Source organism: Prevotella sp. P4-51, assembly GCF_002251455.1.
GTDB lineage: Bacteria > Bacteroidota > Bacteroidia > Bacteroidales > Bacteroidaceae > Prevotella.
In genome coordinates this window covers 57,672-115,342 of the sequence record NZ_NPJM01000040.1, presented here as the reverse complement: position 1 = coordinate 115,342, position 57,671 = coordinate 57,672, and the positions used below count along the sequence as shown (strand labels likewise).

Genomic DNA, 57,671 nt, shown 5'->3' with positions numbered 1-57,671 from the left:
CCATCTGCTATACTATTCTGGAGCAGCGTTTGGATGCTTTGCGCGATGAACAAGAGGAAAAGTTAGCCGATGACCTTGTATATCTGTTTCACGAATGCGAAAAGTACTCTGCTATATCTAAGCATACTAATAAGGGTGACAACAATGAAGCCTACTCCTTTGATCTGGTAACCAATAAAGGAACGAACGTTCGTACTCAGACATATGTGCTGCCCGAGAAAGACAAGGAACGTTCATCAGAACTTGAAATCAAAATCAGCAAGTTACTTTCTGGAGATACTAATGTGGATGTGTGCACTTTGCTGTCCATCCTAAACAAAAAGATGAAACAATGAAGGTAAGACACATATTAGGAATATCAGGCGGCAAGGATAGTGCTGCACTCGCCATCTATCTAAAGCAGAAGTACCCAACATTGAAGATTGAGTACTACAATTCAGATACCGGTTGCGAACTGGCTGAGACCGAAACGCTCATTAACCGACTGGAAGCCTATCTCGGAAAGATAGAGCGACTTCGTGCTGCAGAAGGAAGTCCAGAGCCGACTCCTTTCCATCACTTTTTGAAAGCGATGGGTGGTTTCCTGCCTTCGCCACAGGCCCGTTGGTGTACGAAAAAGATGAAACTCGACAAGTTCGAGGAATATGTGGGCGATGACTATGCCGTTTCCTACGTGGGTATCCGTGGCGATGAAGACCGCGACGGCTACATCTCTTCCAAGCCGAACATTCAGGCTGTGTTCCCCTTCCGCAAGAACATTTGGAGCATCGATGTCATCAACAAGTTCCTGCACAGGGAGAATCTTGACCAGATTGTTGACATCTACGAGCGTCTTACCCCCGAAGGATTTCTCCGCGACGAGATACTTGAAACCGTGAAGCGTCCCATCACCAAGACGTTCTACTACTCCAAGAAGATGAACGCCCTGCTCGACTACGACGTGAAACTCTTCAATCATGCCGTCTTCGAGTATCTGAAAACCACCGACTATCCCGTGGGCAAACTCGACGAGTTCCCACTGCTCGACAATACCGACGTGCTTGTGAAGGAAGATATCTTCCGCTTGCTCCGTGAGAGTGGTGTGGGCGTGCCGGCTTACTACGAAGAGATTCCCTTCGAGGTCGATGGCAAGACTGGCACCTATTGCCGCAGCCGCAGTGGTTGCTACTTCTGTTTCTTCCAGCAGAAGATAGAGTGGATATGGCTATACGAGCAGCATCCCGACCTCTATCGGCAAGCAATGGAATTTGAGAAAGACGGCTACACCTGGAATCAGAATGAGAGCCTTGCCGACCTCATCAAGCCAGAGCGCATTCGTCAAATAAAACTCGACATCATCCGCCGTCAAGAAGATAACCGCCAACAACAAAAGGGAACAACCCTCGTTGACATCCTCGGTGATGACATTATGTGTACGAACTGCTTTATATAGAAAAGTTATGCTGAAAACTAATGTACTATGGCCATTAAGCAGGAGATTTAAGTCTCGCACAGAGTGGGAGCCAATAGGCTTCTTCTCTGAGGCATTATGTAATGCTACACAGTTTGACTTAAAACTTGGTTTCTTTTCTTCATCAGCAATAAACATCTTGTCAGATAGTTTTGCAACATTCCTATATAATGGAGGTCGTATGCGTCTGGTCATCAATGATATTCTATCTGAGGAGGACAAAGATGCTATGATTATAGTTGAGTCTGATTTGAGTGTGCCATTCTTTGATTTGCAAAATATAGAAGAAGTCAAGAATACATTGTCTGAGCGAAATAGACATTTCTTTGAATGTCTGTCGTGGCTCATACGGAACGAACGCATAGAATTCAGAATCATTGTGCCAAAGGATGGAACAGGCATAGCCCATTCAAAATGCGGTGTCTTTTTTGATGGACTAAATAAGGTTGCGTTTGATGGTTCTTGCAACTTTTCAAGAACAGCTTTAATTTCTAACATAGAGAGCATTACAGCGTTTTGTGATTGGGACGGCCAAGGAGATGTGTGCAAAATAGAGGATATAGCCTTAGATTTTGAGAACACTTTTGAAGGGAAGGATGACACCGTAACCTATCTGGATGCCGAAAAAGTAAAGACGGCAATAACAGAGAACTTTCATAGTAAAGACATCAAGGAATTACTTGATGATGAGCAACAGCTACTAGACAAAAGATTGCACAATGAAGAAACCTTACCCGAAAGTATTCGTCGAGTTCTAGTAAGAGCTAAAAGCAAAGTAAAGGGTATCATTGACAATTTAAGCCAAAATGATGCTATTAAAGATGCTAAGACACAAGAGCCTAAATTTCCTTATTCTGAACCGAGAGAATATCAGAAACAGGCTTATGAGAATTGGAAGGCGAACAAACAAAAAGGCTTGTTTGCTATGGCTACTGGTACAGGTAAGACCTTGACTTCCCTTAATTGTCTACTGAACATTTACAAGAAGTTTCATTTCTACAAGGCTATTATCCTTGTGCCAACCATAACCTTAGTTGACCAATGGGAGTCAGAATGTAAGAAGTTCCATTTCTACAATATTGTCAAAGTCTGTTCCAAAAATCATAACTGGAAAAATGAAATTGATAATATAAAGTCAAAAGAGGAATTCAATTTCTCGGGAGTAGAACCTTCATACATTATCATTTCGACATACGCATCCTTTGCGAGGGAAACAATTTTTCATGACTTGGTTGGTTTCAGTAATAAAGCTACCAAACAAATATTACTCATCGCAGACGAGGCGCACAATATGGGTGCAGGTCGCATTCTTGACCGTCTTGATGGCGTGAAGTTTCTAAGAAAAATAGGTCTCTCTGCCACACCTGAAAGGCAATTCGACGAAAAAGGCAATAGGGAAATTATGCATTTCTTTGGTGCAGAAGACCATTACACCTTCGAGTTCAGTATGCAAGAAGCCATTGACCATAATCCACCATATCTGTGCCGATATTATTACTTTCCACATCTGGTAAGACTAACAGATGATGAAATGTCTGAGTACATGAACATTTCGCTAAAACTGGCAAAGTTCTTCAACTACGACAAGAGCACATTTCCCCAAGCGGATGACATCCTTATGAATCTGCTTTTGAAACGCAAGCGCATCATTCATAAAGCCAGAAACAAGAAAGAGGTGTTCCGACATATTCTTAATGAAAGATATAAGGAAAAGGGCAATTTGAAATACACATTAGTATATGTGCCCGAGGGTAGTCGCCCGGATGATAACAATGCAGATATATATGATACTTCGGAATCTTTACCCATTGACGTAGATGCAGATCACTTGATAGATGACTACACTCAAATCGTTAAGGAAATAAGCGACACGACAACAGTAAAGAAATTTGTTTCTGGCATTAAAGAGAGAAATGAGATTCTGGCAGACTTCGCTGCAGGAAAACTTGAAGTGCTTACATCTATGAAGTGTCTAGATGAAGGTGTAGATGTTCCAAGAAGTGAACTGGCTATTTTCTGTGCAAGCACGGGTAACCCCAGACAGTTCATACAGCGCAGAGGTAGGATTCTGAGGCTTCACCCAGATAAGAGATACGCAGTCATCCATGATTTAGTAGTAGCTCCAGAAGTAAACTCTGCCGCAGAAAACTTTAGCATGGAGCGCAGCCTTCTGTCAGGGGAAATACGTAGAGTCAGAGACTTCGCACGTTTGTCTGAGAATGCAGATTACGCATATAATGAATTAGAAGAAGTTTTATCATATTACAATATTCCACTATTCTGACTATGGCAAGAAACAACGACAACAAAATGCTACAAGCAGTCTTGCTTGATGAAGACTTGATGAAGTTTGGTGAATACACACCTGCGGACATCAGTACGATTGAACAGGCACTTGATTCAGACAACTATGTAATCAATGCCGTAGCCCAAATCATAAAGAGAATCGGAGAAGGAGCTACTGAAAAGGAACTCTGGAAAGAAATAAACAAATATCTAATGGACAACGTATGATTATCAAAGAAATCAGAATCAAGAATTTCCGTAGTTATTATGGAGATAATAACCGGTTTGAGTTATCCAATGGATTGACTCTGATACTCGGTGACAACGGAGATGGTAAAACGACCTTCTTCGATGCTTTACTATGGCTATTCAACACCACCATAGATAAAGGAAACATTGACCACATGTCTGAGATGCGCAAATCCAAGATGGAAATTGGCGAGCAAGATGAGGTTTCTGTTTTTATGTCTTTCGAGCATGATGGAGAGAAGTCTGTAGAAAAGTCATTCACAGTAGAACGAGTGAGTGAGGATTTCTTTAGAGTTGGCAACCTTGTATATAGAGGATACGAAACTATAGGGGCTGAACGTGTTCAAGTCAGCGGGAAAACCCTAATAGATAGATGCTATGACGCTTTTATCCAAAGGTTTAGTATGTTCAAGGGCGAGTCAGAACTGAATGTTTTTGAGAATGCTACTGCCCTTAAAGACTTGGTTGACAAGTTCTCTGATATTCGGAAGTTCGACGACCTTGTTGAATACACCTCCTTGTTTGAAGAAAAGTCCAACTCTGCTTACTTGAAAGAGATGAAGTCGGACAAGAAAGTGGCTAAGGAAGCCCAATCTCTGGAAGTTCAGATTTCACGTCTCGGAGAAGACATCTCCAACAAGAAGAGGGATATAAAAGAAAAGACAACTTCTTTGGAAGTATTCTCAAAGAGACTAGGCGAACTGGAAGAAAACCAAGAAACCTCAGAACGCTATAAGGATATTCAAAGTCGTCTAAAGACGAAAGAGGACAAGAAAACCAAGCTAAAGGCAAAGATTGGGCAGATTGATTATAACCATGCCCTCTTAGATAAAATGTGGATTCTCTGTGCATTCCCCGCTATACTTCAAGAATTCAAGCAGAAATGTTCTGCACTCAGCAGAGAAAAGCGACAACAAGAGAAAGATTATGACAAGCAAAGAGCCATTGAAATAGGCAAATTACAAGCTGTCAAAGAAATTCAGGGAGCTTTAGTGAATGGTGCTCCAGAATTGCCTTGGTATCTGCCGAATCAAGAAACAATGGAGGAGATGCTGCATGACCATATCTGTAAAGTATGTGGTAGACCTGCAGAAGAAGGGTCTGATGCTTACATTTTTATGCTCCAGAAACTTGAAGAGTATAAGCGGCATATTGCCATGGAAGCAGAGCGTAAGAGCCAGCAAGAGGCTCTTGAAGAAAAAGAACTTTTCAAATTCAACAACATAGAAGGGCTTCATAATCTAAGTATTGCGTTGAGCGGCAACAACGAATCGCATATCTCTGGCATTGCTCGGGAAATCAGCGATTGGAGAGATTTAGTTGACCGTTTGACACAGGATTTGAAAGAAGTTGAAGAACAGATACAGGACATCATTGACGAGAAATCCCGCTTGCTCATTCAGGCTGGAAACGTTTCAGAAGCCGTATTGGAAAAGGATTTCAACGACATTAAAGGACTATTTGAACAAAAAGGACGTGCAGAGGTGCGGCTCATAGAACTGAATGGAGAATTGGAACGACTACAGAAACGCATGGACGAACTGCAAAAGCAAATGGACGAATTGAACCCAGATAGTTCTCAGGTAAAGGTCTACCGTGAGGTGCATCGTGTGCTTGAAGAGATTGCCAAAGCTTTTTCCGTGGCAAAAAAGGAAAATCTTCGCCGATTCCTTGCCGATATGGAAAATAAGGCCAATGACTATTTGGAAATGCTTAGCGCAAGTGATTTCCATGGAGAAATACATCTGAGACAGACTGCCGATGATTCTACTGAGATCCGATTGTTCAGCTCGAATGGCACGGAAATAAAGAAACCCTCTGGTTCACAATTAACAGTGATGTATATCTCTGTACTCTTTGCTATCTCCGATTTTACACAAGAAAAGCGAGATGAGGACTATCCGCTTATCTTTGATGCCGCCACGTCATCGTTTGGTGATTCAAAGGAGGAAAACTTCTACAATGTCATTGATCGACTTAATAAGCAGTGCATCATCGTTACCAAAGACTTCATTTCCAAAGGGAATGTACGACTTCAAGATATTGAACGTCTGACATGTTCTGTGTATCGCATCAAAAAAGCAATTGGCTTTGATGCTCGCAATATGGCAACTATACGTACAACCATTGATAAACTGAAATAAAAAAATATGGAATCATTATATGAACTGTGGGGTAAGCGCAATCCTGAGTGGGAAGAGCGTTATCAAGACTCCGTCATAAGCGTGTTCTCAGACTATGGTAAAGGTGTTAACCAATATCAAGACGTTAGAGGAAAGATATATGGTGCAGGCTACGAGGTATTCATTCTGGCCTTCTTCATCGGCTTGTATAGTAACAAGACGAAGCCATTAGTAGAGGACCGGGCTAAAAGGAAACACTTTGGCTGGGCCATCTCTAACTGGGGTACAGGCGAGTCGCGCCTTGGTCGTACTCAATATCCTCGCTTGCGTGAATACATGTTTGCCGCCTTGGTGGCTCGTACCGATGTTGATTATTTAGCGTTGGACAAAGGAGAAATTACACCTCGAAAGGTGGTAGATGAGCTCATCACTAAGATGGAGGAATATGCTAACTATGGATTTGACTTCATGCAGGAAAAAATGGAGCAAGACCCTAATTATTTCTTCAAAGAAACTGCTTTTCTCCGTGTATTTACGGCCTTCCTATCTCAGCCAGAAAATGAATGTGAGGACGAGAATGATAATGAACCGGAATCGTTGGACTAAAAAGTAATAATTATGAAATATCAAATTAAAGAAATTACAATCTCACAACTAATTGAGTGGATAAAAAGAGACCAAATAAATCTCCATCCCCCATATCAAAGAAATTTCATCTGGTCATCTAAAGACCAGAAGTTATTGATTGATTCTATCTTAAAGGGATACCCTTTGCCTAATTTCTTTATCTATAAAAAGGATGATGGCAGATATGATATGGTTGATGGTCAACAACGAGCAACAACTATTAGTAAATATGTAAAAGGAGAGTTCTCTAATTCCGCAAAAGAGTATTATAAAGACATAGACAAAGAAAAGTTTATGTCATATATTCTCAATGTTACAGAATTGTATGACATTGACTCTGCAAATGGCGAATCACTTGAAGATTTTTACAGTCTTGTGAATAAGCGTGGGGTACATCTCAATCCGGCAGAAGTCAATAAAGCCCAATATCATGACGCGCCATTTATGATACTTGTAAACGAGTTGATGGATTTACAGGGCTTATCGGATTTGGATATATTTTCAATAAAGACGGTTCAGCGTATGAATGACAGAAGTCTGATTGAGGAACTCGTGGCATATTTGTTTAAGGGAGGAATTACAGATAAAAGAAAGGCTGTTGATGAACTGCTGGAGTCAACTCTTGAGAACGCAAAGGTGGAACAAGTACGCGAACAGTTTAAGACAGTTTTAGACGCTTTATGTAAATTGAATGAAATTAAGCCTATAAAAGACACGAGGTTTAAGCAAAGGAATGATTTCTACACATTGTTCTGCTTTGTAGCAAAACACATAGAACTTTCACAGGAAGTATTGAACGAACAATACAAATTCCTTTCATTCGTAGATGACAAAGAATATATTAGACCAACAAATGATGATTGTGAGACTTTCAAAGAATATGCTTATCACTGTGTCACTCAGTCAAATTCTAAGACGGCAAGGATGACGAGATTGTCTATATTAGAAGACATACTTATTGTTAAAGATGTTGACGAGAAGTCCCCAAGGCTGTCAGATGTTTGTGAATTCTTAGAGGAAGAATACGATATAGATAACCTGGCGTTTGTTGAAACAGAAGGCTATAATTTGATAGACACCAAACAATTTGATTAAACACCATGGATGTTAAGTGTGACTTTCTTTATAACAAGCAAAATTTGTCTGTTTCAGAGATTCGTACAGAAAATTATCTGAGATTAGATAATGTGGAATATTTCGTCTCTTATCTGAGTTCAGATTATAAGTCTAATAAAGGCGGGAATTCATTTGTTTATGCTTTATATGAAGCCCAAACATACGATGAGGATGCTATCCCTGCAAAAGTTATTAAGATTTCAAAATTCCATGAGTCATATAAGAATGGGAAAATTAGAACAAAGGATAAAAATAAACGATTCAGACAGGAAGTAGCAGCCTTGTATGATTGCAAAAGAAAACATGTCGGGAATGTAATAGATATTGAATCCGATGGTAATCTAATCTGCTGTACTCGAAAAGATGGAGATTATGAAGTATCTTTCCCTTTCTATGTGATGGAGTATGCTGAATTTGATTTAAAAGGTTTCTTAGAAGAAGAAAATGAGGCATATGATGAAGCGTCTCGTGTTGAATTATGCTTGCAAATTGCACAAGGCATAAAAGAGCTGAACGACTTAGGCTATTATCACCGAGACATAAAGCCTGACAATATTTTTATGATTAACGGCACATGGAAGGTCGGAGATTTAGGACTTATACAAATGCGAAACAAACCAAGTCTCGACAGAGAGGGCGAATTGGTCGGTCCGCGTGGTTGGTTATCTCCTGAGGCAATGAATAAATACTTGTCAGAAAATGTTGAAGGTCGAAATTTTGATTGTAATATTGACCATCAGTCTGACTTGTTCCAACTAGCAAAAGTATTTTGGTATATCCTTCAGGGGAATGCACCTATAGGATGTGTTAAAGAATCGGATTTCTTACTCCACAACTCATCACTATACTCTCTAATTAAGCAGATGCTAAACCATTCAAAGAAAAGAAGACCAGCATCAGTTGATATTGTAATCAATGATTTACAAATTATTGTTAACAAATATTACAAGTAAAGATTAAAAATGAGCAAGAGGATATTAGTTTTAATGGCATGTGGACGTTCAGATGAGCCACATGAATGCAATGGTATTTGCGAGCAATCGCAATTGTACGGAATTGAATCGCTATGTAAATGTGTGCGAGACAATGATGAACTGGAACAAATTCTATCAACTAATGCACACTTTGACTATATTTATCTTAGTGCCCATGGTAACTCAGAAGGTTTTGCAAGTGAAGATGGAAATGTTAATATGAGTTGGAAAAATTTAGCAATGCTTCTTTGTAATAGCAAATGTATGAATGAAGATAGTATTTTAATGCTCTCATGCTGCAGAGGAGGATTAATGGAGATTGCGTATGATATTTTTCTCACATGTCAGCAGATTTGTTATGTTCTTGGTCCAAGACAAAGTTTGACATCAGCTGACATGCATATTTGTTTTGGTGTTTTCTTGTATAATGTGGAAATACGAAATATTGATCCTGTTGTGGCTTGCGAAAAGATTAAAAGTGCAACAGATCAGCGCTTTTCTTGTTATGACCGAGAAGAAGAAAGTATTAATCTCATTAATTATAACCAGCTCTGTTATTTTGATTAGTACATAAAAGGAAATCAATAATGGCAAAGAAATTTGAAATACGAAACAGTACGGCAGAGTTCTTGACTTTCGTGGCGGAAGGTAAGGAACAGGGCATTCAGGTGCTATATAAGGAAGAGACGGTATGGGCTACGCAGAAAGCCATGGCCGTGCTTTTTGATTGTTCCGCTGATAACATCGGTTTGCATCTGAAGAACATATATGATACGAATGAATTGAACAAGGAGGCAACTACCGAGAAAATCTCGGTAGTTCAACAAGAAGGTGCGAGAGAGGTTCGGCGCAACACGTTGTTCTATAACCTCGATGCCATCATCTCCGTGGGTTATCGAGTCAACTCCATCCGTGCCACACAGTTCCGCCAATGGTGTACCTATGTTATCCGGCAGTTCTCGCTCCGGGGCTATATCATAGACAAGAAGCGCATGGAGAATGGTTCGTTCATAGGTGAGGACTATTTTGAGCATTTGTTAGCAGAAATACGCGAGATTAGATTGAGTGAACGAAGATTTTACCAAAAGCTCACGGATATATATGCTACAGCTGTTGACTACAATAAGGATGCACCTACCACACGTCTGTTTTATAAAAAAGTTCAGAATAAGATGCATTATGCAGTGCATGGGCATACCGCAGCTGAACTTATAGTAGAAAGAGCCAATGCAGAGAAAGAGCATATGGGACTGACTACTTGGGAAAATGCACCTGATGGTAAAATCGTCAAACCAGATGTAAGTATCGCCAAAAACTATCTAAAACAAGTGGAACTTGAAGATATGGGAAAACTTGTCAACTCTGTACTTGATTTAGCTGAACGTATGGCAAATCGACATATACCCATGACAATGGAAGATTGGGCTAAACGTATTGATATTATTCTTGAAGCTGGAGGTGATGCCGTATTACATGATGCAGGAAAGGTTTCTGCTGAATTTGCCAAAAGTTTCGCAGAATCAGAGTTTGAAAAATATCGTGTGATACAAGATAAATTATTCAGTTCGGATTTTGATAAATTCAATTCTTTACCATTTGATGATATTAAGAATTGACAGTCCAAAGCGGGGGATGAGGTGATTTCAAATCACCCCATCCTCTGCTTACTTGTCTATATATGATGCGACAAGATAAACAATCGAAATGACCGTATAAAGGAAACACGGCAAGAATATCCAAAGCAAAGTCTTTACCCAACCATTTGACAACCACACACCTTCATTCCTTGACATCATATTAGACATATCATAGAAATGGCGAGTGAGAATATCCTTATTCTCCTTTCGGTGGTCTTCAAGAAGTTTGAACTCATCGCCAATGAGTTTCTTTCTGTCATCTGTCAGTTTTTCAATGTCGGCATCATCAACTTTAGCCTTGAATTTTATATCTCTCACTTTGGCAATAAAGCTATCAATGGCTTTTGTAACAGCGTCCGCTTTATCGGTGGCTTTATTCAAGTTATCCTTTACTTCCAGTAAAGAAGATGCAGCCTTTTCAAGTTCTGATTTTGCTGAAGTCAAGCTATTGCCAGCATCCTTGTAGGCTCGCAGTTGTTGGTCAAACTTGTCCGAAGCCTTATCCGTTTCGATATTCTTGTCAATCGAGTTCTCGAAAGAACCGAAATCCATATCTGAGATTTTACTTTTACCTATTGGCATAATGTCAATGTTGTTGGTTAAACATTCGGTTATCTACCATATCCTTGCTTCTTGCGAGGTCTGCACAGGCGATTAGCCATCATAGCGCAACGATGCGCCCAAGACAGTTCATCCTCGTCCTTGTCACGTCCCCAACCAGAGGTTACACCACCTCCGCCACCGCCTGACTGGGCGGCAATGGTTGTGGCTGCATCAATGTATTCAGCAAAGAGAAGAATGGCGGTCTTCTGTACATCGCCAATCTTGGCAAACACATTGTCGCCATCCAAGGCTATATTCTTGTCGATGACATCCAGACAATTCTGAGCAATATCAACAGGGTAATGATGAAACTCGTCCGTATAAAAGTCGAAGTGACATATCTTTGGAATGTTGTCCACAGTGGGTAAGGGATTGGGCACAGTCATAATCTTTGGCTGTTGGCTATTCTTTGTTGGAGTTGAAACTGATTTCTCCAATTCTTGATGATGCAGTTTAGCCCATGTGCATTCAATCTTTGAGGGCATCAGACAGCGACCTTTGCCAAGTTCCGAGGACTTATAAATGGAGTTACCACGCTTGATGGCATATCCACGCACTTGTCCTTTATTGTCGGATTGCAGTTTGACATCATATCCCATTTGCGTGAGGCATTTTGTGTATAGTCCCCAATCAAAGTACGGCATCTTAGCCAAAACGGAAAGACAATCATTGGTTATCGCTTCCTTATTTTGACGGCTTACCTCTTGGGCATCTTTCCATCCACGCTGTTGCCCAACCTTGGCGGCAGCAGCCATCGCTCTCTCGTAGATATAATGGGCATCATTCACGTTGCCCCTTATGTCTATGCGGTTCGCATCAATGTGAAGGTGCATAATACCACTCCTGCTGTCACGGTGAAGTGCAACTACATACTGGCTGTCTTTGAGATTGGTTGCCTTTGCACTTTTACGCTTCGACTTGGCAGAAAGGTCAACCGCATCAAACTCACGGATAAAGTCGTCTGCCAACCTCTGCCAGTCCTCCATTGTCCAACCTTGTGTTTCCTCCGAGGTTGGGGAAACCTCAATACGTATCATGTTCCGTTTGAGCGGATGATAACGGTTCAATCTGTCCTCAAACTTCTTCTGCAAGGCAAGCATTCTTGCCCACATTGCCGTTGGGGAAATATCATCGGGTAAGAGATTGGTCTTTACAATCTCCGCCTTGTACTTATCCACTGAGTAACGTATGGCATTTGCGCCATGACTTATTACCTTTGCTTTTGCTATCATATATGTCGTATGTTCTATTGGGTTAAGTATTTCTCTATCTCAATCATGCGGTTCAAGATTACCTCTGCGCTTGCTCTCCATCGTTTCATAAAGATTTCGCTACGTAGAATGTTCTCACGTTCCGTAAGCGGACGTCCTTTGAGGAAGCCGAACAATTTCTGTATATCCCCCCTGGCATCCGAAAGGCTGTTCAAAGCCTCCATTTCTTTGTCTGTCAAGCGTTGTTTGGGATATTTGCCCTCCAACCGCTTGCGTGCGTATGCACTTGTTGTCAGTCCGCAAAGAGCAGCATATTCCGCTATCTCCTTATGAAACTGTGGCGTAAGCCTTACTATCAGGCGGCTCGTGTATTTCGGTGCTTCCTTTTCTATATTTTTCTTATTCATACCAAGTATTGCTTCTATAAAAGTGTGCAACCCAATGCGAGCTTGCGAGCGTTCAAGAAGTCCATTGGCATACGGACAAACGAAGTGCGTTTGTATGACATTGGTATTTCTTGCATAGCACTGCTATCGGTTTGGTTGTACACCATGATGATTAACTCTCTTTACATATCAAGATTTGTATTGCTGGCGAAAAGAGAAAGTATTGTCCCTTGTCGCCTTTTATTATTGCTCAAACTATTATTATCTTCTTACTTTTTATTCTTTTGGGTTAAACTTTAGGGAAAAGGGACAGATTAAAGAGTATTGCCGATTTTCAAAAGTGATGCGAAGCCTTTCTTTTCTTCCCTTATTTTTTTTATTAAAACGGCAATTCTTCTTGATGTTGAGTTTCCTCTTTCTTTGACATTTGCACTTGAAGTGTGCCAATTCTCACCCAAGGATGTTTGGCTCTTCCCGTCTTGTCGCAATAAGCAGGATGCAATCCTTTAACTTTCTCTTGTTCACACCGTTCCCAACCATCAATCAATGACATAAGTCTGTTGACATATTGCGAAGTGTATTTTGACGGATTGCGTCGAATCAAATCGTTAGGAAGTTCCTCAATAATCTGCCGAGCACACACCATATTGATAGGCTGCATTGCCGTAGGCGTAGGTTCAATGTAAGAGCCTTTCTGATAAGCCAATCGTGCAGGTATAGACCATGAAGAGTAACCCAGTGGTACTTCACGTTCTAAATAAGTTTGGATGTCCTCAAGTATTGGGTCGGTGAGGATATTAGAATGGTTCATCTGTACTTCATTTGCTTTTGCTTCCAATTCTGGACAGAGATACAACTTTGTGTCTTGCCAATAGTAGGTATAAGCCTCTGCCCATAGCTGTGGGACTACTTTCTGTAGTCTTGGCAACCATTCAGACACATGCCCTTTCCCCTTAACTGGAATTATCCACCATCTACGATTACCGTTGTCACCTTGCAGAAAATTGGTTTCGTTGGTTGTCGCCGCAAACACATTGTGTCGCTTGAACTCAATCACTTTGTGTCCGTAGGCTGGACGCATATAATCACTGCATCTACTAAGGAATGCTTTAGCAGCTTCCGCATCATTGGCACGTTTCATGCCGTTCAACTCACTTATTTCAATAATCCATCCGTTTGTAATTGTTTCAACCTTTTCCTTTTCGCCACTTGCAAAAGAGAATGAGTCGTTAAACCATTTTCCGCTTATCGCCTTGAAAAATGTACTTTTGCCTATGCCTTGCGGACCAGGCAATGTAAGCACATTATCAAACTTGCATCCAGGCTCAAACACACGAGCGACAGCTGCAACAAACCACAACTTTGTCTGTTCACGAACAAGGGGTGTGTCCTCAGCTCCCAAATAATCTATGATAGCTCTGGAGATACGAGGCACATAATCCCAATCTTCTTGGAGAATAAAGTCTTGTACAGGGTTGTAACTTCGTTCTGAGGATGTTGTTTTCAATATCTCAAACGCCTTGCTCTGCGTCAGCCGCAGCTTGTATGTCTGCTCCAAGTAATCTTGTATTTTCCCGACCGATTCCTCATCTATCTTTCCGCCATTCACATTCTGAAACCTCTTGCTAAACGAAAAGTCGTCCTGGCAGAAGGTGTCAAACTTAATCTGGCTCAACTCTTCATCATGCGTGAAAATGATTCTGAGGTTGCTGATGGTCTTGGCTACGTTGCCGTTGCTTTCCACCACTAACTTATGCTTCCATTCTTCCTTCATATCATTTTCCGTTTAACTGAATGCATCCTGCTTCTTTAGCCAATGCCAGTGCCAAATCAGCATCTATAACAATCTTCCGACCAATTTGAGTGATGGCTTTGTCTATGACACCACTTTTCTTGATGCGGTTGGCTGTCGGGACACTGCATCCAAATATCCGGGCAATGCCTTCAATACCATAATAGTTTCCTCTGGAAACGGACTGCGCCATGTTGGTGTTATTGCTTTCAATACCTTTAGAAAGAAGGAGGAATAACTCTTCACCAGTCATCATGGCTACTGGTTTTTGTAGGAGTTGGTTGATGTCAATGCTTGTATTCATATTGTTTCTTTTTGTTGATAATACTGTTGTTGAAACTCAACTCATATTTGTAGAATTGATTTCGCTTGCAAAGATAGAAAAGGAGTCTCGGTTTATTGGTCGGTTTACATTTACCTTAAACAAACCAACCATTATGCAACAGCCGTTAACCAAAAAGAAAGCGGATAATTGGATTCCTCCAATCATCCGCAGGTTATAAAATATTCTGTCCAATAGTCTATTAGTTGTTTAGCTTTCTTGTAACTTTTCCCTCGTTGCTGCCCTGTCAAACTCATTTCTTTTATTTCTCCATATCGCTTTTGTGGCACATCATGCCCGAAAGTACATCTTGCAAAACTTTCAATGGCACGATGAAAGGTCATATATTTGACCGATGGTTTTGTTTTCCCAGCTTTAACCAATGCCCAGAGCAGGTATGCAAGACATATATCTTCTTGGTTGTCATGCAAGAAAAGGCGTATGCCTTCTTTTATTTTTTTACAGTCTCCAATGAGAATATCATCTATCGGTTTTATTGTCTTTCTATTGCCTCGCTTCGCTTTTATGCTGTGCATGACATAGGCAATCTCTTTCCATATATCAGGACTATAATCCTTGGAAGCCTTTTCCCATGAAGCTTTTGTCTCCACTCCCATTTCAATACTTTGTCCTGCAAGCATCCTTATGCAACAACCTATTAATACCATTCCATTTTGATCGATGTTATCATTACAAAGGATATTATCAAGTATTTCTGCCATCTTTGTCAATCCATGATCAACAACAACAAAATAATACATGCAATAAGCCAAAGGGTGTTTCTCCTCAATAACCATGTCATATAAGTTTGCCAAAAACTCACCCATAAATGCAACATGAGACAAGAGCAATAGTTGAGCAAAGTATGCTATTCCTTGATATATATTTTCCTTTTCAATATTGCATAACTGCTCACATTCATCAATTATAGCATCAACGGCACTGACAATATTGCTTTTAACATTCGCAGGAAGCCTTCTCCATAAATCCAAAGGCGTGTCAGCACATACCGTAAGACAATCCGGTCTTCTATCTGCCGATACCACCACTTCACCTGTTTCCAAATTGACCGAAAGCCATGAATGTTTTTGGGTCAAACATTCAACTATAACGTTTGTATATTTACCAGCCCACCGAAGTTGCGCATCTATATTTAACCCTTTGTCAAGATTACTCAACCATGCATACAAATCCAAAGCCTCTTGTGGTATACAGTCTTTTGCCAATCTGAACATTTGTTCCAACACAGATATATCACCATGAGCAATAGCATCTATGCGTCTTTTGAAATCAGCATAGGCACTATTGTTTTCCGATACCCAAGAACGAACAATCATGTCTGTATTGTCACGTCTTGTTGTATAGTCTTTAAGCTTCTCTATAAAATTGAACATATATATATCAATGTGTTATGCCAATAACTTTGCAAGCTCTGCCGTTGACAGGTTTGAGAGTTTTGCAAGTAATGCTTCTCTTTCCGTTGACAGCGTTTCTAACTTTAGCAATTTTGTGTTGTTCTCCATCTGAATGTCCAAAGGATAATGCTCAATGTAAATTTGCGTTATGGCATGGTCTGTAACAGCATGTCCCATACTTTCTGAAATGTAATCCATGTCAACACCTGCATTGTGAAGATTGGTGGCAAACGAATGACGACACCATGTACCTGATGGACAAATGGATTTGTCCCAATGCAAAGCCTCATGGCATATCTTTTCCATTCTGTCCTTCACATTAGAGTTCTCTTGTGAGGTATATTTGCGTCGCATTTCCTCTGTTTCTGCGCCTTTCAGTATATCAGGGAACACGAAAGCGCCACGATTGGGCTTGGCTGCAATTTCATTCAAGATATTTTGTAATGGAGCGATAATCGGAATGATAACCTCTGAACCATCTATACTGCGCTCTGCGGTTTTCTTGCGGTTAAATCGGAATGCCTTGCCTCCAGTCTGATAATAATAGTCGCTGTATGTCAGTCGGCCTGCATCTGCCATATTGAAACCATTGCATAGATATTGAACAAGGAATAATCCAAGAGAATAATGTGCTCGTTTAGTATATTCCTCAGACCATTGTGTAGGGTATGATTTCGTCACAAACAGATTGTAAAGTTCAGTCATCTGCTCTACATTGAGATAGCTTTGTCTGCGCTTTGCGCTCTTAGGAATACTTACAAGTCCTTTCTCCTTCTTGTTTGAAAATGGATAAGGAACGTCTTTCAAATAGCCTTCTCTAACACAGCGGTTCCATACTGCACGGCAACAACGAAGATATATTCCAGCGGTGGTATCACTTATCTTTCCTTCAATTTTTCCTCCTTTGCCAATGACACCATCATGCATGCCATCTTTCCATTTCTGAATTTCAGCGGCACTGACATCGAAGCCTTTTACAGTCTCGTCACCAAGTATTTTCTTAAAAGACTTCAAGGAGTATTCGTAGCTTTCTGCGGTAGTGAAGCGAGCGCCATTGTCATTGGTACGCAATTCTCGGATTGTCTGTTCCCATATGCCAATGAAAGATAGTGCCTTCTCTATATTATTTGATGTTTGTACTGTATAAGTATTGCCTTCAACTACAGCTTGACGCACCATTTCATACGTCAATATGCCACCCTTGTTAAGGTTCTCCAACAAATCCTTGTACTTTGTTGCGAATGTATCTCTCCATTCTTTTTGTATGCGATAATTGTCGGATGCACTCTTTGAAGCATTGCAGATGTCTGAAAACTTCTTCTCAGTATAAGAACCACCAACTTGATAATAGAATAGTTTGCGGTCAATAGTAAAACGGACGGCCAGAGGAAACTCGCTTACGTTCTTCCTGTTCGTCCGCGTGTCAAGAACCATAGAAGCTGTGCATGTGCGTTCCTTGACAATGGGCATGGATTTAGTCAACTTAACCATTTCTTTTTATTGCTTCTGTTCAACATACCTCTGCTTTACAGAAATCTTGCGATGTGAGGCATACATACACAAAACACTGTATACAATGATTCGTTTCTGTCTTATATAAGCCAGAAAATGCAAAGTCATTATATACAGCGGTGCCATCTTGTCCTCTTCTGTCGCTGAATGGTAACCGGGCTTCTGCTAATCGGTCTCAACCCCTGAAGTGACTTTCATGTAAGATCTATGTCTATGTGCTTTCCGACTGGCACTCTCCTTACACAACGATTCACGGAATAGAATAACCCTTCTACGAAGGTTAGGCAAACACACTTTCCACAAATAATAAGGAAGAGCACCATTACGGTCATGGCTTGCCCTAAATGCATAGCAATAGCAAAGGTAATGGCTTTTTAATATATTGCCAAATAAATGGAGTTTCTTTGAGGTTGTTTAACTATCATACTTGCTGTAGAAGCATAAATTAAACTTGAAAACGAGTCGTACATTATCTAGAACAAAGTAAAAGTGGCAATATTGCCAAAAATTCCGTGTACATACTATCTTGCACGACTAAAAAATGTCAGAATTGGCATTTTTTAGTCGTGATGGCTTGGCGACATGAATTAAATCTGCTACCTTTGCATTACCAAAAAGTGCCAATATTGGCAAAAATAAGGAATGATATGGAAGAGATAAAAAGAGACAGATATCTTAAGCAGTTGATAGATAGCCAGCAAAACGGCTTTATCAAAGTGATTACCGGAATCCGCAGATGTGGTAAGTCATATCTGCTGAATGTTTTATTCTATCACTATTTGTTGGATAATGGAGTGGCTAAAGACCATATCATCCGCATTGATCTTGAAGACCGTTTGAACAAAGAGCTACGAAATCCTGACACAATGCTCCATTATGTTCACGACAGGATTAAGGATAGTCTGCCGTACTACATCATTATAGATGAAGTGCAACTGATGGATGAGTTCGTGGATGTATTGAACAGTTTCCGTCATATTGATAATGCTGACACATATGTAACAGGCAGTAACTCTCACTTCCTATCATCAGATATACCCACAGAGTTCCGAGGCCGAGGCGAAACGATACATGTGAATCCACTGTCTTTTTCCGAATTCTATTCTGCCATTGGAGGTGATAAACAAGATGCATGGCGTGAATATTACACCTATGGTGGTTTGCCCCTTATCCAGTCATTTGACACAGAGCAGAAGAAAATAGGATATCTTAAAAACTTGTTTGAAACAGTATATCTGGCTGATATTATAGAGAGGCATAAGGTACAGAACGAAGACGAAATGCGCGAGTTGGTGCTCATTATGGCTTCTTCCATTGGCTCGCCATGCAATCCGACAAAACTATCAAACACCTTCAAAAGTGTAAAGAATGTTAATATCTCGAACAAGACCATTTCAAATTATCTCAATTACTTATCTGAATCGTTCCTTCTAAACAAGGCCATCCGCTACGACATAAAAGGTAAGAAATATATCAATACACTCTCCAAATACTATTTCTCAGATATAGGTTTGAGAAATGCCATTCTGGATATGCGCCAACAAGAGGAGACGCATATCATGGAAAACATCATTTACAATGAGCTTATCACACGTGGCTATAGTGTGGATGTCGGAATGGTGGAAATAAAGAAGCAAGACAAAAACGGCAAGTGGGGCCGCATCCAACTGGAGGTGGATTTTATCGCCAGTCTCGGCAGTAAAAAGTACTATGTACAATCAGCCTTGTCAATTCCGGATAGGGAGAAAGAGATACAAGAATCCCGATCACTGATGAGCATAGATGACTCTTTCAAGAAGATTATCATTGTTAAAGACCACATCATGCCCCGTCGAAATGAAGAAGGTATTCTTACAATTGGGCTTTTCGATTTCTTGCTCAAAGAAAACAGTTTGGATTTATAGCCTCTGAATAAAGTGTTTGTGTGGGATAAGAGAATTCTTCCGATTTCTGCGTAAACAATGCGTAAACAAACTGTTTGAGTCATGGATATTCAATGGCATGCCACAAAACATCAAATAGAGATAACTCGTTGATTATCAACAAAAGTTTATAATAACGGAATATCGCGGACTATCATTCTATTGGTCTCATAATCTGGAGGTCACAGGTTCAAGCCCTGGCTGGTCCACCCACAGAATTAAGCACTTACGAGAAATCGCAAGTGCTTTTTTCGTGTGTCGGGCATGACACTAACCTAACTGGTTCAAATCCAGTCGCAGGTATTTATCGCCAAGCGAAGCGAATGGCAAGTCGTTGACAGTAATGTCAAGGATGAAGGAAGCCAATAGCGAGACTATCGAGCCTACGAACAGGAACTTGGTATAAGGCTAAATGGGAAAGGATAAGACTGCGAAACAAGTTGAAGTCCGAATGGTAAACGTATCCCCCAAAACAGTAAACTGAGAGGTTGTGAAGTCGGCAGGTTAGTGCCTTACCCCGAGAGGCCCATCCAGCGTGTCAGCTCACGTGCGATAAAAAGTTTATGGATGGGAGTCAGCTGAGTCCATAGTAGGTGCCTCACCAGTACCGAAGGGACTAATGTATGTATAGTGCAAATCGCTGTAAGCAATGCGTTGATAGTTCGGATGTGAGGTATGACGTATGTGGAAGAACCGTAATCTTTCAAGGTCAGAAGTAACGAGAACGTTTCAACGTAAATTTACAAGCAGAACGAAAAGCAGCAAATGGAATTAGTAAACGAGATTGTAGAAGCAAGGAATTTCTGGGAAGCCTGGATGTCTGTCAGGCGCAACAAAGGTGCTTCCGGCATAGATAAGATGTCGGTAGATGTACTTGACGTGTATATGCCCCTGCATATGGATGCGATAAAGCAATCCATATGCCGAAAGCAATACAAGCCATCCCCCGTAAGACGTGTATTTATCCCCAAGCCCAATGGAAAGCAACGTCCCTTGGGCATCCCTACAGTAGTAGACCGTGTGGTGCAACAGGCGACCGCCCAAGTGCTAAACCGCATCTATGAACCACTGTTTAGTGAGCATAGCTATGGTTTCAGACCGAATCGCAGTTGCCATCAGGCAATCAACCAAGCATTGGACTACTTGAATGCAGGGTATGAGTGGGTAGTGGACTTTGATATAGAAAAGTACTTTGACACGGTCAATCACGACAAGCTAATTTCAATCCTACGTGAGCAGGTCAATGATTCTGCCACTCTCCATCTAATTCGCTCGTTCCTAAAGTCTGGTGTAATGGAGGGAGGTTTTGTCAGTGCGACCACAGAGGGAGTTCCCCAAGGTGGTTGCATATCCCCAATTCTGTCCAACATTTACCTTGACAAGCTCGACAAGGAACTCGAAAGTCGAGAGTTACGTTTTGTCCGTTATGCGGACGACTTTGACATATTTGTCAAGAGCGAAAGGTCAGCGGATAGGGTAATGGCATCAGTGAGTCGTTGGCTCGAATCAAAACTAAGGCTCAAGGTAAGTGCAACGAAGACCAAGGTGGTCAGACCCACAAAGAGTGTATTCTTGGGTTTTACATTTTGGAAAAGCACGAGAGGTTGGGAATGCCGACCTACAGATGCAGCCAAGAAGAAGTTGGAAACCAAGGTGAAGCAAGTTTTAGTTCGCAAGAGAGCAACTGCTCAACCAATGTCTTACATCTTCACAAAATTAAATCAAGTCATAAGAGGATGGGTTAACTATTACCACATAGGTAGTATGGCGACTTATCTCCGAGATGTATTTGGTCCTTGGTTACGCCACAAGGTTAGAGTGGTCATTGTAAAGCAATGGAAGAAATGCAGTACTATCCTCAAGAATCTGCTGAAGATAAAGTCAATCATCAAGAGTAGAATCACGGACGATGCAATTTATCAAGCTTCAATGACAAGGTTGGGTTGGTACCGACAGTGCGGGCTATCCACCATAAACTTCCTCCTCAGCCCCCAAGTATTAGGGTTACCGAGAGTTAACAGGACTGATAAAAGCAAGGGCCGACATGGCTTGGTCGACCCTTATGCCTTGTATCAGAGTTTGCGTTCTCCTATATGTATGTAGCGCCGTATACGAGACCCGTACGTACGGTGCAATGAGAGGTGCTGGGGGTAACTCCCCACATCTACTCTATTGGTTTCTGCGTAAACAATGCGTAAATCAAACTGTTTGAGTTGTTGGATGTTTACGCTGTGATATTTTATGAAACTCCCCATCATTCCATAAGATGTTATATCATGTCTTGTTTTAATATGCGATTGAAGAAATTTGCTTCATTCCAATAAATTTTTCATTGAAACATGATACATTGTCATGCAAAAGCCTTATCTTTGCGATGTCTATACTCATACCGAAAGCCCCGATGGGCAGAGGTTGGGTAGACATATACATAATAAGGCGTAACTGTACGCTTTGGTTTTGACAGTGTAAGAACTTCGCAAACTCTCAACTGCTAGTCAAAAACAAAGCAACGGGAACGCCTCATGGGGTGTATTGTATACAGCCCTTATTGGTTTCGGACGGTTATACTGTTCGTTGTCATTGGGGGATTTATATACTTACATCAACGTGGGGCTTTCGGCGTTGCTCGTTTCGACTGGCAGGGCAATGCGAAGGCCTTTACACTGTGGGACGAGTGACAGGACTGGCTCCACGTTTCTTATTTTTTGTATATCAAACTATTGTATAACGTTTAAATTTCTCCTAAGGAGTCAAAGGAGATATGTTTGGAACTATGAAATGCAAAAACTGTGGAAAAGAAATCCCTGATGATTCTAAGTTTTGTACGTTTTGTGGGGGAAAAATAATCAAACAACAAAGCTTTCTGAAAATGTATTATGCTCAAATAAGAGATGTTTTATTTCTGAGCGTATTTATAGCTATTACTATTGAACTATTGCTAATATTTCTTCAAAATACAGGTGTTTTTTATTCCGCCCCTGTAAGGATAAGTGGTGTAGTTGACGTTAATCTCCAGCAAATCAATGGGTCATCAGACGCTTTTATTTACAAGGAGAAGTGGAACAACTATGATGAAAAATATAGCTCAGAACCAACAATACCAGTAACAGCTAAATAATCATGAAAATGAAATGTATATTATTCTGTGGATTGCTCGCTTTTCTTGTGGCATGCTCCACTGATGAACAGACAGATTTGAATCGATTGAATATAAAAGGCAATGTTGTGAAACTTGAGGTTTCGACACAGACAACAATCCCCATAAGTGAATGGCTGTACACAGATATAGATAAGGTTGATTTCCATCGCAGTATCAGAAATGACGCAGTGTATTCGTTCTGTGGACAAAGCTCAATGACATTTGACAAAGCAGGTAAACTGTCTGAACTTATTGTGTTTGACAATATGGGAAACACGATATATAGAAATCCAGAAATTACACGACCGCTAACATTATATAATCCTATAAATATTAATGTAAATGAGTTGGCTGATGGCTGGAGTTATGAAAATGACAGTATGGGGCGCATCGTGAAACAAAAGAATGAGCATGACGGAAAATTAATCTTTGAGAGGTTTGTAACCTATAACAAAAGAGGCGATATAGATATGATAGTATGCAAATACAATCATCTAAAATTGCAAGCATACGACGAAACGTATACTCCTGCTGACACAACCTTTTTCAAATATACCCAATTTGACGGGGAGGGCAATTGGACAGCGGCAACTATACAAAAGCGTGGTCGGCTGAAAACAGACTCTTACGCAATGAATGTTCGGCGACAACTAACTTACGCCGAGCACGAAAAGCAGAAAGACTTGATTCGCAATTTGCAAAGTTGGAATGAGGGAATAATAAAAAGCATGCCCGTGCATATTAAAATGAAACCATGGTATTTCTTTGGAGATGCCCTCCAACTGGAAATGCCGGAACGCATGCGATTGGAAGAGACTTTGTCTACAAACGAAAATTTGAAAGTCTACAAACTGGACACAGACAGTGGATATTTTTCTATTTCCGTATCAATAGGGCCACAAGACGAAAGTATATATGATGTGACAGATGAAGAGGCGAACAATGCAATGACGTATTCGTTGGCGCAGAGCGGAATCGTCATTCTTAAATGGCAAGGGTTCTCAATAGTAAATGTCAATGGAAAACGTTTTGGCGAAATAAATTACAGCCATTACGCTTCTGGGGGTTTTCTTTCCACAGGCGACCCAGTTGTCGTGAAAATACTGTCGTATCAAGAAAACGGAACAAACGCTTGCGCAAGTATATCATTCGGTTACGACTCGTGTCATGAGAGTTTATACAAGCCTCTTATAGAAAAAATATTATCAACTATAAAAATCAATTAACATGATGACATTTAGTGAATCAATCAAGACGTGCTTCAAAAAGTATTTTGACAGTGAAGGGCGTGCCACACGTGCAGAGTATTGGTGGTTTCAATTATTATGGTGGTGTGTCATAATATTCGGTATAACTATGATGTTTGCGACAAAAGGCGATACGGCTGGTGCATTTGCCATAGTATGGATGTTGTTCTTTGCATTTACAGTGGTACCGAACTATTGTGTATGCGTAAGACGATTGCACGATACGGGGTGGTCTGCCAGAGCTTTCTTCTGGTGCTTGTTGGGAGTTTGGGTAGGGCTTATTATCATCAATATAAGAAATATATTTCCAAGCGATGATGACAATGAGTATGGACGTAACCCATTTATGTTGAAAAAGTTAAAAGAGGCACAAATGGAGCACACATCCTGTATTCCAGTAAGAATTGAGGAAAATGAAATATCACAGGATGAAGATACTCGCTATATGCCACACAGCACAATGGCAGAAGACATTTCAAAACCGGCAGAAACCGCAGAAAGCACGCCTACAACGACGGCTATGTCTGCGGATGCAATAAATGTGGCATCGCAAGAAAAAGAACATACCCAAATGAGATATTGTCGTTTCTGTGGGGAAAAAGTGGCTAACAAGGACGCTGTGTACTGTAAGAAATGCGGAAAAAAGCTATAACAAACAAATAGAAGTATATGCAAAACTGTAATAATCAATCATATTGCCGTTACTGCGGCTATATGATTGATGCTGATTCAAAGTATTGTATCTATTGCGGTGTGAAAGTGTCATACAGCAACACTTCATATTATAAGTTGAAAAGGGTTGTCTTGCAATTTTTTAAGGTAATATTGGGTACAATAATGGCGGTTTTTGGGGGTCTGATTCCTTTTTTGATAGCATATTTATTATTTCCTTATACGTTATGTGACGTCCAGGAATGGATGTGGAATTTTTCGTTTACAGGTGGCGTAGCTTTTTTGTTAGGATGCTTATTATGTGTTTTCACGAAACTGAAATCTCGAAATGTTGCTTATAGCATCGTTTCATTGTTGATTTTAGCCTGGGGTATAATGATATATGTGCGTTATCAAGAAAAATCTTATGTTTTAAGGGATGAAAAGCAGGCAGATGAAATCTGTACATCATCGTTAGATGAATCTTGGCCAAATGATATTTATGATAAAGACAATAATGTTTTGCCAACACAGGAAGAAATAGACGAGACTAATGCCAGACTGCCTATTATAGTAGCAGAAGGAACATTGTTCACCCATGTTTCATATGATGAGGCGACACACACACAAACCTTTTATTATGATTACACTCAAGAAATAGACGAATCCGTAATAACCGCTGAATTTATCAATCAGCGCAAAGCACTTATGATTCAGGCTCTGAAAGATGGAAATACGGAGAGATTAGAAGCTGGTGTTACTTACCTGTATGTATATCGTTCTGTAGGTGGTAGAGTTTTATACCAAATACAGATAGATTCTGACGATTTATAGGTACTGACAGTATGTTGCTTATAATGATTTCCATTACACAACGATTCACGGAATAGAATAACCCTTCTACGAAGGTTTGGTAAACTCACTTTCCCCAATAATAGGAAAGAACACCCTTATGGTCATGGCTTGCCCTAAATACATAAGGCGATGACAAAGGTAATGGCTTTTTTACAGATTGCCAAATAAATGGAGTTTCTTTGAGATTGTTTAACTATCATACTTGCTGTAGAAGCATAAATTAGACTTGAAAACGAGTCGTACACTATCTAATACAGGGAAAAAGTGGCAATATTGCCAAAAATTCCGTGTACATACTATATTGCACGACTAAAAAATGCCAACATTGACCTTTTTTAGTCGTGAAGGTTTGTCGACCTGAATTAAATCCGCTACCTTTGCATTACCAAAAAAATGCCAATATTGGCAAAAATAAGGAATGGCATGGAAGAGATACAAGAATCCCGATCACTGATGAGCATAGATGACTCTTTCAAGAAAATTATCATTGTTAAAGACCACATCATGCCCCGTCGAAATGAAGAAGGTATTCTTACAATCGGGCTTTTCGATTTCTTGCTCAAAGAAAACAGTTTGGATTTATAGCCTCTGAATAAAGTGTTTGTGTGGGTTAAGAGAATTCCTCCGATATCTGCGTAAACAATGCGTAAACAAACTGTTTGAGTCATGGATATTCAATGGTATAGTATAATATATCAAGTGGAGATAACTCGTTGATTATCATCAAAAGTTTATAATAACAAAATATCACGGACTATCATTCTATTGGTCTCATAATCTGGAGGCCCCTGGTTCAAGCCCAGTCTGGTCCACGCTTCTGTTACAGCGACTTACGCTTCGGCGTAGGTCGCTGTTTTGGCTGTACGCTCGCCATAAGTATTCTCCAACGGGTAAAAAAACAGCCAGCTGCCCCATAATTATGCGATGTCGTAGACGCATAATTGGGGAAAATGCTGTACTTTTGTAGGCGAGGATAATAATCAAGTGGCTTATGAATAAAGAAAAAGGCAATTTCTTCCTCCATTCCAACGAGGTGAATCATATCAGTAAGGAGGATTACGCCAAGGTAGAAGTATTGGTGAATGCAGTAAAGGCTTTTGCCCGCAGCACCTACCAGTGCGTCTATATCATCGACTATTTTCATCAGGATTTCGTCTATGCATCCGATAACCTTGCTTATCTCTGCGGATTGGAACCCGAGCAACTGATGGAGGCCGGCTATCAGATGTATATCGACCATGTTCCGGAAGACGACCTGCAGATGCTGCTCGAAGTGAACAAGAAAGGTTTCGACCTTTTCAACGAATTGCCAGTGGACGACCGGCTGGACTATACCATCTCATACGACTTTCATCTTATCAATGGCAGGCACAGCCGATTGTTTCATCATCACCTTACTCCTATCCTCCTATCTGATGACGGAAGAATCTGGCTCGCCCTCTGCACCGTATCGTTGGCAGCTACTGATGAACCAGGACATATCATTATGCAGAAGAATGGTGAGAGTAGCTATTATGAATATTCCACCTCGCGCCACAAGTGGGAAAAGAAAGAAGGCATAACCTTGAGCGAGACCGAGAGAGATGTCTTGAGATTGTCTGCCCAAGGTTACACGATGAAGAATATCGCCGACCGACTCTGCAAATCGGAGGATACAATAAAGGCTTGCAAGCGCAACCTTTTCGCAAAGATGGGCGTGAAGAACATTGCCGAGGCGCTGTTTCATGCCGTCAATTATCAGATGATATAATGTCAGGCTGTATGGAAGTTAACTCCTAAAACTCCTGATATATGAATCATATCTCTTCCAACGATGGCGAGAGATAGAACTTGGGGAAGTATTTCACCTCCTTGCCTTCCGTAAGGTTCGCGAGAATGTTGACACAGTAGCCGGCGGCAATGCATGCCCCGATGCCCAGTTGCGGAAAAGACTTCTCAGAATAATGCCTGATGGCTTCACAAGGTACAGGCATCTGCCAGAACATACCGTACTGCGAGATATACTTGCCCAGTGAGCAACGGAAATCATCCGTTTCTCTTTTCATCACTTCGCTGAATGGATAGACATTCGGTTTCTCTACGGCGAGAAAGGCTGCCTTGCCAAGATTGATGGCATGGATAACGGTGATGCCCCGCTCCTTGCATTTCTCATCGAAAGCGAAAGAGGTTTCGTTGTTATGCAAGGTTGCATTCACCGCATACCAGATGCCCGACAAGTCGCATGCAGCCACATCTTCCATCGTCAGCGTATCCTTTTCTATGCGATAGATATGAAATCTATCTTCCTGCCGAGGGCTTTCATGGAAGTCATGGTGCAAGGCACAGGAAGCTATCAAGCCTCCCATGTCTGCGCCACTAATCAACAATTTTATTGGGTTGTTCATTTATAGAGAGATTTATTGTCATTACACCATTACCGGATGCTGCAGACAGACAGATTACATTCTGTTCTTCTGGCTTTCTCCGGCACCTGTACCTTTATACTTGCTTCTTGTTATGTTGAACTTATACCGTACAGTAAGCGACACTTTGCTTGTTGACTGTATATCAACAATCATGTCCTTCATTTTGCCAAAATGAGCAATCATGTGACTATTGTTTGTTCCAAACAAATCATAGATGAAGAGCTGAAACGACAAACGGTTTTTCAAGAAAGCCTTATATACGGAAACATTCGTACAAAACATAGGCTTGTACAGATACAGGTTCTCATTATGGCCTTTTGTAATATACGACATCATCCATGTAAACATTCCTAATTTGGTGTTGAGCGTATTGTCAAAACGGAATGAAGCCATTGGCTTGTTGAGTGATTTCCCATCGTGCGTCTCCATGTCAAACCATTGCTTATCAATGGATGCTGTAAGCGAAGGGTACCAAATGCCAAACGAAGGGCGCAAGTTGATGGATGCAGCTACGTCATTATACGAATTCCCATTTACTGGCTTCATCAAGCCTATTGCAGGATTATCCTTATAAGTCTCCACTGTGGATATAATCGGATTGGAAGTATGGCTGTAGGTCATATCGAATGTCAACCATTTGTAAGCCAACTCGTAGTTGAGATTTCTACTTATCTGAGATACCAGAAATGGATTTCCCGTTTCATACGTGTATCGGTTGTCATATTGAATGCCACTGCGCAAATTATGATAGGAAGGACGATTAATGTCGGCTGCATAGCTCAATTGCATCTGTACCTTGCCTACAGGCATCGACAAGCTGATGGATGGGAACCAATTGCCATACGACTTGCTTTGCCCAGGCACATACTTGCCATATTCATAGTAATTGAAGTCGATGTACTCGTATCTCATACCTGCCTCCAAACTCAGATTACCGAAATCTCTTGAATAGGTCAAGAATGAAGATGTCATACATTCTGTAATACGGCTGTTGTCATCCGATACCAAGTTAGTTGGCACCACTTGATACTTTGAGGTACGATGGGTATTGGAATATTCACCACCCAAAGACAAATTACCTCCTAATAATGGGTAAGAAAGCACCAGTTTGGAAGCGAGCAGATGATAGTCCTTGTTAGTCAAGCTATGAGCCGTTTGGCTTTGTGCATTCATCCCCACTTCCTGGTATTGCTCTTTGGTAACATCGTTCTGGTATTCCTTCGACCATAGCCAATCTGTATTGAAATCGATGCTGAGCTTACCAATCTTTCCTACATAGTAAATATTGCTTGAAAGATTATTCTTCTGCCAAAAGAAATCAGCATGACTGTCAGAATTTTCAGACAATTCTTCGTCTTGCAATATAGAAGAACTCATATCGCCGTTCCATGTTTGCTTAGGATTTCTAAGAAAACCAAAGTTGGCACCTATAGAGTTGTTGGCATCCAACTGGTAGCTGGCATCCAGACGAAAGTTCATGGCTTCGATAATACCTACTTGTCTTATCTCACTTTTCTGGTTCCAAGTCTTGTCAAGATAAGTCTTCTGCTGTAAGTCTTTATTGTCTGGTTGGTATTGTCTTGCTCCAAAGGCGTATGCGCCCAGCTCTAAGCCATTCTTGCGATAGCTCATATTCAATTGGCTAAACCCGCCGAAGTTATTCTTCTCATCATATTCACCAGTAGTCTTCGCATCGAATCCGAATCCTTCACCCTGTATCTTCTTCGTCGTGATACGGATGACCGCCTTGGTGCTGGCTGCGTAACGGGCACCAGGATTGGTGATGACTTCCACCGACTTGATGTTATCGGAATGCAAACGGTCCAGCTCGCTCTTATCCCTCATCTGTCGTCCATTGATATAGATAACAGGCTCACCGCGTCCGAATACCTTGATGCTGCCATTCTGGGCAGACACGTTAGGGATGCGGTCAAGCAGGTGCTCCATTGTTCCTGCCTTCTCAAGTATGGAGCCGACAACGGTTGTTGTCATTCCACCATTCTTCAGGATGGTCTTAGGCAGGGATGACTTCACGACTACTTCGCCGAGCATCTTGCTGTCTTCTTCCATCTTGATGATGCCTACATTCTCGCCTGTGCAATCCTTGCAGACGGTCTTATAGCCTACAGATGTCACCTTGATGATTCCGCCGTTGCAGGAAGAGTCGATGACAAAACCGCCATCCGCTCCACTCACTGCGCCCTTGACGAACACCGAGTCTGTTCTGTTCAATAATACTACATTAGCAAACGCCAAAGGCTCGCCCTTGGTACCCACCACCTTACCAGTGATGTTCTGCGCCATCGTCTGCGTCATTGCCGTGAGGCACAATGCTGCGACTATCAGTTTCTTGTTCATATTTCCGTACTTTTATATTATTCTGAGTGCAAAAGTAGGGAAAACGCCGACGACGCCTTTGACACAAAAGTGTATTTCCGAGGTGGATGGCGGAAGAATTACACTTTTGTGTATGTCCGAATTAAGCTCATTTGCCTGTAACTGCTAACTATCTTACCCTGTTATTGGCTGATGCCGCCTTTCTGGCCATAATCAGAGATGTGCCCACATTATTTGATAGTTTGGGTGATATCGACCTGACCACTGTCCTGTATTCTCCCCGAATGTCTATGACCGGGCGCAATCGTCTGGTCAATCCGCTGAGCGCGTTAGTTCATCTCAATAGGCACACCTATATATAATAAACAACTGAAGCATCGCAAGCAAATCGTTGCTGGCGACACTTCAGTTGTGATGTCTGTCTTTGCGTCTGTTGCTTATGTGCACCTATGCGTTTAGCTCGTTGATTTGTCTTATTACCTCATCGTTGCTGCGCTGCATTTTCGAGAAGATGCGATAGGCGAGGACGATGCCGCCGATAGCACCAATGATGCCGCCTACAATACCGGCATATATAGAATTTTGTTCAAACTCGAAAGCCTCCGCAGGCAGATGTGTCAGCGCCTCGATGCCGCTCCACACCAGCCACACCACGATGGCAGGTATCTCAAATATCATCTGGATGACGCGCAGACGCTTCATGCGTGTGAGTTTTGTGATTGTGGTGACCAGGTTGTTCCGGCTATAGTCAGCATCGCTCAATGCAGAGATGTTGATACGATAGTCGGCGAAGATGTCTATGACCAATACCGTCATGAGGAAACCGTAGTTCAGCCATGAGAGGTTGGCATACATCTTGATGCCCAGCCATGCGATGGCGATGAGGGGTAGAGTGCATATCTCTATGTATACAAATTTCTTAATCCACGACATGCTGCTTTTCATCGACTTGATGATGAGTTTTTCGTTCACTATCTTCTGTTTGTCGAGCTGCTCCTTGAATTGTGCCATCTGTGAGCGTATAATCTCGAGCTCGGTATAATTCTGGTTGTTCTCCATATTTGTTACTGATTATTCGTTAGACATATTCTTCAGTTGCACTCTTATCCTTGCCAGCCTCACCGACACGTTCTTTGCACTTATGCCGACGATTTCGCCTATTTCGCCGTAGCTTATTTGTTCGAGCCACAACAGGATGATGGCTCTGTCCAGTGGCTGCAGCCGGGCAATGCGCTCGTGCAGTATTCTCACTTGTGCCGTTTCCTGTTCCTGACTGTCAAAATAGTCGACATCCATAGACAGCATAGCCCTGTTGCGCCTGCGCTTCTTGCGGTCTATGGTGACACAGGTGTTGAGAGTCACGCGATATATCCAGGTCTTGATATCGCTCTTGCCTTGGAATGAATCATAGCCGTTCCATAGCTTTACCAGCACCTCTTGAAAGAGGTCAGCCACCTCTTCGGCGTCGTTGGAGAACATGTAGCACACCACATATATTGTGCTGCGATTGTCCTTGACGACCTGCGCGAATTGTTGTTCTTTAGGATTCATATCTTTATTGTTCAAATCTTTCTAATCCTTAGACTCGCACTTCCCGGTGTTTGCTACAGCGAGGCAGTCGTTTTTTTCTTTCTTTGTTGACATTCCTCCTTGATGCCGTCAGCCCGAGTCACCCCGCTCAGCCTTTCCGCAACAAAAAAATGGGGGAGGGAAGTCCCGAATACTACGAAAAATGTATAACCTTGTACTTGCAGTCTACAATCACCTTAAGAGCAGCATAGGGTAAGAACTCCAGCGAGCAGTCCTTTTATCGCAATTTCCGCAAGTTTGCCGGCATGGCGCCCGGCGAGTGGGATGTCAAGATGCGACTCTGACCTCCCTTCTTCGCGTCTTTGTCCGTGGGGCTGGTGGCGCCTGCCGGTTCCTTTTCCATTCTTCTCTTTCTGCCCGACTTATCTGTCCTGTGCCATACGTTTCACGCCGTTCATGATATACAGCCCGCGCTGTGGAATGGATGGGAGTCTGCGTCCGTCTATTCCGTAGATGGCTGTGTTGCGGTTGGCGTTCTGCACGGTGGGGTCTGCTGTGGTTTCGTCTATCTTGGTCGACTCCGACGGTGTCTTCCTGTACAGCACGATTTTCCGGCGTAGGGTGTTGGCGTTCCATCTGTCCAGCCAAGCCCCGTTTCTCTCCACATCTACGTGTATCTCGTATGTACCCTCTGCCATACCGGCCAGGTCCACCGTGTGGCGGGTCATACTCGTCAGGTTGGTCTCGTTGTTGCGCGGTATGCTTACGCTGTAGCCCTCGCTTGTATATACCGTGGCGCCAGTGGCCGTGTCTACCATCCTGTAGCGTATTTGGGTCTTGCAGGTGGTCTGCGTCATGTATTTGGCGTAGCCCGATATGCCCAGAGTCACCTTCGGCATCTGCGTTAGGTCAAAGTGGTGCGACGCCACGCCGTTGCCGTTCTCGTCGAGCAGCTTTACCGAGGTCACCGTCACGCGCTCTGAGTAGTTCTGCGGCAACACCTCTATCAGGAAGTCCTCGGGCACGGCGATGTCGTATACCGCCGGGTCTTTGGTTTCCAGATTGTGGTCAAATTTGAGTGTCATCCTGTATTTGCCGGCTTTGAGCGCAAAGCTGCCATTGGTCCCTGTATACGAGGTCATAAACTTCACTATCCACGGAGTCGTCGTCATGCGTTGCGCCACCATGTGCATCAGATAGGCATTGGGCACCACGTAGGTCTCGCCTTCCAGACTGCCCGTCCCGTGCAGCACCACCTTCAGCTCGCCTCTTGCCTGGCGTCTGCTCAGGTTGGATATGTTCAGCTGGATGCCCGTCATCTGACTGCTGTATTCATAGGCAGGCTCCAGTATTTCGGGTTTGCCCGCGAGCAGCAGATGGGGCTTGTTGTCGTCTTGGACCAGGGTCACTTTGCCATTGTCTACAACCATCGGCACACTGTTGCCGTTGACCATGGTGGTCCAGTCGCCCCACTTGTCGGTGGCGGCGTCTATCCTGCGGCGGCCCAACGGGCGCAGATAGTATGTGCCGTCGCCAGGGCCGTCTATCTCGCTGAGGTCTATTCCCCACCAGTCGTAGTCGTAACTGTACGACCCGTAATAGGTAGACCATGTCTGTGTGGCGGTGATGCCGAAGACGTGCAGACAGGTGCCGTCCTTGTCAAAGAGGCCGATGCCCAACTTGCCGGTATAGGCGCCGTCCTCGTTCTGTGCCAGATTGCGAGCGCCTACGCCTTTGAGTTGCGCCGGTATATAAGAAGAGGTGGTAAGCCCTTCACTCACCTTGAACTGCAGTCCTTCATCGTTGTTTATCGAGAGCACTACGGGTTTGGGCTTGAGCGGCTCTATGGTGCCGTTGTTGGGGTGTATCAGCAGCGCTATCTGCTTCTCATAGTAGCGGCCGTCGCTGTTGTATCCTCCGCCAGCCGTCGCAGCCGTGTTGATGTCAAAGTAGCCGTTGTCCAGACCTCCCCATCCCCAGTTGACATGCACCAGACCGTTCTCGTCATAGCCGTCATACACAAAGGCATGGTCTCCACCGGTCATAAACAGTGGACACCCCAATGACAGTTCGTTGTATACGACCTGCAGAAACTCTCCGCCGGGGAGCAGGTCTTTCTCGAGCTGGCGCACAGTGCAGTCATAGTAGTATTGCAGCGCGTTCCACACCTTGCCTTCGTCACTGAGGGTTCCGTGCACGCCGTATGTGGCGCGCGCCAGTCTGCCCAGGTCGCGCATCAGCACTCCCACAGCCTGGGCCTGGGCTATGCTGTAGCCGCCATTGCTGTAGTTGTCTATCATGTTGTCCCAGTCGTAGTAGTCGTATGCCATGGCTCCTTCGCCCTTGGGCACTCCCTTGGGTCTCATCTTCGGCCACTTGTGAGCCGACAGCACCTGTGCTGCCGCCGTGATGGTACATCCGGTATAGGTCGGCTTGCCGCTGCTGCTCTTGGGCGTGTAGTAGTTGTAGGGATATTCCTGGCTCCACTCTGCGCTTATCAGTGGCTTTACGCTGGCTTTGGGCCTGTTGGCGTAGACCGGAATCACGTTCGCCTCGTCTGTGCGCACACTCTCTACAGTGCGTGCATAGCTGTCCAGCAGTGCCCTTAATCCATCGGGCATATTGTCGGTGTCCAGCCTGCCCTTGTCGCTGTAACCCAATACGCCGCCCACTCTGTCGTCGGCAGCCACGATGACAAAACCTTCACCCTCCTGGCTGTTAAACAGGTGCAGCGCCGGGGCTTTGTCCTCTGCCGTGGTGTTGGCCTTGACCCTCTGCATGGTGCTGGCATTGGCCTTTACCGGATTGTTGATGTATCTCTGCGCCAGAGCTTTGGCCTTTGCCTCATCTACCGGGCCTGCCCAGATGCTGGTTGCGGCAGCCATTGCCACTACGAGGCTACATATAAGTCTTTTCATAAGTGTCTGTTATATTTTACTTTACGATAATCTTTCTGCCGTTGACGATATAGAGCCCCGGTGCAGGTTTGCCGTAGACCTGGCGCCCCATCATGTCATACATGCGGTCGTCGCCATCGCGCTTGTCACCCACGGCCTCTCCGATGCCCGTGGTGTCGCCTCCGTAACCATCCACACGACAACGTGCGGCGTTTTCTATCTTGTTGGTCTTGTTGTTGAACAGCACGGCCACTATCTCAATCTTGCTCTTGTCGCCTATGACGCCGTATCTGCTTATGTTGCTGAAGGTGGTGCTGTGCTTCTTCACCTCGTCCATGGCATACGGCGCGCCGAGCGAGTTGGCGATACCTCTCTCCATACCCTTCGACTCGATGGCCACATGGTTATACACCACTCCCTTGACCTTGCTATAGCCGTCGCTATAGTTGGCGGCGTCGGCATAGAACTTCATCTCCTCGGGGGCATCGGCGTAGCTCGGGCTTGAGTATTCGGCGTAGCTGGCCTCCTGCCGCCAGGCGGGGTTGGTCAGCCCGCTGGCGGTGAGCACATAGCCTACGCTGTAGCTGCTGCCCTCCTCGGGCGTCATGCAGGGCTCCACCTCGGTGGTCACGTCGATGGCGTCGCCCGTCGCGTCCCACCGTGCGCTTACCCCGATGTTCATATATGTCACCTTGTTCTTCTCACTCTGGTAGGCTGTGGTCACATCATATCCCGCCGCCTTGTTGTCGCGCGCTATCCATACTGCCGGCAGGGTGGCGGCATATCTGTCTATCAGACCTTCATACACCGTCGGCGACACCACCTTGCTGATGTCGTCGGTCTTGTGTACCGACACCGCCACGACATCGTCGGGTTATCTGCGTGCCAGCGCATCGGTGGCCACCAGACCTACTGGGCAGTGCCAGCACCACATGGCAGCATAGTCTTCCACCAGCACCCGCTTGACGGGCATCTTGTTTACTGTGCAGCGGGTGATGTAGGTATAGCTTACCGATGCCTCGTTGTAGGTTCCGTTTACCTGGGTAATGTTCAGCAGCACGTCTTCCTTGCCCAGCGTCTTGCCAGCCTTGATGGCTATCCCCATCGTGCGGGTCTCGCCGTCTTCGAGCGGAGTGTCCAGCGCGACGGTCATCGGTCCCTCGCTCTCTTTGCTGTCCATGTAGTACAGGGTGTAGGTGAAGCTGGTCACGCGGGTGTCGCCCCAGTTGGTCAGGTTTATCTGGGCCATGACTTCCGCATCGCCCGGCAGCATAAATACATAGCCCGCGGTCATGGGGGCTACTGAGTTTTTAGCCCGGCAGCCTATGGCGGCGAGCATACAGAGTAATAACAGTGACAGGTATCGTCGTCTCATGCGTCTGTTGATTGGGTTTCTATTTGTTTGAGTCTCTTCTCTGCCGTCGTTGAGTTTATCGGCCCAGGTCCAGCGTCCATTGGTTGTCGTCGTTGTCTGCCAGCACCTTCAGACTCAGCCTCCCCTCGCGGCAGGTCAGCACCGCCACGGTGGCAGAGTCCATCTTATATCCCCCGCCGATGTACACCGGGAACCCGCATCCGTCTACTCCCCGGCGGTGCAGACGCGCGGTGTGGGTATGGGCACCGATGCCCAGGTCAAAGGGAGCCTTGGCGAGCATCCCTCCCCACATCTCGGTGCAGGGGCGATACTTGTCGGTGTTGCCGAAGATGGGGATGTGGCTTATCAGCACGCGATGGCGCGCCTGCTTGAACTCCTTGCTCTTCAGTTCATGCTTGATAAACTCCGTCTGGTCCATTCTGAGCTGCGTAAAGTGGTTGAGGCCGCCGTATACAGGCGTCGAGTCGGGCTTGTCTTCGCCCGGGTCGAGCATCACAAACCGTGTTTTGCCCCAGGTGAAGGCAGCGTAGGTCTTGTCGCCATAGTAGCCTATGAGGCTGTGCATGCCTGCCGAGTAGAAATTGCGTATCTCGTGGTTGCCGCGCAGGAAGATGACGGGCTTCTCGGCACCTCCGATGCCATCGGCCAGACGGTGTATCATGTCGATGGCGTGGTTGCGGTTGCGCGGTTCGGGCAGACAGTCGCCGTTGAATATCACGAAGTCATAGTCCTCGTCCTTGGCCAGCTCTCTCAGCCTGCCGTAGGTCTTGCTCTGGTCGTGCAGGTCGTTGAAGACGAGGCAGCCGAAGTCGCCGTCATCGCCAGGAGTGCGGAACGAGTAGAACCTCGTGCGCAGCGTGTCGCCGCCGAAGTGGTTGGCATAGGCGCTCTTGTGCAGGATTTCCTGCACTCACACGCGGTAGTAGTAGCGGGTGCCGGGCTGCAGATGGTCGAGCTTTATGTTGTTTTCGATGTCATAGCACACCTCCTGGCCGTCCATCAGAGCGCGAGCCCTACGGGTGTTGAGCGTGTCGGTGCCGTATTCTATCCAGCAGTGGCCCACGCAGTTGGTCTGGAACATCACGTTCATCGATGTCCTTGTAGCCAGTTGCAGATAGGGCTGCGTGGTGAGCAGCTGCGCTGTGGGCGTGGGCAGCACGATGTCGGCGTAGATGGGGCGGTGATCCGACGCCTGCGTGTTGACCACCTGCGCATTGAGCGTCACCGCCGGTTCGCCCACATAGGGGCGGTAGTTGGCCCACTCGTCGTCGGCTCCCGGCCGCTTCACGTCGCCATAGCTCTTGTATGCGGCTATATAGTCCAGACAGGCTTGCGGAGAGTCTGCGGGCCACGACTTGGCGTTCTTGCTGCAGATATGGAAGTCTTTCTCCAGCTCGCCGATGAATGTAGACCCTGGCTCGGCGTTCATGTCGCCGGCTATGATGAAGGGCTTGCGGCTCGCCCGTGCCATCTCTGTGATGATGGCGAGCGACGCCATGCGGTCTTCCTCGGTCAGCGACAGATGGGTGGCGGCAAACACGTAGTCCTTGAACTCTGCCACGATGATGGCGCGTGCTTCCTCGCGTCCGGGCAGCGCCCTCCGCTCTATCCGCAGCGGACGCTGTCGCGAGAGGATGCCTATGCCGTATCGGCCGCCGTCGAAGTCTATGGCCGCGGCATACGAGGCATAGTAGCGCATCGCGTCGGCTATCTCGCCCAGGGCATAGGTATGACCCGTGCGGCGTGTCATGCTGTCCACCTCCTGCACCGCCACCACATCGGCATTGATTTTCTCGAGCACCCGGGCTGTGCGCAGATAGTCCAGGCGCCCGTCCATACCCATGCCGTGCTGTATGTTGTACGACGCTACCCTCAGCCGGCTTTTCCCGGTCGGGGTCTGCCCCTTGGAGGCTATGGTTGTAGACAGAATGGTAGCGAGCAGCGCCAGCATGGCGCTTCTCATCAGGGCGAGGGTAGTGGTCTTCATCTCTTTTGTTGCTTGTGTAGTAAGTTATTTGTAGGCTGCAAAGTTCGCAATAAATCGCAAAATGAGCAAGAGCAAAGCCATAAATCCTTTGTTTTTCATGATAAATCGTGGTTCCGCCTCCGTCTCAGCCGCCTTGTCGTCCGCCCGAGTGGGGGTTGTCTGTGTGCCCGTTGCCAGTGATAGTTGGCTGACGGGTAGTCCTGAACTCGCAAAAAATGTGAAAAACAGCCACGTTTTTCATAAAAAACACATCCGTGGCATTGCCCTTCACCCAACTTTCCCTACATTTGCAGCGAGAGTATTATGAATTATCGTGCAGCGCCAGCCCTTATGGCTGCTCTGCGGTGTAACTTAATTGTGTAGTATGAGAAAAACCAATGTCCTCCCAGCCGATGGCAAGTTGGGAATTATGCTTGTAGGTTGTGGCGCCGTGTCCACCACCTTCATGACAGGTGTGTTTATGACCCGCCGAGGTCTCGCCAAGCCCATAGGGTCGATGACCCAGTACGACCGGATACGCGTGGGACGCGGCTCCGACAGCCAGTATCTCCATTATTCAGACATCGTGCCGCTGGCGCAGCTCGACGACATCGTCTTCGGCACCTGGGATGTCTATCCCCAGAATGCCTTCCAGGCAGCCATGTATGCCCAGGTGCTCCAGGAGAAGGACATCCTGCCCGTGCGCGACGAGTTGGAGCAGGTGGTGCCCATGCCGGCAGCCTTTGACCGCAACTATGCCAAGCGGCTCGATGGCGACAATGTCAAGCCATGCCACACGCGATGGGAGATGGTCGAGGCGCTGCGTCAGGACATACGCGACTTCAAGCGCAAGCATGGCTGTGCGCGCATCGTGGTGCTCTGGGCGGCTTCCACCGAAATCTATGTGCCTGTCGACATGCAGGTGCATGGCACCCTCGAAGCCCTTGAGGCTGCCATGAAGGCCGACGACCGCCAGTACATCGCTCCCTCTATGTGCTACGCCTATGCAGCGCTGGCAGAGGGTGCCCCCTTCATCATGGGCGCCCCCAATACCACGGTCGACATACCCGCCATGTGGCAGCTGGCTGAGCAGACCCACATGCCCATTGCCGGCAAGGATTTCAAGACCGGACAGACGCTCGTCAAGAGTGGCTTTGCGCCTATCATCGGTACGCGCTGCCTCGGACTGAGTGGCTGGTTCTCGACCAACATCCTCGGCAACCGCGACGGACTGGTGCTCGACGAGCCCGCCAACTTCCACACCAAGGAGGTGAGCAAGCTCTCTACCCTCGAGACCATCCTCAAGCCCACCGACCAGCCCGACCTCTACGGACATGGCAACGACGAGGACACGCAGTATTATCACAAGGTGCGTATCAACTACTATCCGCCGCGCAATGACAACAAGGAGGGATGGGACAATATAGATATATTCGGATGGATGGGTTATCCCATGCAGATCAAGATCAACTTCCTCTGCCGCGACTCCATCCTCGCCGCTCCGCTGTTGCTCGACCTGGCGCTGCTGAGCGACCTCGCCGCCCGTGCCGGACGCTATGGCATCCAGCGCTTCCTGAGTTTCTTCCTCAAAGCGCCCATGCACGACTATACCCGTGGCGAAGAGCCCGTCAACAACCTCTACCAGCAGCACACCATGCTCAAGAACGCCATCCGGGAGATGGGTGGCTACGAGGCTGACGAAGAGCTCGACTAACCCACGCCCCTCTACATATTTCTATCCTGTAGACAGGACTCCCGAACAAACGGCAGCGCCCAGTGCGTTGCCGTTTGCTTTTGGGGATGAGGCTGTGGGGCGTTTGCAGCAAATGGCCATAGCGAATAGGATACAAAAAGATTTGTGGCTTTTCAGGGCTGTGCCCTTGGCAGTCGTGGGCGGCGACAAATATCTGCGAGAGCAAGTTCTCCGAGATTTGCTACCGCTCACAGCAGCGCCTGCCTGGCGGCAGCGGGTCAATCCCTCTGCATCTTTAGGGAATTCCCCCCGCCACCTTTAGGGATTATGCCTCGGCTGCTGCGTGCAGATGTGCTAACTTTGCAGGCAGAAGATAGAATTAATCGCATCAATAAACACATAGAGACCCATGAAGAGAAATGAATGGTTGGCGCTAATCGCCACAACACTGATGATGCTGGCAGTATGCCAGTCTGCACTCGCCAAGAACAGCAAGACCGTAGAGCGCGGGATGACCAAACTGCAGGTAGAGGCCATACTCGGCAAGCCCAAGTTGACCAGCTTCGATGCCTCTGGCGACCGATGGGAATACCGCAGCGGCGTATCGCTCTCGGGCAATGTACGTAGAACCCTCGTAGGCTTTGACCTCAGCGGACGCGTAGTCTCCTACGACTCGCAGCTGGTGCCCGTCTATGACAGCGGGGCGGCAGGCAGCCGCGAGCCCCGTCGCGGTGGCGAGGTGGGGTGCCCCATAGTGCCCGGCTACTACGACGCCAGCCTCGACGAATCCTCGTTTGGCATACTGCGGGGCAAGATACAGCGTGCGGGCTTTGACTCTACCAAGTACGACCTGATAGAGGTGGCGTGTCTGGGCTGCTGCTTCACCTGCCAGCAGACCGCCGAACTGATGAAGCTCTTCTCCTTCAGCGACGAGCGGCTCAAGGTGCTCGGACTGATGGCGTCGCGCATCGTGGATGTGCAGAACGCTGCCACCATCTACCGCCTCTTCACCTTCGACAGCGACAAGGACAAGGCTGCCGACATCATCAGCCGCAGTCGATAGACCGCCGACGGCGGCGTGGGCATCTGCAAAAAAAGATTAACAGTAGATAGAAATCAGGAGATTTGCCTTTGACTTAGGCAGCAAATGATTAACTTTGCAGTCGTATGCAGGATACCAATTACAAGCGTCTGCGCTCTTCATGGCTGCTGCTGTTGGTCTATGTGCCCATGCTGCTGGCTGTCACGCTGCACCGCCATGATGGCGTGCAGGAGGCCGATGCTGCCTTCTACTGTGAAGACTGCGCCCGCAATGTACATCACGACGGCCACCTGGTGGCTTTCCAGCCCACCCTGCATGCCTGTGTGCTCTGCCAGTTGCAGAGTATACCCTATCTTCCACCACTCCTGCTCACGTGCGCGGTCATTGCCGTGCCGTTCTGCGTGTTGCGCCGTGTGGCCGCAGCCCCCTGTATGCGCCGCGCCCACGACGCCAGCCCAGCCCGAGCACCTCCTTATTATGTCTCTGGACTGTAACAGCCGTTGCAGCCACTTCCTCCCAGCCTGTCGTGGTCGTCTATAGCGGTCGCGGCGCATTGTCTTGCCTGTTGTCGGAGTCATCTCTGGCGGCGCCGCAAGCCCTGCTGCCGGTTCGTGACGGATGATACGTGGACGCGTGCCTTATGTTACGAACTCACGTGCCTTACGAAACGAGCCCACGTATCAAATGATACGAGCCGCTATCCATGACCACGGCGCCACCCCAGACCATCACAGATGATGACCACCGCAGCAGCGGCGGGGCACGACAGGCATGCCCGCGCCGTGGCGCAACGGTCGTCGATACACATAATAAGTAGAAACAAAATGAACACAATACAGACAACGATATGGCTGACCGCCCTGTGCGCGTCGGCCACAGCCCCGGCTATGGCTATAAACGAGCCGCAAGACACTACACGACATCTGCCCCTGACCGAGACCACCGTGAAGCTCGGCGAGGTGGTGGTGACCGGGCTTACCGGCAGCCAGCGGCTCAGCCAGTCGCCTGCTCCCGTAACCCTCATCTCGCCCCGCCAGCTGGCCATGCAGCCCGCCACCAACATCATCGACGCCATAGCCCGCCAGCCCGGCGTGGCGCAGATTACCACCGGCAGCGGCATCTCCAAACCGGTGATACGCGGACTGGGCTACAACCGCGTGGTGGTGGTCGACGACGGCATCAGGCAGGAAGGCCAGCAGTGGGGCGACGAGCACGGCGTGGAGACAGACCCTCACTCGGTACACTCGGTAGAGATACTCAAGGGGCCTGCCAGCCTCATGTACGGTTCTGACGCTATGGCGGGCGTCATCATCTTCCATCGCTCACCCGTGCCGATGGCTGGCGACATGAGCGCCAATGTCGCCACCGACTATCAGACCAACAGCGGGCTGCTGGACTACTCGCTCGACTTTGCCGGACACAAGGGGGCTATGGTGTGGGACACGCGCTACAGCGGCAAGATGGCCCATGCCTACAAGAACGCCTATGACGGCTATGTCTACGGATCGTCCCTGCGCGAGCAGTCGTTGAGCCAGTTGCTCGGATGCAACTACCGCCAGGGCCACACGCATCTCACGCTGAGCTACTATCACCTCACGCCCGGCATCGTGGAGGGCGAGCGCGACCCGCACACTGGCGCGCTGGAGGTGCCTCAAGGCTACGACCCCAAGAGCTATGGCAAGCCCATGCCGTATCAGCAGATACACCACTACAAGGCGGTGGCAGACAACTCATGGATGGTGGGCGAGGGCAACATAAGGCTGCTCCTGGGCTACCAGCACAACCGCCGGCAGGAGTTTGAGGACGAGGAGCATCCCCAGGAGTGTGGCCTCGACTTCATGCTCCATACCGTCAACTACGACCTGCACTACCTCTCGCCCGAGAGGGGCGGATGGAAATTCTCTACGGGCATCAACGGCATGTGGCAACGGTCGCTCAACCGGGGAGAGGAGTTTCTGATACCCGCCTACAGGCTCTTCGACTACGGCGTGTTTGCCACAGTGAGCCGGGAGATGGGCCGCATCAGTCTGAGTGGCGGCGTGAGAGTAGACCACCGTCATCTGCACAGCGACGCCCTCGCCGATGCTGAGGCCGACGGTGGCTGGCGCTTCAAGGAGCTCAGGCGCGGCTTCGACGGCGTGAGCGGCAGCGTGGGCATGGCCTATGAGGTGGCCGACGGACTGCAGCTCAAGCTCAATCTGGCACGTGGCTTCCGTGCGCCCAACATCAGTGAGCTCTCTGCCAACGGCGTGCACGAGGGCACGAGCCGATACGAACTGGGCAACCAGGCGCTGAAGCCGGAGCAGAGTTGGCAGATGGACCTCGGCATGACCTATTCGTCGACGCTGGTGTCGGCAGAGGTGGCGCTGTTTGCCAATAGCATAGACCACTATGTATACAGCCGGCGTATGGCCGACGCTCAGCAGCGCCCCGTGGTCATCGACGGCACGCCTGTCTACCAGTTTAGCTCGGGCGACGCCCGCATCCTGGGCGGCGAGGTGAGTGTCGACGTGCACCCCGTGGAGCGCCTGCACATCGGCAACGCCTTCTCTTATGTCAACTCGGTGCAGCTGCATCAGCCGGCAGAGTCGCGGTATCTGCCGTTTACCCCTGCGCCGCGCTGGAGAGCCGATGTGAGATACGAGTTGATATGCAATAGCCGCTGGGTAGACCACCTCTATGTCAAGGTCGAGGCCGACTGCAATCTGCGGCAGAACCACTGCTATACCGCCAACGACACCGAGACTCCCACACCGTCGTATACGCTGCTCAATCTCTATGCCGGTGCCGACATCAAGAGCCGTGGGCGGCGCATCTGCACCCTCGCCCTCGCGGGCGAGAACCTCACCGACCGTGTCTACCAGAACCATCTGAGCCGGTTGAAGTATCTCGACACCAACCCCCTGACCGGGCGCCGCGGCGTCTACAATATGGGTCGCAACGTGTGTCTGAAACTCATGGTACCGATAGTCCTATAACCACCAAAAAAGCAGCGCCAGTGACGGCGCTGCTTTTTTTAGCTCTGAGAGTGATGGCTCCCGTGGTGAGGGTGACATTATTCGTAGCGTATGGCCTCGATGGGGTCGAGACGGGCTGCCTTCTTGGCGGGATACCAGCCGAAGAAGACGCCGGTGAGGGTGCATACGGCGAAGCTCATGATGATGCTCCACGGCTCTATCTGCGTGGCGATGTGGAGGAAGGTGTTGAGGCATAGCGAGAGGGTCACTCCCAGTATGACTCCGATGATGCCTCCTGTCACCGAAAGGAGTATGGCCTCGATGAGAAACTGGTTGAGGATGTCGATGCCTCGGGCGCCCACACTCATGCGGAGTCCTATCTCGCGGGTGCGCTCGGTGACCGAGACATACATGATGTTCATGATGCCGATGCCGCCCACGAGCAGCGAGATGCCGGCGACGCTGCCCAGGAGGATGGTGATGGTAGACATGGTGGAGTTCATCATGCTCGAGATTTCCTCCTGCGAGCGTATGTTGAAGTCGTCATCGTCGGCCTCGGTGGTGTCGGTGGCATCCTTGAGCTTGTGGTTGCGGCGCAGGATGTCGGTAATCTGGTTCTGGGCGGGCTCGGACGCCTCTTCGGTGATGGCCGAGCAGACGATGCCTCCGAGGTAGGTCTGGGCCATGATGCGCTTCATGACGGTGGTGTAGGGGGCAAGCACCAGGTCGTCCTGGTCCATTCCCATGCTGTTGTAGCCTTTCTTCTGCAGTACCCCAACGACGCGGAAGGGGATGCTGTTGAAGCGGACTACCTTGCCGATGGGGTCGCTGCCATCGGGGAAGAGGTAATCGACCACTGTCTGGCCGAGGATGCAGACCTTGGCTGCCGCCTTGATATCGGCGTCGGTGAACATCTCACCGTCGGCGACCTTGAGCTGGCGTATACTGAGGTAGTCCTGATTGACGCCGTAGATGGAGCTTTGGGTATTGTTGTTGCCGTAAATCCACTGCCCCGCGCTGTTGACCGTGGGCGAGATGGCGCTGATGTAGTTGCAGTCTTCCTTGATGCTCTCGTAGTCGGCCTGCTTGAGCGTCTCCATGGATGAGGCATCCTGTCTCACGCCGCCCCTCATGTCGGCTCCGGGCGATATCATAATCATGTTGCTGCCCATCTCGGCGATGTTGGCCTTGATGCTGGCCTTGCTACCCTGACCTATGGCGAGCATGGTGATGACGGCGGCGATGCCGATGATGATGCCCAGGGCGGTGAGGAAGGAGCGCATCTTGTTGGCGCCTATGGCGCGCAGGGCTATCTTGAATAGATTCTGATAATTCATATCCTTCTGTTGGGTTTGTGATGGTCTTGTTGTGGGTGAGTGTCACCTGGGGGCTACTCGTCGGTGGTCACAGGCAGCGCAGCCAGCCCCTCGGCGGCAGAGAGTATGTGCTCGTTGGGGGTGTCGCTGATGATGTGGCCGTCGCGCAGCTCGATGTTGCGGCTCGAGTAGCGGGCGATGTCGGGGTTGTGGGTCACGAAGATGATGGTGCGCCCCTCGGCGTAGAGCTTCTGGAAGAGCACGAGTATCTCGAAGCTGGTGCGCGTGTCGAGGTTGCCCGTGGCTTCGTCGGCGAGGATTACGGCGGGGTTGTTGACCAGCGCGCGGGCTATGGCTACGCGCTGCATCTGTCCGCCCGACATCTGGTTGCTCTTGTGGTAGAGCCGCTCGCCCAGTCCTACGGCCTCGAGGGCGGCGATGGCACGCTCCTTGCGCTCGTCGGCACCCACGGCGGGGTTGTACATGAGCGGCAGCTCAACATTCTCCACGCTGGTGGTCTTGGGGAGCAGGTTGTAGTTCTGGAAGATGAACCCTATCTTGCGGTTGCGCAGGATGGCGCGGTCGTTGCGGCTCATGGTGCGCACGCTCACACCGTCGAGGTAGTATTCGCCGCTCGACGGCGTGTCGAGGCAGCCAAGCTGGTTGAGCAGGGTGGACTTGCCCGAGCCCGACTTGCCCATGATGGTGACAAACTCGCCCTCGTATATCTTGAAGCTCACTCCCTTGAGGGCGTGCACGGTCTCGTCGCCCACCTGGAAGTCGCGGCGCACGTGGTCGAGCTCTATCACGACTCGGCGGTTGTCGTTGTTGGTTGTATCAGCCATTATAGTCCTTTCTGTATATGGTTATCCTGTCCTTGGCTTACTTCTTCTTTCTTGGGCCGGGGCCTGAGATGAGTCCCTGGCTCTGCTGCGGAGCCTCGTCGGCATCGGGGGTATTGACCACAATCTCGGTCACAATCCTGTCGCCCTGCTTCAGACCCTTGGTGATTTCGGTGTTCATGCCGTCGGTCTGGCCGATGGTGACGGGGTGGGCGGTGAGCACCTTGTCGCTGAGCGTCCATACCTTGTTCTTGCCCTTGCAGTCGACAATCTTCATGTCCTTGCCCACGGTCTCCTTGGTGGGAGTGAAGCGGAGAGCCTTGTTGGGCACAGCGAGAACTCCGGTGCGCTCCTGGGTGAAGATGGTGACGTTGGCGGTGAGTCCGGGCTTGAGCTTGAGGTCGGCGTTGGGGGCAGAGATGACCACCTCGTAGGTCACCACATTGTTGGTGGTGGTAGGCTCGAGTCTCACCTGCTTGACCTCGCCCTCGAAGGTGTCGTCGGGGTAGGCGTCGACGGTGAAGGTGACGCGGTCGCCCTCCTTGACGCCGCCTATGTCGGCCTCATCGACATTGGCTACCACCTGCATATTGGTCAGGTCCTTGGCGATGGTGAAGAGCTCGGGGGTGTTGAAGCTGGCAGCCACGGTCTGGCCTTCCTCCACGCTCTTGGAAATCACGGTGCCGTCGATGGGCGAGGTGATGGTGGCGTAACCCAGATTGGTCTGCGCTCTCTGTACGCTCTCTCTCGACGAGGCTGTCTGCTCCTTGGCCTGACGGTAGGTGAGCATCGCGTTCTCGTACTCATCGGCGCTCACCAGTCCCTTCTTGAAGAGCGTCTGGTAGCGTTCCATGTTGGCGGTCTGGTACTTGAGGGTGCTCTGGGCACTGGCGAGGTTGGCTTTGGCGATGTTGAGCTCGCTCATGAGATTGGTCTTGTCGAGTTCGGCTATCACCTGTCCCTTCTTGACCTGGGTATTGTAGTCTACATAGAGTTTGCTGACGATGCCGCTCACCTGCGTACCCACAGTGACAGAGGTTACAGCTTCGATGGTGCCCGTGGCGGTCACGCTGTTCTGCAGCGTCTTCAGCGCCACTTGGTCTTGCTTGAAGTTGATTTCCTCCTTCTCCTTGCCGCCGGAGAGTGCCCAGGCAGCAATGCTGATGACTGCCACCACGATGACGGCAATCCAGATTTTGCTGATTCTCAGTTTGTTCATAATCGTGTATGTCTATTTGTTGTTGTGCGTTGTGATGTCAATAAGCGTTGGCAAGACGGCTCTAAAGGCGTCCGTCTCTGTAGAACTTGAGCATATTGACGTTGAGGATGGTGAGATATTTGGCCTGGAGCTCATTCTGCTTGGCCATGAGCAGATTGTCTTTGCCGGTGCGCAGCTCGACGATGTTCTTGAGGCCCAGCCTGAACTGCTCGCTCAACAGGTTGTAGCTGGTCTGGGCACTCTCGCTGCTGGCTTTGGCTGCCTTGTATTGGCTCTGGTTGGTTGACGCCTGTAACCAGTAGTTCTCGATGGTCGAATAGAGTGAAGTCTGCTCGTTTTTGAGGTCAAGCTGGATGCTCTCGCGCTGTATAATCGCCTTGTTGACCTGTGTCTTGGTGGTGCGGTTCTCGAAGAGTGGGATGCTGATGCCTATGCCGGCGCCCATGTTGAAGTTGGTCTTCAGCTGGCGGGCCAGGGCGTTGTCGTTCATCGATGTGTTGTTGGTTGAGATGCCTGCGTTGGCGCTGATGGTGGGCAGCTTGCCAGCCTTGGCAATCTTGATGCTCAGCTCGTTTTGTGCCAGCTGGTTCTGGTATGTCTTAAACTCGGGGCGGTTGTCGAGAGCGGCGGCGTAGACGCCGTTGAGCGCAGGGATGGCGTCGAGCGCCATGTCGTCGGTAGTGGTGGGGGTGGCGATGTCGAATTCCTCGTCGCTGGTAATCTGCAGGAGTTCCTTGAGCTGGCGCTTGAAGTTCTTCACGTTGCTCTGCGCCTGCACCACGTTGTACTCGTCCTGCGCGCGCTGGGCAGTGAGCTGGGCGAGGTCGGCTTGGCTCATCTTGCCGATGCTCACCATCTCCTTGCCGCGCTCTTCGTTCTGTCTGCTCGAGGCACAGCTCTCCTCGTTTACCCTGACGGCTTCGGTAGAATAGAGTATCTGCACATAGAGTTGGGCTATCTGTTCCTGCAACTTCAGTGCCTGCGTGGCTGAGTCGAGTTGGGCTGCCTCTGTAGCGAGCTTGTTGAGCTTGACTTGATTATGATTTTTGTTGCCGTTCCAGAGGGTGTAGTTGCCCGAGACCGAGTAAGTGCCGTTGTAGTAGACCTTGTCGACGCTGGCTCTGGAGAAACCGTCGCCGCTGATACCACTGGCCATCCAGGGCGTGTAGTTGACATTGTGGCTGGTACTGGCGCTGAGCGAGGGGAGCAGCGCGGCTTTGGACTGGAGATAGTCCTCGTTAGCGCTGGCCTTGGCGAGCCGCGTCTTCTGAAGCGCGATGTTGTTGGCAAGGGCATAGTCGATGCAGTCCTTGAGCGTCCACTCTCTGGCGTGGGTCACCGCAGGCGCCGTCACAAGGAGCAACTCCACCATGAATAGTTTGAAGTTCCTGTTCATAATCATCTTGTTGTTTCTTTTTACCTTTATTTTGGCTGGTTTTGTTATTATATTGATGATTTTGATGGAAAAAAAGTTTATTATCGGGCTTGATTGTTAACAACTTTTGTGATTACTGTGCCCGAGAGTAACTATCCAGCGTTAGGACCATGGCAAGTCTTCAAGCCCCGAATAAGGCTTGAATGGTGTTTTGTCGTGTTTCTTTGCTGTTTCGATAATTGAATGTAATTCGAGAAAAGCGTCTGCTCCTAAACCGATGCGGAATGTACAGGAGTTTTTCAGTTTGATTTTCAACTTGCGTATTCCGTGTTCACTTCCGTTATTCCCTGATGGTATTAGTGGGTCTTCAAGAAAGTTGAAGATGTGGTCACGGCACTTTATCAATCCCTTTTTGAATGTCTCAAACTTTTTGCCGAGGTTGCCGATATTTATTTTAAGCAGATAGTCCAAACGTTCTGTCCACGATGCCTTGGGGATTATTGCGGAAGGGTTCGAGTTCCTTTCATGTATGGCTTTACGGAACAAGTCGACTATCTTGTCTGACCAAATTTTATTAGTTATGTTTTTGTTAATCAGCTCGCTTATTTTCAAACGATTATGTGATTATTGATAATATGTTGATTTTTTAACACAAAATATTTGCTCATTATCAGAAAAATCCATTAAATTTGCGACATATCATAAGCTCATTGATAACATCACCATTGTCAAACCCCTAAAAAAGAAAAGCATGAAAAAGTTTATTCTTTACAGCATTCCATTCTTTTTTATTAATGTGATGCTTTTGTTTTCCTGTAGCGAGAACGCTAACGATATGCTAACAACTGCCAAGGCCTCGTCTGTCACCACCTATGTAGAGGAGAACGTATCGCTCGATTATACCGAATTGGGCAAACTCCCCGAAGTATAATAATTATTGGAAATACCCTGTTAGTGATTATTCGACTTGTGATTTATACGAACAATTTATAAAAAACAAACCTCAATGCTGATAATTATGAAAAGAATTACGATTTTGATAAGCATGTTGCTGATGGCACTATGCTGGGCTTATGGGCAGAATCATGTCCCTGGTTATATGCCACATACTAAGCGTGGAGAATTGCCGCCCGCATGGATTAAGAACAAGGTGACCGATGCACAGTATGACTCGTTGGCTATGCTGTCTAAGTATTATTGGGTGAATTATGACTACTTCAAGCAACGCAATCTTACAAAGGAACGCATCAGCACCTATGTAAGCGGCATAAAGAGATTGCTATCTGAAGAGAACTTGAAGCAGATAAAGCAACTGAAGGACGCCCCCAACTATTACGATTCTTATCCTGAGACTGCGTTTCTAAAGCCCTTTATGGTGTCGCCCAATGCCGATGGATCTAAGCAGATGAAGTATATCGTCTATTCGGAAATAGATGGTTATGATGCCCATGTGATGGTCGAGGTTCGGGTAAATAAAAACAAGAATGGCAATATTGTTTTCTCGAATTTCAGGTTGATTCCTTATAGTGTATCTGGACTAAAGGTGGAGATTGATAATATGAATTTCAAATCAGAGAACCGTCCAAGTTACCCAATAGTATATGAAGGAGTCTATGATATGCAGTCGCTTGTGTCCGCATTTAGTATATGTGGCTTGCTCAAGTATGAAGATGCCAAGGGATATAATCATACCGAACTGGCGCAGCGGTCATTCTATCTGTTAACCGAGTAATTGGCAGATAATTTGGATAAAACGAGGAGAGCCATCCGCCTCAGCCTATAGGTTGAACGGATGGCTCTCCTTTTGGTGTATGCAGCACCATGATGGTGCCATGTGTTGCTTGCGAGTCTTTTTTACTTGGCCTTAGACACCAGCTCTACGGTGTCGCGTGCGATAACGATTTCCTCGTCGGTAGGAATCATAACCACCTTGACCTTGGAGTCGTCGGCAGAGAGAACCTGCTCGACGCCGCGGCAGTGGTTGCGCTCCTTGTCCATCTTGACGCCAAGGTACTCCAGGCCAGAGCAAGAGTCCCAACGCACACCTTCCTGGTTCTCGCCGACGCCGGCGGTCCACACGATGATGTCGACGCCATTCATGGCAGCAGCGTAGGCACCGATGTACTTCTTGATGCGATAGTTGTACATCTGGAGGGCCAGGTGGGCACGCTCGTCGCCTGCCTTGTCGGCAGCCTCTACCTCGCGCATGTCAGAGCTGAGTCCGGTGATGCCGGCCACGCCACTCTCCTTGTTCAGGAACTCTGCCATCTCCTGGGGAGTCTTGCCCAGCTTCTCCATGAGATAGGTTACGGCAGAGGGGTCGATGTCGCCCGAGCGCGAACCCATCATCACACCAGCCAATGGGGTCAGACCCATAGAGGTGTCGATTACCTTGCCATACTGAACGGCTGCAATCGAGGCGCCGTTGCCGATGTGGCAGGTGATGATACGCTGCTTCTTGATATCCACACCCAGGTACTCGCACACGCGCTGAGAAACATAGCGGTGGCTGGTTCCGTGGAAGCCATAGCGGCGCACGTGGTACTTCTCGTACAGCTCGTAGGGTACGGCGTAGAGATAAGCGTAGGCGGGCATAGTCGAATGGAAGGCGTTGTCGAAGACAGTCACCTGGGGAGTATGGGGCATGAGCGCGTCGACGGCACGGATGCCACGCAGATGGCCTGCATTGTGAACGGGAGCCAGGTCGCAGAGGCTCTCGATACCGTCCTCTACTTCCTTGGTTACGATGCAGCTCTTCTCAAAGAGGTCGCCACCCTGCACGATGCGGTGACCTACGGCGTCAATCTGGTCGAGGCTCTTCAGCGCACCATACTTAGGGTCGAGCAGCAGGCTGAATACAAACTTCACGCCTTCCTTGTGGTCGGGCATGTCGTGCATTACCTTTTCCTTGCTGCCGTCTTTGAGGGTCACTTTCACGAAGGCGTTGTCCAAGCCTATACGCTCGGCGCCACCCTGTGCCAGCACGCTCTCGTCGTCCATGTTGTACAGCTTGTACTTGATGGAGCTGCTGCCACAGTTCAATACTAATACTATCATTGTCTGTTTCTTGTTTTTACGGTTATGCTTTCTTGGCGTCCTGTGCCTGGCAGGCAGTGATGGCGACCATGTAGTAGATGTCGTCGACCGAGCAGCCGCGGCTGAGGTCATTGACGGGGCGTGCGATACCCTGGAGGATGGGGCCGATGGCGATGGCTCCGCCCAGACGCTGTACCAGCTTGTAGCCGATGTTGCCTACCTCGAGGTTGGGCACTACCAGCACGTTGGCCTTGCCGGCGATGTCAGAATCCTTGGCCTTCTTCTCTGCCACAGCGGGCACGAGGGCGGCGTCGGCCTGCAGCTCGCCGTCTACCTTGAGTTCAGGATATTTGTCGTGGGCTATCTGTGTGGCCTCAATCACCTTGTCTATGATGTAGACGCTCTTGCCGGTAGCCTTGTCCTTGGCATCCTTGGCGCTGCCCTTGGTCGAGAAGCTCAGCATAGCCACGCGGGGCTCTTCGATGCCAGCCACGCTGTGGGCGGTCTGGGCTGTGGTGTAGGCTATCTGGGCCAGCTGGTCGGCAGTGGGGTTGGGGGTTACAGCCACGTCGCCCATGACTACTACGCCGTCCTTGCCATACTGCTTCTGGTCAGTGATGAGCAGCATAGCGCCACTCACGCATGAGATGCCGGGAGCGCACTTGATTATCTGCAGAGCTGGACGCAGTGTGTCGCCAGTGGTACTCAGTGCGCCGGAAATCTGACCGTCGGCGCCGTTGGTCTTGATGATCATACAACCGAGGTACAGGTTGTTCTTCACCAGTTCGCGAGCCTGCTCGATAGTCATGCCTTTGCTCTTGCGGAGTTCGGCGAGCAGAGCGGCGTATTCCTCGCTCTTGGGATTGTCAGATGGATTCACAATCGTAGCCTTGTCGATATTCTCCAAGCCCCACTCTTTGGCGAGCTTGTGGATGTTGGCAGGGTTGCCGATGAGAATGATGTCTGCGATGTCGTCAGCCAATACCTTGTCGGCTGCCTTAAGAGTGCGTTCCTCTTCAGCTTCAGGAAGCACGATGCGCTGCTTGTCTGCTTTGGCGCGCGCTACAATCTGTTGTAATAAATCCATAGTTATTCTATATCTATTCTTAACTTAGTTCCTTATGGTTTTAGCGGTTCACGTTAAGCCGCTGCAAAAGTAGTAATTTTTTTTGATAATCACCCCTTTGCACGCATCTATTTTTTCTTTGTCTCTGCCCTCAGCTTATCAGCTGTTGGGCGAGGATACTCTCGAGTTCCTCGGCAGAGAGTCTCAGTCTGAAAGTACCGCGGATGGCCACGGCTATGCGGCCCGTCTCTTCGCTCACCACGATGGCTATGGCGTCAGAGCTCTGGGAGATGCCCATGGCGGCGCGATGGCGCAGACCAAGTTCCTTGGGGATGTCCATGTCGTGGCTCACAGGCAGGATGCAGCCCGCAGCCTGGATGCGGCGGTGGGCGATAATCATGGCACCGTCGTGCAGCGGCGAGTTCTTGAAGAAGATGTTTTCGATGAGCCGCTGGTTGATGTTGGCATTGATTACATCGCCCGTCTCCATGATATCGGTCAGCGGGGTGGTGCGCTCGATGACGATAAGTGCGCCCACCTTGCCGCGCGACAGGTTCATGCATGCCATCACGATGGGCATGATGGCCTCCTTGTCCTCATCCTCCTTCTTGGTGGCGGTGTAGAACAGGCGGAAGATGTTTTTGAACCGCTGATGGGCGCCCAGACTGTACAGAAACTTGCGTATCTCTTCCTGGAAGAGGATGAGCAGGGCCAGTACACCCACGCTTACCAGTTTGTCCATGATGGCTCCCAGCAGGCGCATCTCGAGTACATGGGTCACGAAGAGCCATAACACCACAAACACCATGATGCCGATGAACACATTGAGCGACCGGCTTTCCTTCATCAGCCGGTAGATGTTGTAGAGCAACAGCGCCACCAGCAGGATGTCGATTATGTCTTTTATGCCAAAATCAAAAAACACGTTATATAACTTCTTTGGTTAGTGATTGCTTCATTTTCTCTACCACCGCCACGGTCTGCACCGCCTCTGCTACATCGTGGACGCGCAGTATCGAGGCGCCGCGTTCCACCGCCAGTGCGTGGAGGGCTGTGGTGCCGGGCAGAGATGTGGCGGGAGTGCCCCCGATGAGCTTCCATATCATCGTCTTGCGCGATATGCCCACCAGAACGGGCAGATGGAGTGCCTGCAGTTCGGCCATGTCGGCCATGAGCTCATAGTTCTGCTCGAGGGTCTTGCCGAAGCCAAATCCCGGGTCGAGTATGATGTCCTTGGCGCCGCGGTCGCGCAGCTGCTGTATCTCTCCGGCAAAGGCTTTCATCATCTCCCTCAGTGTGGGCTTGACCGACATGAGAATGTAGGGGCACTTCAGTTCGCCCACTACGTCAAACATGCTTTCCGCTTCGTGTATCGGCGTGTTGACGATGCCCGTCAGACCGCCTTCGCTCACATCGTTGATGATGTCGGCACCCCAGTCGTTGATGCAACGACGGGCGAGCGCCGGACGGTAGGTGTCTACCGAGACCACGGCATCGGGCACCTCGCGGCGCACGATGTCGAGAGCCCAGCGCAATCGCCGTCCCTCTTCCTCTTCGCTCACTTCACAGGCACCCGGACGGGTCGAGAAGGCTCCGATGTCTATCATGCTGCCGCCCTGGGTCAGTATCTCCTCTGCGCGCATAGCTATCTCGCGCTCGGTCTGCTTGCGGCTGCCCTCGTAGAAACTGTCGGGCGTCACATTGATTATTCCCATGACCTGCGGATGCGAAAGGTCCATAAGGCGTCCACGTATATTCAGCGTATATTCCATGTTATCTTAATATGTTACAAAGGTAGTGCAAACCGAAGAGAATACAAAATAAACTTGTTTATTTTTATTCTTGAGGTGCAGCCTACCTTCACGGCGGGAGCCGTAAAGGGGCAAGTCGAAGACAATGCAAAGAAAAAACAAATGTTTTTTCTAATTTGCATTGTTGAGACGCCGCCTACCTTATCCAAAGGTAGTGCAAACCGAAGAGAATACAAAATAAACTTGTTTATTTTTATTCTTGAGGTGCAGCCTACCTTCACGGCGGGAGCCGTAAAGGGGCAAGTCGAAGACAATGCAAAGAAAAAACAGATGTTTTTTCCAATTTGCATTGTTGAGGCGACGCCTACCTTATCTATAGATAGCGCCAGCGGAGGCTCACGCAGAGTCGCCTCGATGATATAGGGGATTGCCCGACAGCCCTTAATGACAGTCCTTGAGCAGAAAGGCCATATAGAGCGGCAGGATGAGAGTCTGCGGAGCTGTGCCAATGTTCACATCACCCAGTTTGATGACACTCGATACATGATACTTGTCGGGGTTGCCAAGGATGGTCTTGGCGCTTTTGATGTTGCCGTTATTGGCTTTAACTTCTACCAGCGTACATTCGCCGTTGTATCTTGTAACGAAGTCAATCTCCAGGCCCGAATCCTTGCGGAAATAATAGAGCTTGCGATTCATTTTGCCGAAGATGTCGGCCACGAGATTTTCGAAGATGGCACCCTTGTATCCATAGAGATTGCCTCTCAGGATGTCGGCCGCAGTGCCCTGTTCGAGCATGCTGATGAAAAGGCCCGTGTCTGCCATATACACCTTGAACTGGTCGGTGATGGCGTTGCCGTCGAGGGGAAGTTCGGGCGTCGAGAGGTTGTAGCAGCGACGTATGATGCTGGCATCTTCAATCCATTGCAGACTGCCCTGATAGTTGCGGCCTCTGCCGCCAGGCCTCACGGTGGTGTAGGCGAACTTCTTGTTCTCCTTGCTCAACTGGCGCGGTATCGACTCGAAACATTCCCGTATGCGTGGCTTGTCTTCCTGGGGCGCGTATTTCAGCATATCGACTTTGTATTCATCAACGATGGCTTGCTGTATATGCAGAACGGACTGCATGTTGTGGGTCTCCATAAATACGCTCACCGCTCTTGGCATTCCGCCGACAAGGCAATACTGCAGCAGCAACTGTCGCATCCTCTCGTGGACAGCTTCCTGCACAGGAGTCCTTTGGTCCAGACAGCGTTGCAGATAGCCGATGGTCATATCGTTGATGCCATTGGCCCAAAGCCATTCCTCGAAATCCATAGGATACATGTCGATGATGGTCTCATAACCCACGGGGATAGGGCCTTCGGTCAACTCGCTGGTATGGTAACCGCTGACACCCAGTAGCGAACCAGTGCCGATGACATCGTATCTGCCGTCGGTCTTGAAGAATTTCAAGGCAGTGCGCGCACGTGGACACTCCTGTATCTCGTCAAAGATGATGCAGGTCTTGCCAGGCACGAAGTTGCAATCGGGGATTAGGGTGGAAAGCGTCATACAGAGGATGTCGATGTCCAGACCACCCCCAAACACAGCCTTGTATTCCGGGTGTTGGAAGAAGTCGAGATAGACCACATGCTCATAGTTTTTGTGGGCAAAATCGAGCACTGAGTATGTCTTTCCACACTGGCGACATCCCTTAATGATGAGGGGCATCTTGTGCTCATCGTTCTTCCATTCTTTGAGATACTTCTCAATTTTCCGTTGAAACATTTGGCTATTAGTGAATTAGTGGTTGTTGATATTGTGACCGTGCACATTTTTCAAGGGACTTTTCTTGAAACCGCGCACATTTTCCAAGGGACTTTTTATGGATTTGCGCACATTTTTCAAGGGACTTTCCGCTGCAAAGATAAGACAAATTGGCGAAAAAGCAAAGAAAAATGGAGAAAAGACAGCCCGCCTGGGCAAAATAGTTACGCTCTCTGCCCTTATCGCGGAAGTCTGCAAAAGCAGAGTGTGGCTGTCGCCATGTGCTCCAGTGGTCTCTGCGACCAGTCTGAGGGCTCTTGCGGGCAACGCTATTTATGCCGTTTCCACCGAGTAGCCCGCAACCCGCTGCATATCAGCCCGTCGGCGGCGTGGTGACCATCGTGGCGTGCTCGTATCATATGAACCGTAGGCTCGTACCATTTGAACCGTGGGCTCGTGACGTAAGATACGCGCTCTCGTGCCTATTGATACGAGCCAGCCATCGTCACCGCGGTGCCAGCAGCTGCCCTCTCGATATGGGCGAGGGTCTCTCTGCGCTCCAGCGGACTAACGGTATAAACGGCGAAGAGGCTGTCAGACTCTCTCGGGGAGATGGGTCTGGCAGCCTCTTCTATGGTTTAGGCTCTATAGGGAGCTGTAGGCTTACTTGGCAGCCTGCACCACGGGGATGCGGAACAGCTCGCTCCAGTTGTCGCTGTCTACGATTACCACGTCGAGCTTGCGCTCGGCGCCAGTGGTGTTAGAGGTAGCGCTGATGCGGAGTGCATCGAGGTTACCACCGGCTGTGAGCCATGCTGCGTCGCCTTCAACCTCGGTGTCAGTGCCTGCCTTGCATACCAGTGTCACGTAGCCGCCGTCGGTGGTCACGTAGAATGTCTTGATGTGCTCGGTGGTGTCGTCCTTGTCAAAGGTGGCTGCGAAGTTGAGGGTGGTCTTGTTGGCGAAAGCCTTGGTCTTGTTCTCGTCGGAGAAGAGCTTGAACATGGTGGCTCCGTTCATGGTCATCTGGTTGACGGTGATGTCTACAGACTGGTCGCCGGCAGTGATGGTGATGGTACCTGCGAGCATCTCGCTCATGCTGGGCTGGAGGTAGAACTCCATCTCCTCGCCGCTCTTGCCGCGGGCCTTGGTGATGACGAAGTCGGCGTCATTGCCCATCATGGCTGTTGCTGTGGCGTGCCAGCGGCTGGCGTTGGTGGTCACCTTGACCTTGACTACGGCCTTGTCGTTCTGGCCCATGTATGAATACATGCCGCTATACTCCTGCAACTGCTCTGACTCGATGCTGAGGGTCACGTTCTGGGGGTTGGCGCCCGCCTGTGTGACTGAGAACTCGAGTACTGATGAGCCTGCGAGCAGCTTGAATTTGGCAACGCGGTCGGCAGTAGATGTGTTGGCACCGGCGGTGACAGCTATCTCAGAGGTGCTCTTTACTGTGGCGATACACCATGACTGCTCGGTGACTTTCTGGATAGAGAGGTCGGTCAGCGGAGCGTCTGTCTGTATCTTGATAATCTGCTCGCTGAGTGCGGCGGGGTCTACGTCGAGGGCTGCATCGCTCTCGTTGACCAGGCTCA

Annotated in this window: 54 protein-coding genes (2 of these 54 cut by a window edge); 26 read left to right on the top strand and 28 right to left on the bottom strand. The window is 47.9% G+C overall.

From position 1 onward, the window contains the following. The 10 genes in view from CIK94_RS05380 to CIK94_RS05335 are tightly spaced (at most 20 nt apart) and all read left to right on the top strand, a layout consistent with a single transcriptional unit that may run on beyond the window. A protein-coding gene (locus tag CIK94_RS05380) for a hypothetical protein (RefSeq protein ID WP_094421738.1) crosses the window boundary here: on the top strand, window positions 1–335 show its 3' portion. The gene continues 2,893 nt to the left of window position 1, outside the view; only the last 335 of its 3,228 coding nucleotides appear in the window; its start codon lies off the left edge, out of view; the stop codon is at window positions 333–335. Next, window positions 332–1,432 carry a phosphoadenosine phosphosulfate reductase gene (locus CIK94_RS05375; protein WP_094421736.1) on the top strand — a complete coding sequence of 367 codons (1,101 nt, stop codon included), beginning with the start codon at window positions 332–334 and terminating at the stop codon, window positions 1,430–1,432. The genes CIK94_RS05380 and CIK94_RS05375 overlap by 4 nt, the downstream gene beginning before the upstream one ends. A gap of 7 nt (window positions 1,433–1,439) precedes the next feature. Further along, complete coding sequence (locus CIK94_RS05370; protein ID WP_094421734.1) at window positions 1,440–3,734, top strand: DEAD/DEAH box helicase family protein; 2,295 nt, start codon at window positions 1,440–1,442, stop codon at window positions 3,732–3,734. Window positions 3,735–3,736: 2 nt separating this feature from the next. Beyond that, a complete protein-coding gene (locus tag CIK94_RS05365; RefSeq protein ID WP_094421732.1) occupies window positions 3,737–3,964 on the top strand; it encodes a hypothetical protein in 228 nt (75 codons plus the stop codon). After that, on the top strand, window positions 3,961–6,129 hold the full coding sequence (locus CIK94_RS05360) for an AAA family ATPase (protein WP_094421730.1): 2,169 nt from the start codon (window positions 3,961–3,963) through the stop codon (window positions 6,127–6,129). The genes CIK94_RS05365 and CIK94_RS05360 overlap by 4 nt, the downstream gene beginning before the upstream one ends. 6 nt (window positions 6,130–6,135) lie before the next feature. Beyond that, window positions 6,136–6,714 (top strand): glycoside hydrolase family 15, encoded by a 579-nt coding sequence (locus CIK94_RS05355; RefSeq protein WP_094421728.1) that lies wholly within the window; start codon window positions 6,136–6,138, stop codon window positions 6,712–6,714. Between the two features lie 12 nt (window positions 6,715–6,726). After that, a complete protein-coding gene (locus CIK94_RS05350; protein ID WP_094421726.1) occupies window positions 6,727–7,830 on the top strand; it encodes a DUF262 domain-containing protein in 1,104 nt (367 codons plus the stop codon). 5 nt (window positions 7,831–7,835) lie between these two features. Then, a complete protein-coding gene (locus CIK94_RS05345) occupies window positions 7,836–8,804 on the top strand; it encodes a protein kinase (RefSeq protein ID WP_094421724.1) in 969 nt (322 codons plus the stop codon). 9 nt (window positions 8,805–8,813) lie between these two features. Then, window positions 8,814–9,392 carry a hypothetical protein gene (locus tag CIK94_RS14010; RefSeq protein ID WP_144008309.1) on the top strand — a complete coding sequence of 193 codons (579 nt, stop codon included), beginning with the start codon at window positions 8,814–8,816 and terminating at the stop codon, window positions 9,390–9,392. 20 nt (window positions 9,393–9,412) lie between these two features. Beyond that, a complete protein-coding gene (locus CIK94_RS05335) occupies window positions 9,413–10,441 on the top strand; it encodes a virulence RhuM family protein (protein WP_094421720.1) in 1,029 nt (342 codons plus the stop codon). Between the two features lie 48 nt (window positions 10,442–10,489). Here the strand turns inward: CIK94_RS05335 and CIK94_RS05330 are convergent, their stop codons facing one another. The 7 genes from CIK94_RS05330 to CIK94_RS05295 all read right to left on the bottom strand — a co-directional run bounded on the left by CIK94_RS05330 (window position 10,490) and on the right by CIK94_RS05295 (window position 17,682). Continuing rightward, complete coding sequence (locus CIK94_RS05330) at window positions 10,490–11,044, bottom strand: hypothetical protein (protein WP_229095134.1); 555 nt, start codon at window positions 11,042–11,044, stop codon at window positions 10,490–10,492. A gap of 29 nt (window positions 11,045–11,073) precedes the next feature. Continuing rightward, the gene (locus CIK94_RS05325) at window positions 11,074–12,297 is read right to left on the bottom strand and encodes a relaxase/mobilization nuclease domain-containing protein (protein ID WP_094421718.1); all 1,224 of its coding nucleotides are present in this window, start codon (window positions 12,295–12,297) and stop codon (window positions 11,074–11,076) included. Window positions 12,298–12,311: 14 nt separating this feature from the next. Beyond that, window positions 12,312–12,683: an antitoxin ParD gene (locus CIK94_RS05320; RefSeq protein ID WP_094421716.1), complete on the bottom strand. Its 372-nt coding sequence runs from the start codon at window positions 12,681–12,683 to the stop codon at window positions 12,312–12,314. Between the two features lie 358 nt (window positions 12,684–13,041). Continuing rightward, window positions 13,042–14,436 carry a virulence-associated E family protein gene (locus CIK94_RS05315; protein WP_094421714.1) on the bottom strand — a complete coding sequence of 465 codons (1,395 nt, stop codon included), beginning with the start codon at window positions 14,434–14,436 and terminating at the stop codon, window positions 13,042–13,044. 1 nt (window position 14,437) lies between these two features. After that, the gene (locus CIK94_RS05310; RefSeq protein ID WP_094421712.1) at window positions 14,438–14,758 is read right to left on the bottom strand and encodes a DUF3853 family protein; all 321 of its coding nucleotides are present in this window, start codon (window positions 14,756–14,758) and stop codon (window positions 14,438–14,440) included. A gap of 182 nt (window positions 14,759–14,940) precedes the next feature. Further along, entirely contained in the window at window positions 14,941–16,170 is a 1,230-nt protein-coding gene (locus CIK94_RS05300; protein WP_094421708.1) for a hypothetical protein, read from the bottom strand. A 15-nt stretch (window positions 16,171–16,185) separates the two neighbouring features. Continuing rightward, window positions 16,186–17,682 carry a phage integrase SAM-like domain-containing protein gene (locus CIK94_RS05295; RefSeq protein WP_171033844.1) on the bottom strand — a complete coding sequence of 499 codons (1,497 nt, stop codon included), beginning with the start codon at window positions 17,680–17,682 and terminating at the stop codon, window positions 16,186–16,188. Window positions 17,683–18,350: 668 nt separating this feature from the next. Here CIK94_RS05295 and CIK94_RS05290 point away from each other — a divergent pair. From CIK94_RS05290 to CIK94_RS05255, 7 genes are all read left to right on the top strand, one after another. Further along, window positions 18,351–19,607 carry an ATP-binding protein gene (locus CIK94_RS05290; protein ID WP_094421758.1) on the top strand — a complete coding sequence of 419 codons (1,257 nt, stop codon included), beginning with the start codon at window positions 18,351–18,353 and terminating at the stop codon, window positions 19,605–19,607. Window positions 19,608–20,390: 783 nt separating this feature from the next. Then, entirely contained in the window at window positions 20,391–21,728 is a 1,338-nt protein-coding gene (gene ltrA, locus CIK94_RS05285; RefSeq protein WP_094421704.1) for a group II intron reverse transcriptase/maturase, read from the top strand. A gap of 670 nt (window positions 21,729–22,398) precedes the next feature. Next, the gene (locus tag CIK94_RS05280; protein ID WP_216821928.1) at window positions 22,399–22,743 is read left to right on the top strand and encodes a zinc ribbon domain-containing protein; all 345 of its coding nucleotides are present in this window, start codon (window positions 22,399–22,401) and stop codon (window positions 22,741–22,743) included. Between the two features lie 8 nt (window positions 22,744–22,751). Further along, a complete protein-coding gene (locus tag CIK94_RS05275; RefSeq protein WP_144008308.1) occupies window positions 22,752–23,990 on the top strand; it encodes a hypothetical protein in 1,239 nt (412 codons plus the stop codon). A 1-nt stretch (window position 23,991) separates the two neighbouring features. Next, complete coding sequence (locus CIK94_RS05270) at window positions 23,992–24,663, top strand: DUF805 domain-containing protein (protein WP_094385560.1); 672 nt, start codon at window positions 23,992–23,994, stop codon at window positions 24,661–24,663. A gap of 185 nt (window positions 24,664–24,848) precedes the next feature. Continuing rightward, the gene (locus CIK94_RS05265) at window positions 24,849–25,496 is read left to right on the top strand and encodes a hypothetical protein (protein ID WP_144008307.1); all 648 of its coding nucleotides are present in this window, start codon (window positions 24,849–24,851) and stop codon (window positions 25,494–25,496) included. A 1,012-nt stretch (window positions 25,497–26,508) separates the two neighbouring features. After that, complete coding sequence (locus CIK94_RS05255) at window positions 26,509–27,267, top strand: helix-turn-helix transcriptional regulator (RefSeq protein WP_094421696.1); 759 nt, start codon at window positions 26,509–26,511, stop codon at window positions 27,265–27,267. Between the two features lie 46 nt (window positions 27,268–27,313). On the opposite strand, the gene CIK94_RS05250 is transcribed toward CIK94_RS05255, so the two are convergent. From CIK94_RS05250 to CIK94_RS05210, 9 genes are all read right to left on the bottom strand, one after another. Next, complete coding sequence (locus CIK94_RS05250; RefSeq protein WP_144008306.1) at window positions 27,314–27,901, bottom strand: hypothetical protein; 588 nt, start codon at window positions 27,899–27,901, stop codon at window positions 27,314–27,316. A 54-nt stretch (window positions 27,902–27,955) separates the two neighbouring features. Beyond that, window positions 27,956–30,280, bottom strand: a complete 2,325-nt coding sequence (locus tag CIK94_RS05245; protein WP_094421692.1) for a TonB-dependent receptor domain-containing protein — start codon at window positions 30,278–30,280, stop codon at window positions 27,956–27,958. Between the two features lie 426 nt (window positions 30,281–30,706). Continuing rightward, a complete protein-coding gene (locus CIK94_RS05240; RefSeq protein ID WP_094421690.1) occupies window positions 30,707–31,318 on the bottom strand; it encodes a hypothetical protein in 612 nt (203 codons plus the stop codon). Between the two features lie 12 nt (window positions 31,319–31,330). After that, entirely contained in the window at window positions 31,331–31,810 is a 480-nt protein-coding gene (locus CIK94_RS05235) for an RNA polymerase sigma factor (RefSeq protein WP_094421688.1), read from the bottom strand. Between the two features lie 401 nt (window positions 31,811–32,211). Further along, on the bottom strand, window positions 32,212–34,707 hold the full coding sequence (locus CIK94_RS05230; protein WP_094421686.1) for a C10 family peptidase: 2,496 nt from the start codon (window positions 34,705–34,707) through the stop codon (window positions 32,212–32,214). 16 nt (window positions 34,708–34,723) lie between these two features. Continuing rightward, on the bottom strand, window positions 34,724–35,548 hold the full coding sequence (locus tag CIK94_RS05225) for a hypothetical protein (protein WP_144008305.1): 825 nt from the start codon (window positions 35,546–35,548) through the stop codon (window positions 34,724–34,726). 12 nt (window positions 35,549–35,560) lie between these two features. Next, window positions 35,561–36,061: a hypothetical protein gene (locus CIK94_RS05220; protein ID WP_144008304.1), complete on the bottom strand. Its 501-nt coding sequence runs from the start codon at window positions 36,059–36,061 to the stop codon at window positions 35,561–35,563. A 55-nt stretch (window positions 36,062–36,116) separates the two neighbouring features. Then, window positions 36,117–36,971 (bottom strand): metallophosphoesterase, encoded by an 855-nt coding sequence (locus CIK94_RS05215; protein ID WP_094421680.1) that lies wholly within the window; start codon window positions 36,969–36,971, stop codon window positions 36,117–36,119. Beyond that, on the bottom strand, window positions 36,972–38,048 hold the full coding sequence (locus tag CIK94_RS05210; RefSeq protein WP_094421678.1) for an endonuclease/exonuclease/phosphatase family protein: 1,077 nt from the start codon (window positions 38,046–38,048) through the stop codon (window positions 36,972–36,974). A 61-nt stretch (window positions 38,049–38,109) separates the two neighbouring features. Here CIK94_RS05210 and CIK94_RS14005 point away from each other — a divergent pair, with 61 nt between their 5' ends. The 4 genes from CIK94_RS14005 (at window position 38,110) to CIK94_RS05190 (ending at window position 41,256) form a co-directional block, all read left to right on the top strand. After that, window positions 38,110–38,355 carry a hypothetical protein gene (locus CIK94_RS14005; RefSeq protein ID WP_144008303.1) on the top strand — a complete coding sequence of 82 codons (246 nt, stop codon included), beginning with the start codon at window positions 38,110–38,112 and terminating at the stop codon, window positions 38,353–38,355. A gap of 57 nt (window positions 38,356–38,412) precedes the next feature. Further along, window positions 38,413–39,741: an inositol-3-phosphate synthase gene (locus tag CIK94_RS05205; RefSeq protein WP_094387760.1), complete on the top strand. Its 1,329-nt coding sequence runs from the start codon at window positions 38,413–38,415 to the stop codon at window positions 39,739–39,741. 388 nt (window positions 39,742–40,129) lie between these two features. Beyond that, window positions 40,130–40,783, top strand: coding sequence for a DUF4476 domain-containing protein (locus CIK94_RS05195; protein ID WP_094421674.1), 654 nt, complete (start codon window positions 40,130–40,132; stop codon window positions 40,781–40,783). A 104-nt stretch (window positions 40,784–40,887) separates the two neighbouring features. Then, on the top strand, window positions 40,888–41,256 hold the full coding sequence (locus tag CIK94_RS05190; RefSeq protein ID WP_094385535.1) for a hypothetical protein: 369 nt from the start codon (window positions 40,888–40,890) through the stop codon (window positions 41,254–41,256). Window positions 41,257–41,459: 203 nt separating this feature from the next. Here the strand turns inward: CIK94_RS05190 and CIK94_RS14845 are convergent, their stop codons facing one another. Beyond that, window positions 41,460–41,585, bottom strand: a complete 126-nt coding sequence (locus CIK94_RS14845) for a hypothetical protein (RefSeq protein WP_256387365.1) — start codon at window positions 41,583–41,585, stop codon at window positions 41,460–41,462. 1 nt (window position 41,586) lies between these two features. On the opposite strand from CIK94_RS14845, the gene CIK94_RS05185 reads away from it, so the two are divergent. Then, complete coding sequence (locus CIK94_RS05185; protein WP_094421672.1) at window positions 41,587–43,740, top strand: TonB-dependent receptor; 2,154 nt, start codon at window positions 41,587–41,589, stop codon at window positions 43,738–43,740. A gap of 77 nt (window positions 43,741–43,817) precedes the next feature. On the opposite strand, the gene CIK94_RS05180 is transcribed toward CIK94_RS05185, so the two are convergent. The 5 genes from CIK94_RS05180 to CIK94_RS05160 all read right to left on the bottom strand — a co-directional run bounded on the left by CIK94_RS05180 (window position 43,818) and on the right by CIK94_RS05160 (window position 49,083). Next, a complete protein-coding gene (locus CIK94_RS05180; RefSeq protein WP_022310706.1) occupies window positions 43,818–45,056 on the bottom strand; it encodes an ABC transporter permease in 1,239 nt (412 codons plus the stop codon). Between the two features lie 53 nt (window positions 45,057–45,109). Further along, entirely contained in the window at window positions 45,110–45,880 is a 771-nt protein-coding gene (locus CIK94_RS05175) for an ABC transporter ATP-binding protein (RefSeq protein WP_022310705.1), read from the bottom strand. 37 nt (window positions 45,881–45,917) lie between these two features. Next, window positions 45,918–47,096, bottom strand: a complete 1,179-nt coding sequence (locus CIK94_RS05170; protein ID WP_094421670.1) for an efflux RND transporter periplasmic adaptor subunit — start codon at window positions 47,094–47,096, stop codon at window positions 45,918–45,920. 61 nt (window positions 47,097–47,157) lie between these two features. Further along, the gene (locus CIK94_RS05165; protein WP_094421756.1) at window positions 47,158–48,492 is read right to left on the bottom strand and encodes a TolC family protein; all 1,335 of its coding nucleotides are present in this window, start codon (window positions 48,490–48,492) and stop codon (window positions 47,158–47,160) included. Between the two features lie 141 nt (window positions 48,493–48,633). After that, window positions 48,634–49,083, bottom strand: a complete 450-nt coding sequence (locus tag CIK94_RS05160) for a hypothetical protein (protein ID WP_094385529.1) — start codon at window positions 49,081–49,083, stop codon at window positions 48,634–48,636. Between the two features lie 139 nt (window positions 49,084–49,222). Here CIK94_RS05160 and CIK94_RS05155 point away from each other — a divergent pair, with 139 nt between their 5' ends. After that, a complete protein-coding gene (locus tag CIK94_RS05155) occupies window positions 49,223–49,402 on the top strand; it encodes a hypothetical protein (RefSeq protein ID WP_094385527.1) in 180 nt (59 codons plus the stop codon). Window positions 49,403–49,489: 87 nt separating this feature from the next. Further along, window positions 49,490–50,203: a hypothetical protein gene (locus CIK94_RS05150; protein WP_144007679.1), complete on the top strand. Its 714-nt coding sequence runs from the start codon at window positions 49,490–49,492 to the stop codon at window positions 50,201–50,203. A 122-nt stretch (window positions 50,204–50,325) separates the two neighbouring features. Here the strand turns inward: CIK94_RS05150 and CIK94_RS05145 are convergent, their stop codons facing one another. The 4 genes from CIK94_RS05145 to folP form a co-directional block, all read right to left on the bottom strand. Next, complete coding sequence (locus CIK94_RS05145; RefSeq protein WP_094387769.1) at window positions 50,326–51,528, bottom strand: acetate kinase; 1,203 nt, start codon at window positions 51,526–51,528, stop codon at window positions 50,326–50,328. Window positions 51,529–51,550: 22 nt separating this feature from the next. Continuing rightward, window positions 51,551–52,594: a phosphate acetyltransferase gene (pta, locus tag CIK94_RS05140; RefSeq protein ID WP_094385523.1), complete on the bottom strand. Its 1,044-nt coding sequence runs from the start codon at window positions 52,592–52,594 to the stop codon at window positions 51,551–51,553. Window positions 52,595–52,724: 130 nt separating this feature from the next. Continuing rightward, window positions 52,725–53,498: a diadenylate cyclase CdaA gene (cdaA, locus tag CIK94_RS05135; protein WP_022310698.1), complete on the bottom strand. Its 774-nt coding sequence runs from the start codon at window positions 53,496–53,498 to the stop codon at window positions 52,725–52,727. Between the two features lies 1 nt (window position 53,499). Further along, window positions 53,500–54,345, bottom strand: coding sequence for a dihydropteroate synthase (folP, locus tag CIK94_RS05130; RefSeq protein ID WP_094421666.1), 846 nt, complete (start codon window positions 54,343–54,345; stop codon window positions 53,500–53,502). A 54-nt stretch (window positions 54,346–54,399) separates the two neighbouring features. Here folP and CIK94_RS05125 point away from each other — a divergent pair, with 54 nt between their 5' ends. Then, window positions 54,400–54,747 (top strand): hypothetical protein, encoded by a 348-nt coding sequence (locus tag CIK94_RS05125; RefSeq protein WP_094421664.1) that lies wholly within the window; start codon window positions 54,400–54,402, stop codon window positions 54,745–54,747. 18 nt (window positions 54,748–54,765) lie between these two features. On the opposite strand, the gene CIK94_RS05120 is transcribed toward CIK94_RS05125, so the two are convergent. After that, entirely contained in the window at window positions 54,766–56,094 is a 1,329-nt protein-coding gene (locus tag CIK94_RS05120; RefSeq protein ID WP_094421662.1) for an ATP-binding protein, read from the bottom strand. Between CIK94_RS05120 and CIK94_RS14000 the strand changes: the two genes are divergently transcribed. Further along, window positions 56,095–56,469 (top strand): hypothetical protein, encoded by a 375-nt coding sequence (locus CIK94_RS14000; protein WP_144008302.1) that lies wholly within the window; start codon window positions 56,095–56,097, stop codon window positions 56,467–56,469. A 267-nt stretch (window positions 56,470–56,736) separates the two neighbouring features. Here CIK94_RS14000 and CIK94_RS05110 read toward each other — a convergent pair whose 3' ends face one another. Further along, on the bottom strand, window positions 56,737–57,671 hold the 3' portion of the coding sequence (locus CIK94_RS05110) for a BACON domain-containing protein (RefSeq protein WP_158216515.1). It continues 100 nt past the right edge of the window; only the last 935 of its 1,035 coding nucleotides appear in the window; its start codon lies off the right edge, out of view; its stop codon occupies window positions 56,737–56,739.

Excerpts from the sequence above, each read along its gene's own strand:
- CIK94_RS05375 (WP_094421736.1), top strand. The coding sequence starts at position 332 with ATGAAGGTAAGACACATATTAGGAATATCAGGCGGCAAGGATAGTGCT.
- CIK94_RS05370 (WP_094421734.1), top strand. The coding sequence starts at position 1,440 with ATGCTGAAAACTAATGTACTATGGCCATTAAGCAGGAGATTTAAGTCT.
- CIK94_RS05365 (WP_094421732.1), top strand. The coding sequence starts at position 3,737 with ATGGCAAGAAACAACGACAACAAAATGCTACAAGCAGTCTTGCTTGAT.
- CIK94_RS05360 (WP_094421730.1), top strand. The coding sequence starts at position 3,961 with ATGATTATCAAAGAAATCAGAATCAAGAATTTCCGTAGTTATTATGGA.
- CIK94_RS05355 (WP_094421728.1), top strand. The coding sequence starts at position 6,136 with ATGGAATCATTATATGAACTGTGGGGTAAGCGCAATCCTGAGTGGGAA.
- CIK94_RS05350 (WP_094421726.1), top strand. The coding sequence starts at position 6,727 with ATGAAATATCAAATTAAAGAAATTACAATCTCACAACTAATTGAGTGG.
- CIK94_RS05345 (WP_094421724.1), top strand. The coding sequence starts at position 7,836 with ATGGATGTTAAGTGTGACTTTCTTTATAACAAGCAAAATTTGTCTGTT.
- CIK94_RS14010 (WP_144008309.1), top strand. The coding sequence starts at position 8,814 with ATGAGCAAGAGGATATTAGTTTTAATGGCATGTGGACGTTCAGATGAG.
- CIK94_RS05335 (WP_094421720.1), top strand. The coding sequence starts at position 9,413 with ATGGCAAAGAAATTTGAAATACGAAACAGTACGGCAGAGTTCTTGACT.
- CIK94_RS05330 (WP_229095134.1), bottom strand. The coding sequence starts at position 11,044 with ATGCCAATAGGTAAAAGTAAAATCTCAGATATGGATTTCGGTTCTTTC.
- CIK94_RS05325 (WP_094421718.1), bottom strand. The coding sequence starts at position 12,297 with ATGATAGCAAAAGCAAAGGTAATAAGTCATGGCGCAAATGCCATACGT.
- CIK94_RS05320 (WP_094421716.1), bottom strand. The coding sequence starts at position 12,683 with ATGAATAAGAAAAATATAGAAAAGGAAGCACCGAAATACACGAGCCGC.
- CIK94_RS05315 (WP_094421714.1), bottom strand. The coding sequence starts at position 14,436 with ATGAAGGAAGAATGGAAGCATAAGTTAGTGGTGGAAAGCAACGGCAAC.
- CIK94_RS05310 (WP_094421712.1), bottom strand. The coding sequence starts at position 14,758 with ATGAATACAAGCATTGACATCAACCAACTCCTACAAAAACCAGTAGCC.
- CIK94_RS05300 (WP_094421708.1), bottom strand. The coding sequence starts at position 16,170 with ATGTTCAATTTTATAGAGAAGCTTAAAGACTATACAACAAGACGTGAC.
- CIK94_RS05295 (WP_171033844.1), bottom strand. The coding sequence starts at position 17,682 with ATGGTTAAGTTGACTAAATCCATGCCCATTGTCAAGGAACGCACATGC.
- CIK94_RS05290 (WP_094421758.1), top strand. The coding sequence starts at position 18,351 with ATGGAAGAGATAAAAAGAGACAGATATCTTAAGCAGTTGATAGATAGC.
- ltrA (WP_094421704.1), top strand. The coding sequence starts at position 20,391 with ATGGAATTAGTAAACGAGATTGTAGAAGCAAGGAATTTCTGGGAAGCC.
- CIK94_RS05280 (WP_216821928.1), top strand. The coding sequence starts at position 22,399 with ATGAAATGCAAAAACTGTGGAAAAGAAATCCCTGATGATTCTAAGTTT.
- CIK94_RS05275 (WP_144008308.1), top strand. The coding sequence starts at position 22,752 with ATGAAATGTATATTATTCTGTGGATTGCTCGCTTTTCTTGTGGCATGC.
- CIK94_RS05270 (WP_094385560.1), top strand. The coding sequence starts at position 23,992 with ATGATGACATTTAGTGAATCAATCAAGACGTGCTTCAAAAAGTATTTT.
- CIK94_RS05265 (WP_144008307.1), top strand. The coding sequence starts at position 24,849 with ATGGCGGTTTTTGGGGGTCTGATTCCTTTTTTGATAGCATATTTATTA.
- CIK94_RS05255 (WP_094421696.1), top strand. The coding sequence starts at position 26,509 with ATGAATAAAGAAAAAGGCAATTTCTTCCTCCATTCCAACGAGGTGAAT.
- CIK94_RS05250 (WP_144008306.1), bottom strand. The coding sequence starts at position 27,901 with ATGAACAACCCAATAAAATTGTTGATTAGTGGCGCAGACATGGGAGGC.
- CIK94_RS05245 (WP_094421692.1), bottom strand. The coding sequence starts at position 30,280 with ATGAACAAGAAACTGATAGTCGCAGCATTGTGCCTCACGGCAATGACG.
- CIK94_RS05240 (WP_094421690.1), bottom strand. The coding sequence starts at position 31,318 with ATGGAGAACAACCAGAATTATACCGAGCTCGAGATTATACGCTCACAG.
- CIK94_RS05235 (WP_094421688.1), bottom strand. The coding sequence starts at position 31,810 with ATGAATCCTAAAGAACAACAATTCGCGCAGGTCGTCAAGGACAATCGC.
- CIK94_RS05230 (WP_094421686.1), bottom strand. The coding sequence starts at position 34,707 with ATGAAAAGACTTATATGTAGCCTCGTAGTGGCAATGGCTGCCGCAACC.
- CIK94_RS05220 (WP_144008304.1), bottom strand. The coding sequence starts at position 36,061 with ATGAGACGACGATACCTGTCACTGTTATTACTCTGTATGCTCGCCGCC.
- CIK94_RS05210 (WP_094421678.1), bottom strand. The coding sequence starts at position 38,048 with ATGAAGACCACTACCCTCGCCCTGATGAGAAGCGCCATGCTGGCGCTG.
- CIK94_RS14005 (WP_144008303.1), top strand. The coding sequence starts at position 38,110 with ATGAGCAAGAGCAAAGCCATAAATCCTTTGTTTTTCATGATAAATCGT.
- CIK94_RS05205 (WP_094387760.1), top strand. The coding sequence starts at position 38,413 with ATGAGAAAAACCAATGTCCTCCCAGCCGATGGCAAGTTGGGAATTATG.
- CIK94_RS05195 (WP_094421674.1), top strand. The coding sequence starts at position 40,130 with ATGAAGAGAAATGAATGGTTGGCGCTAATCGCCACAACACTGATGATG.
- CIK94_RS05190 (WP_094385535.1), top strand. The coding sequence starts at position 40,888 with ATGCAGGATACCAATTACAAGCGTCTGCGCTCTTCATGGCTGCTGCTG.
- CIK94_RS05185 (WP_094421672.1), top strand. The coding sequence starts at position 41,587 with ATGAACACAATACAGACAACGATATGGCTGACCGCCCTGTGCGCGTCG.
- CIK94_RS05180 (WP_022310706.1), bottom strand. The coding sequence starts at position 45,056 with ATGAATTATCAGAATCTATTCAAGATAGCCCTGCGCGCCATAGGCGCC.
- CIK94_RS05175 (WP_022310705.1), bottom strand. The coding sequence starts at position 45,880 with ATGGCTGATACAACCAACAACGACAACCGCCGAGTCGTGATAGAGCTC.
- CIK94_RS05170 (WP_094421670.1), bottom strand. The coding sequence starts at position 47,096 with ATGAACAAACTGAGAATCAGCAAAATCTGGATTGCCGTCATCGTGGTG.
- CIK94_RS05165 (WP_094421756.1), bottom strand. The coding sequence starts at position 48,492 with ATGAACAGGAACTTCAAACTATTCATGGTGGAGTTGCTCCTTGTGACG.
- CIK94_RS05155 (WP_094385527.1), top strand. The coding sequence starts at position 49,223 with ATGAAAAAGTTTATTCTTTACAGCATTCCATTCTTTTTTATTAATGTG.
- CIK94_RS05150 (WP_144007679.1), top strand. The coding sequence starts at position 49,490 with ATGAAAAGAATTACGATTTTGATAAGCATGTTGCTGATGGCACTATGC.
- CIK94_RS05145 (WP_094387769.1), bottom strand. The coding sequence starts at position 51,528 with ATGATAGTATTAGTATTGAACTGTGGCAGCAGCTCCATCAAGTACAAG.
- pta (WP_094385523.1), bottom strand. The coding sequence starts at position 52,594 with ATGGATTTATTACAACAGATTGTAGCGCGCGCCAAAGCAGACAAGCAG.
- folP (WP_094421666.1), bottom strand. The coding sequence starts at position 54,345 with ATGGAATATACGCTGAATATACGTGGACGCCTTATGGACCTTTCGCAT.
- CIK94_RS05120 (WP_094421662.1), bottom strand. The coding sequence starts at position 56,094 with ATGTTTCAACGGAAAATTGAGAAGTATCTCAAAGAATGGAAGAACGAT.